Below are 57671 nucleotides of genomic sequence, written 5' to 3'. Positions count from 1 at the left end.
TTCAAACGCTTTCGCCAGCGTCATCCCCGGATCTGGCGGGATCAGTTTCGAGATACGATCGACAAAGCCATACGGATGCCCCAGCACGCGACCTACGTCGCGGATCACCGCTTTTGCCGCCATCGTACCGAAGGTGATGATCTGCGATACCGCATCGCGACCGTACATGTCCGCCACATGTTCGATAACCTGGTCGCGTTTCTCCATACAGAAGTCAACGTCGAAGTCAGGCATGGAGACACGTTCCGGGTTAAGGAAACGTTCGAACAGCAGGTCGAATTCTAGCGGATCGAGGTCAGTGATTTTCAGCGCGTAGGCCACCAGTGACCCCGCACCGGAACCACGGCCAGGCCCTACCGGTACACCGTTATCCTTCGACCACTGGATAAATTCCATAACGATGAGGAAGTAGCCAGGGAAGCCCATCTGGTTGATAACCTGGAGTTCAGTATCCAGACGCTCGTCATATTCCGGGCGGCGCTTAAGACGTTCTTCTTCGTCAGGGAATAAAAATGCCAGACGCTCTTCCAGACCTTCTTTTGCTCGCTTAACCAGATAATCTTCGGTGCTCATGTCCCCGGTCGGGAACTGCGGCAGGAAGTATTCACCAAGACGCACGGTCACGTTACAACGTTTGGCAATCTCCACGGTGTTAGCAAGAGCTTCCGGGATGTCGGCAAACAGCTCGCACATCTCCTCTTCGCTACGCATATATTGCTGCGGCGAATAGTTACGCGGACGTTTGGGATCGTCGAGGGTAAAGCCGTCGTGGATCGCGACGCGGATTTCGTGCGCGTCGAAATCACTGCTGTCGATAAAGCGCACGTCGTTGGTTGCCACAACAGGCAAACCGCGCCTTTCCGCCAGTTCCACCGCCGCGTGCAAATAGCTTTCTTCATCCGGCCTGCCGGTGCGAATCAATTCGAGAAAATAGCGATCCGGGAAGTGCTCTTCATAAAACGCGACACACTCATCTACCAGTGCGCTGTTACCACGCAAAAGGCTGCGCCCGACGTCGCCCATGCGTCCGCCGGAGAGGAGGATCAACCCTGCGTTTAATTCGATAAGCCAGTCGCGATCGATGATCGGCCCGGCGGCACCATACCCGCGCTGATACGCTTTTGAGATCAGCAACGTCAGATTCTGATAGCCGGTATTGTTCGCCGCCAGCACCGTCAGGTGGGTTAACTCATCACCCAGCAGGTCGCACTGGACATTAAAATCCGCCCCGACGATAGGCTTAATCCCTGCGCCATGTCCCGCTCCGTAGAACTTCACCAGACCGCAAAGGTTGGTGAAATCAGTGATCGCCAGTGCCGGCATCCCCAACGCCGCCGCCTTTTTTACCAGCGGCGCGGTTTTTGCCAGACCATCGATCATCGAGTAGTCGCTGTGCACCCGTAGGTGAACGAAACGTGGTTCAGACATCTTCAGATTCCGGTTTACTTAATCTCGACACAAGAATCAGGACGCAAGTCCCAGTGCGCGTTTGACAGGGCCAAAGCTGCGCCGATGGTGTTCGGTCGCACCGTGTTCAGCCAGTTTTTCCAGATGAAAAGCCGTTGGATACCCTTTGTGTTGGGCAAATCCATATTGTGGGTAAATGATGTCCAGCTCCGCCATTTCAGCATCGCGTGTCACTTTCGCCAGGATAGACGCCGCACTGATTTCCGGCACGCGACTGTCGCCTTTAACAACCGCCATCGATGGCATCGGTAATTTCGGGCAGCGGTTACCATCAATCAACACATATTCCGGCGCAATATGCAGCCCCGCTACGGCACGCTGCATCGCCAGCATGGTTGCGTGTAAAATATTCAGTTCGTCGATTTCATGAGGTTCCGCGCGACCCAGACTCCAGCTTAACGCCTTCTCTTTGATCTCTTCACAGAGCGCCAGACGGCGTTTTTCACTCAGCTTTTTGGAATCATTCAACCCGACAATCGGGCGCGCCGGATCGAGGATCACGGCAGCGGTAACGACCGCACCGACCAACGGCCCGCGCCCAACTTCATCCACACCTGCAACAAGCTGCGTATGCGGATAAACAAATTCGATCATTGTGCTAACTCCAGAACGGCCTGCGCCGCCTGCTCATCGGCATTGCAGCGGATCTGCTGATGCAGCTCGCGGAAAGTGTCGTGCATCGCATGGCTGGTTTTACCATTCGCCAACAGCGGTAACAGCGCCGCAGCCAGTTTTTGCGGCTCACACTCTTCCTGCAATAACTCTTTGACTAACTCTCTGCCCGCCAGCAAATTTGGCAGTGAGACATAATCAGTTTTCACCAGCCGTTTCGCCAGCCAGAAGGTGAAAGGCTTCATACGATAGCCCACCACCATCGGGCATTTCGCCAGCATACACTCCAGTGCTGCCGTGCCCGACGCCAGTAGCGCCGCATCGCTGGCGACCATCGCCTCACGGCCCATCCCATCCAGCAAATGAACCGACAGGTCTGGCGCGACTTCAGCTTTGATGCGTTCAAACTGCCCGCGGCGTTTGGCATTCACCAGCGGCACCACAATCTCAAGATCCGGATATGTCTGGCGCAAAAGCTGGGCCGTTTTCAGGAAATCGGCACTAAGCATTTCGACTTCCGCGCCACGGCTCCCCGGCAGCAACGCCAGGCAGTGGGCATCGTGAGGGATCCCCAACACATCTCGTGCGGCATTTTTATCTGGATCTAACGGCATGGCATCAGCCATTGTGTGGCCGATAAAACGGCACGGCACGTTGTATTTGTCGTAAAACGCTTTTTCGAAAGGCAGAAATGCGAGGACTAAATCAGTGGCTCTGCCTATTTTGAAAACGCGTTTCTGTCGCCACGCCCACACGGACGGACTGACATAATGAATGGTTTTGATACCCTGCTTTTTGAGGTTACCTTCGAGGGTAATATTGAAGTCAGGCGCATCAATGCCAACAAAAACATCTGGCTTCAGTTCGCCAAAACGCTTTGTCAGATCGGCACGAATATGCAGTAAGCGACGCAGACGACCAAGCACTTCAACAATGCCCATCACCGCCAGTTCTTCCATTTCGTACCAGGCTTCGCAGCCTTCAGCCTGCATCCGTGGCCCGGCAACACCGACAAAGCGGGCGTTGGGCACACGTTCTTTCAGAGCACGGATTAAACCGGCCCCCAGGATATCGCCGGAGGTTTCTCCGGCGACCAGGGCAATCGTTAATGGACGCTGTTCAGCCATTAACGAATCAGACCGCGCGTTGAGCGAGCAAAGAAATCGGCAAAGGCTTTCACTTCCGGATGCGTTTCCGCCAGTTCAGCAATTTCCGGTTTCACTTCATCAAGCGTTTTACCGCTGCGATAAATCAGCTTGTACGCATTGCGGATAGCGGTAATCGCCTCACGGCTGAATCCGCGGCGCTTCAGCCCTTCGATATTGACACCGAACGGCGTTGCGTGGTTACCCTGCGCAATGACATAAGGAGGGACGTCCTGTGCCACACCGGAGCAACCGCCAACCATCACATGCGCACCAATGATGCAGAACTGATGGACTGCGGTCATGCCGCCGATGATCGCAAAGTCGTCTACCGATACGTGCCCCGCCAGCGTTGCGTTGTTGGCGAGAATGCAGCGGTTACCTACCGTACAATCGTGCGCAATGTGCGCATTGATCATCAGTAAGTTGTCGCTGCCCACCTTCGTCAATCCACCGCCCTGGACTGTGCCACGATGAATGGTGACGCTTTCGCGAATGCGGTTACGATCGCCAATCTCCACACGGGTCGGTTCGCCAGCATATTTCAGATCCTGGTTAACTTCACCGATGGAGGCGAACTGATAAATCTCATTGTCGCGGCCAATTTTAGTATGACCATTCACGACAACGTGAGATTTCAGTACGGTATTCTCACCAATTTCGACATGGGGTCCAACGATACAAAAAGGACCAATGTGAGCGTTGGCACCAATCGACGCGCCCTCTTCCACAATGGCGGTTGGATGCACAAAGGCGGATTTATCAATCACGTATCAGGCCTCCCGGCTACGAGCACACATCATCGTTGCTTCGCAAACTACCTTACCGTCGACCAGAGCAACCCCTTTAAAACGGGTCAGGCCACGGCGCGTTTTTTCGAAAGTGACTTCCATGATCATTTGATCGCCTGGTACAACCGGGCGCTTGAAGCGCGCTTCATCAATACCGGCGAAGTAGTAAAGTTCACCCGGTTCCAGTTTTCCTACGCTTTTAAACGCCAGAATACCTGTTGCCTGTGCCATAGCTTCCAGAATCAGCACTCCCGGGAAAATCGGTTTTCCAGGGAAATGGCCCTGGAAGAATGGCTCATTGACAGAGACATTTTTAACTGCGCGCAGAAAACGACCTTCTTCAAAATCCAGCACGCGATCCACCAGTAAGAATGGGAAACGGTGCGGTAGAAGTTCTAAAATCTCTTCAATCTGCAGAGTATGAGTGTTAGTAGTCAAGATACTCTTCCTGTCAAAATATAAGAAACGATAATAATAACACGGCCTGCCGCAATCGTAAGAATGAGACAGGCCGTAAAGTTTGGCGAACAATAGATGGAACGTTAGTCTTGCTGATTAACCTTGCGCTCAAGCGATTTCAGACGCTTGCTCATATCATCAATGTTCATCACCAGTGCAGCGGTTTTGCGCCAGACTTTGTTGGGTTGCAGCGGAATGCCTGAGGAATAGACGCCAGGTTCAGTAATAGGACGCATCACCATACCCATGCCCGTAACCGTCACTTTATCGCATATTTCCATATGCCCGTTGATTACGCTGGCACCGCCGATCATGCAGTAACGACCAATTTTCAGGCTGCCCGCCATAATGACGCCACCGGCAACCGCCGTATTGTCGCCAATCACGACGTTATGTGCAATCTGACACTGATTATCAATGATCACGCCATTGCCGATCACCGTGTCATCCAGCGCGCCGCGATCGATGGTAGTACAGGCACCAATCTCCACGCGATCGCCAATAATCACGCGACCAATCTGTGGGATCTTCACCCAGTTACCACGATCGTTGGCATAGCCAAAGCCGTCTGCACCGATCACAGTTCCGGATTGGATCAGGCAATTCTGACCGATCTGGATCTCATGGTAAATGGTTACGTTCGCCCAAAGGCGCGAACCTGCGCCGATTTTGCTGTTTTTACCAACGAAGCAACCGGCACCGATAATCACGTTATCACCCAGCTCAACGCCGGACTCAATGACCGCGTTAGCGCCAATTGAGACGTTGTTACCCAGCTTCGCCGTTGCATCAATCACCGCACTTGGTGCAATGTTCTGCGCGGGCTGCGGCGTGGTATCTAAAATTTGCGCCATGCGCGCGTAAGTCAGGTAGGGATTCTTCACTACCAGTGCGGCACTTTTCGCGAAAGGAAGATCGTCCTGGGTCATCACAACCGCGGACGCCTGGCACAAGCCTAAATGTTCACGGTATTTAGGATTAACCATGAACGTAATATGACCTGTTTGTGCAGATTGCATGGACGCAACGCCGGTGATGACGATATCGCCATCACCGTGTAGTTCTGCATCCAACTGCTGCGCTAAATCAGCCAGTCGAATTGAAGGCATTACTTATTTAACCTGTTTCAGTACGTCGGCAGTGATGTCTTTTACATCGCTGCTGTTGTAAGCAACGGCGTTTGCATCAACAACCAGATCGATGCTCTGGCTGCTGGCAACGGATTTCACAGCAGTCTGGATACGAGTAACCAGTTTGCCGCGTTCTTCGTTGGAACGACGTGCGCGATCTTGTTCAAAAGCCTGCGCTTTCTGAGCAAAAGTCTGGCGCTGAGCCATCACGTCTTTTTCCAGCTTAGTACGATCGCTACCGGCTTTCATGGACTGCAGCTTTTTCATTTTAGCCTGCAGATCGGTTTCCATACGCTGCAGTTCGCTGGCACGGCCTTTGAACTCATTTTCCAGCGTGTTAGAAACACCGGTTTTCTGTGCTACCTGCTGGAACAGGCTACCCATATTGACGATTGCAATTTTGTCAGCCGCCTGAGCAGAAGTTGCCAGTGCTAAACCGAGACCTGCAGCTAATAACCACTTTTTCACAATAAACTCCTTACCATCCCATTTGCACCGGAAGGTGCAGTTCTTTGCGTGGCCCGGCGATCTTATAAAGATCGCCAAAAGTCATCGCTACACTACCACTACATTCCTTTGTGGAGAACACTTACCAGGTTTTACCAATGTTAAACTGGAACTGTTCTGCTTTGTCTCCATCGTACTTTTTGAACGGCTGGGCGTAGGAGAACACCAACGGCCCCAATGGGGACATCCATTGTAATGCGATACCCGCAGACATACGGATATTGCTTGGATCACTATAGTCCGGATATCCAGAATATTGGCTGGAATCCCAGTTTGTATCCCAAACAGTACCCATATCCCAGAAGAAGGAAGTGCGGACTGAGTTAGCATACTTGTCGCTAATGAACGGTGTCGGGGTGATGAGTTCGAGGCTGGCAACCGCCATGGCGTTACCGCCTACAGCATCATCCGATTTACACAGATCTTTTGCGCCGTCCTGAGTCGCACATTCGTAGTCGTAGTCCGGATCATAATTACTGGCCTGATGCGGGAAGTAAACCGCTTTCGGACCAATGGTGTTGGACTGGAAGCCACGCACGGTGCTGGAACCACCGGCATAGAAGTTTTCATAGAACGGCATCTCTTTGCCGCCTAAGCCATCACCGTAACCCCAACGAGTACGGCCCAGCACAACCCATTTGTGATCGTCGTCGATCGGCACATAGGTCGCCGTGTCTAACGTCACTTTGTAGTATTCGTTATCCGATCCCGGAATGGTCACTTTACCCGTCAGGTTGACACGCGAACCATCCGTCGGGAAGTAACCACGGTCGAGCTTGTTATAGGTCCAGCCATAGTTGAACGTGAAGTCGTCCGTTTTGAAGCTGTTATCTTGATCAGAGGTGCTCGGATGTTCACCCATAGAGTAGAGATAACGCCACATCGCGACCTGCGGCTGCATGTTAGACAAGGAGTTATGTACATAACCCAGACCTGCACGCAGCGAGTTGTATTCGTTAACCGGGAAGCCTAACGTCACGTCTGTACCATAACTCTTGTTGGTATAGTCGGACAGGTCGGCGTCATCTGCCTGGAAGTCATTATAGAAGACACGACCACCAAGGCTTACGCCATCTACAGTGAAGTATGGGTTGGTAACGGACAGTTCAGCATAGGTCTGGTAATCGTTTTTAGTACCGTTAATACCAACAGCATAACCCGTACCTAACCAGTTATCCTGCTGTACGCCCGCCTGGAAGCTCACGCCACTTTCTGTACCGTAACCAATACCGAAGTTGAAGCTACCGGTGTTACGTTCTTTGACCTTGTAAACCACATCAACCTGGTCCGGACTACCCGGGACACGTTGGGTATCGGTATCAACCGTTTCAAAGAAGCCCAGACGATTCAGACGTTCTTTACCCTGATCAACCAGATCGCTGCCTAACCAGGCACCTTCCATCTGGCGCATTTCACGGCGCAGGACGGCATCTTTCGATGTGTCGTTACCTTCAAAACGGATCTTACGCACGTAGAAACGGTTACCCGCATCGACATTCACACGTAATTTAACGGTTTTGTCGGCATCGTTAATTTCAGGCATCGACTGTACGCGCGGATAGGCATAACCATAGCGACCGAGAAGCTTTTTAATATCATCTTCCATTTTGGTCACTTTGGTGCCGTTATACAGCTCACCCGGCTCGATTTTCGTCAGTTGCTCAATTTCAGCGGAGTGGCCGGCAAGATTGCCGCTCACTTCAACACCAGAGAGCTTATACTGATCGCCTTCGGTGATGTTTACCGTGACGTAGATACCTTTCTTATCCGGCGTCAGACTGACCTGAGTCGAGTCAATGTTAAAACGGGCATAACCGCGATCCAGATAGTAACTGCGCAGGGTTTCAAGGTCGCCCGCCAGTTTCTGTTTCTGGTATTTACGATCACCTACCACGTTCCACCACGGCACTTCGTCACGCAGTTGGAAATGAGAGATCAGTTCGTCGGTGGTGAAGGCATGGTTACCAACAATGTTGATTTGCTGGATTTCTGCTGACACACCTTCCTGGAACACCAGTTTAAGGTCAACACGGTTACGCGGCAGTGGTGTCACGACAGCTTTTACGCTGGCGCTGTATTTACCGACGCTGTAGTAGAAGTCTTCCAGACCTTTTTCGATATCAGCAATGGTGGTGCGATCAAGAGATTCGCCCACACGCACGCCAGAAGCCTCGAGGTTTTGCTTCAGCATGTCATCTTTCACCGATTTGTTACCGGAGAAAGTGATGCTGGCAATGGTCGGACGTTCTTTTACCTGAACCAGAAGGGTATCACCATCACGAAGGACGCGAACATCCTCAAAGTTGCCGGTAGCAAACAGAGCGCGAATGGTATTACTGATATCTTCATCATTAACCGTGTCGCCTGTGCGCACCGGCATACTGAGGAGGGCCGCACCAACGGCGACACGCTGAAGGCCTTCGAAATGAATGTCTTTCACTACGAACCCTTCAGCACCGTATACGGTGGCGCTGCTAAACAGCAGCGACGCTATGAGCAACTTTTTCATCGCCATCGTTATTATGCGTTCTTCCTAACTAACTCTCATAACCGAGAGAAATCATTGAAAAGTGCAAGCCCCATTAACAACACCAGCAGAATCGAGCCAATGCGATAACAAAAGTCTTGAACCCGCTCGGATACCGGTCCGCCCTTGATCTTTTCGATCGCAAGGAACAGCAGATGCCCCCCGTCAAGTACGGGCAACGGAAACAGGTTAATTATCCCTAAGTTCACGCTAATAAGCGCAAGAAACGGCAGATAATAAACAACCCCGAGTTCCGCTGTCATCCCAGCCCCCTTGGCGATAGAGATCGGCCCACTGAGGTTGTTCAGTTTCACATCACCGGTGATCAATTTTCCCAGCATACTGACCGTCAGCTTCATCAACTGCCACGTTTTGTCCGTGGCTTCGACGATGGCGTTGAACGGCCCATACTGGCGTACAACTTTATACTCATCTGGCAAAGGAATGACTTTCGGCTCAATACCGACAAAGCCAATCGCCTTGCCATTACCCGGTTTGCTCTCCGGGACTAATGTTAAAGACAAGGGACTCCCCTGCCTTTCAATTTCCAACGCTAAGGCTTTACCCGGGTTATCCCGGACAAGCATCACAAACGCCACCCATTGCGTTAATGGCTGACCATCGACTTTAACGATCCTGTCGCCTGCTTGCAAACCCGCCTTGCTTGCCGCTGAGTTTGGCTGCACATTTTCCAGTACAGGTTCAATTTGCGGCCCACGGGGACGAATCCCCAAAGAAGATACAGGATCTTCTTTATCAGGCTCAAACGCCCAGTGACGTAAATCGAGCCTTACATCGCGTCGCTGGTCGCTGCCGAATGGTGCTACGGTAACGGTGGTACTTTCATCGCCAATTTTATCGACCAACTGCAAACGCACAGCATCCCAATCAGGCGTTTCGATACCATCAACGGCTTTTAGTTCCGTACCTGGTGCAATTTGTGCTTGCGCAGCTATCGAGTTGGGCAATATTTCGCCAATCACCGGACGAACACCAGGCACGCCAATGATAAAAACCAGCCAGTAGGCAAAGATAGCAAAAATGAAGTTTGCAACCGGACCTGCGGCTATAATCGCCGCACGTTGGCCGACAGATTTATTATTGAAGGCCTGGTGGCGGAGTTCCGGAACAACCGGTTCTGCGCGCTCATCCAGCATTTTGACATAACCGCCCAACGGGATCAGGGCGATGACATATTCAGTGCCTGACTTATCAGTCCGGCGCCAGAGCGCCTTACCAAAGCCTATCGAGAATCGCTCAACGCGGACACCACAACGCCGGGCAACCCAGAAATGACCAAATTCATGCACGGTGATAAGCACACCCAGTGCAACGATGAACGAAGCCAAATCCCAGAGAAAACTCAGCATAATACCTTCCGTCAAAGCGTCCTGAATACCAGCAACAACAGACAAGCAAAGACCGGCACCGCAGCCGTCAGGCTATCAATACGATCCAAAATACCGCCGTGTCCTGGAATTAAATGACCGCTGTCCTTAATTCCTGCTTCACGCTTAAACATGCTCTCGGTCAAGTCGCCTAACACTGAGGCTAACGCCGCGACAATAGAGCAAATGAGTAAGGTGATAGGTGCAACGTTCAAATTCGCCCACATGCCGTAACCCCATGAGATTACCGCTGCGGTCGCGAGTCCGCCAATAAAGCCCTGCCAGGTCTTGCCTGGAGAAACCTTCGGTGCCAACTTATGTTTGCCAAACAATTTGCCAAACATATATGCGCCAGAGTCGGCTCCCCAGACCAGGATCATGACATAGAGCAGCCATATCGCGCCACTGTAATGATTCTCGTCATAGTGCCATGTCCGTAACGCCAGCATGCCCCAAAAGAAGGGAACAATGGTTAATACACCAAAGATAATGCGCAATGTTTTGGAGTTTCGCCAGATTGCCGCAGAACCGGGGTAGAATAACACCAATAACAACGCAGCAACCCACCAGCCAAGCGAAGCCCAAAGCGAGACTTCAACCAGCGGTTGATGGATATTTCGGTGATATTCTGGCAACAGAAAAAGCATCAGCGCCAGCAATAACCCGCACAGCACCGCCAGCCATACCCGCTGCGAGCGAGTGGTAAAACCGCTAAGCTGTCCCCATTCCCACGCTGCCAGCATACAGACCACCAGCGTAACAATAGCGAACCCCACCGGCGGCAACAGAAACAGTGCCGCGATGACTACGGGTATTAAAACAAAAGCAGATATCAGGCGATACTTCAGCAAAAGCGACCCCCATCAGGCTGTTTCATCACCAGGCTCGGTGCCGCCGAAACGACGCTCTCGATTAGCAAAGGCATTTAACGCCCCTTCAAAGTCTTGTTCATCGAAATCGGGCCAGAGAACATCTGTAAAGTAAAGTTCGGCATAGGCAATTTGCCAAAGCAAAAAGTTACTAATGCGATGCTCTCCCCCAGTCCTAATTACTAAATCTACAGGGGCCAGTTCATGCATACAGACATGCTGGTTTAGCATCTCTTCATCTATCTGATCCGATTGCAGATTTCCTTGCTGCACCTTTTCAGCCAGTTGCCTGACGCCCTGGACTATATCCCAACGTCCACCGTAGTTCGCCGCAATATTCAACGTCAGACCGGTATTCCCGGCAGTTAACGCTTCAGATTTACGAATACGTTCTTGCAAACGCGAGTTAAAGCGACTGGTATCGCCAATAATACGCAGACGCACGTTATGCCGATGCAGGCTTTTTACTTCGCTATCAAGCGCCCACACAAACAGTTCCATTAACGCACTGACTTCCTGCGCTGGTCGGTTCCAGTTTTCACTACTAAAGGCATACAGCGTTAACGCCTCAATACCGTTGTTAGCCGCAAAAGAGACCGCCCGACGGACCGATTTAGCCCCGGCTTTATGCCCGAAGGCACGAATTTTCCCTTGCTTTTTTGCCCAGCGCCCGTTGCCATCCATAATGATCGCGACATGGCGACAGCCATGAACTGGCAATTTTTCGCTAAGTGGTTGAGTAGCAGACAACATCACGCGTTTCTTATTCCCTGAAAGGGTTTACGGTACTCAGGAATACTGAAGCCTATACAAAAAAAAGCCGTGTCAAACCACGGCATACCTGACCTTAGAAAGCCAACTACTTACGATCAGATGGCGCAGACTATATCACTGAAGCCCTACGCTAACAAATAGCACGACTCTCTGTAGCCGGATTATCCTCAGCTTGCGAGACGCATCACCTCTTTTCTGGCGACCTCGCGCGCATTGACATCAACAGACAACACATCGTCCACGCATTGTGGTTCGCGCATATCCATTTTTTCCAGCACGGATAAATTCAACGCGGCGATATCCGTAAAACGAATCCGTTGCGCAAGGAAGGCTGCAACACTAATTTCGTTTGCGGCGTTCAATGCCGTCGTCGCAGCCTGGCCTTGTTCAAACGCATCCATCGCCAGTTTCAGACATGGATAACGTTCATAATCCGGTGCGGAAAATGTCAACGCACTCAGTTTGCAAAAATCGAGCGGCTTCACGCCAGAGTTCACGCGATTCGGCCATGCCATGGTGTGGGCAATTGGCGTTCGCATGTCGGGTTCACCCAACTGCGCCAGAACACTGCCGTCCTGATAACGCACCATTGAGTGAATAACTGACTGCGGATGAATCAGCACTTCCATCTGGCTGGCGCTGGCGTTAAACAACCAGCGCGCTTCAATGTATTCCAGACCTTTGTTCATCATGGTGGCCGAATCGACGGAAATTTTACGTCCCATCGACCAGTTCGGATGACGACAAGCTTGATCTGGCGTCATTGTTGCCAAATCACGCAATGGCGTCTCACGGAAAGGGCCACCAGACCCGGTAAGTAAAATGGACACCACGCCATTTTGCTCAAGGTCAGCGTATCCCAGATTGTGCTGAATAGGTTGCGGTAAACTCTGAAAAATGGCGTTGTGTTCGCTATCGACGGGTAATAACTGCGCTTTGCTCTGCTTTACGGCGTCCATGAACAGACGTCCACAGGTGACCAGTGATTCTTTGTTTGCCAGCAGTATGGTTTTACCCGCGCGGATCGCGGCAAGCGTAGGTAGCAGGCCTGCGGCACCGACAATCGCAGCCATCACCTGATCAACATCGTCAAGCGCCGCCATATCGCAAGCAGCCTGCTGGCCACTTAAGACTTCGGTGCGGCTACCTTGTTGTTGTAGCGTCGTTTTAAGAAGTTTCGCACTCGCTTCATCGTCCATAACAGCATAGCGGGGAGAGAATTCCAGGCACTGTTCTACCATGCGAGTGACATTTTTTCCTGCCACCAGCGCAACTACGCGGAAGTGTTCGGGATTATGGCGCACCACGTCCAGCGTGCTGCAACCAATCGAGCCGGTCGAGCCCAGAATGGTGAGTTGCTTCATGAAACATCCAGAGTTGAGACAGAATAAAAAGCAAAACGCCGCCAGCCGATCCGCAAGGATCTACTGAGCGGCGTTTTTGTCGTTCAAGAAATCAGAACTGCATCAGTTCTGCTTCTTTGTCTGCCAGCGCCGCTTCAATTTTCTTGATTGCAGCGTCAGTCAGTTTCTGTACATCGTCTTGAGAACGGCGATCATCATCTTCGCTGATCTCTTTTTCTTTCAACAGTGCTTTCACTTTGTCGTTCGCGTCACGGCGCACGTTACGCACCGCAACACGTGCTTGTTCTGCTTCACCACGAACGATTTTGGTCAGATCTTTACGACGTTCTTCCGTCAGCGGAGGCAGTGGAACACGAATGTCGCTACCCGCAGAGTTCGGGTTCAGGCCGAGGTCGGACGCCATAATCGCTTTTTCAACGGCCGGAGACATTGAACGGTCAAACACGTTGATTTTCAGTGTACGGGAATCTTCTACCGTTACGCTTGCCAGTTGACGCAGCGGCGTCGGCGTGCCGTAATATTCCACGACAATGCCATCCAGCAGGCTGGGAGAAGCACGACCCGTGCGTATTTTGCTGATTTGGGTTTTGAACGCTTCTACGCATTTGTCCATGCGTACTTCAGCATCTTTTCTGATATCGCTAATCACGTTACGAATCCTTGAAAACTTGTCTCAGTCAGACCAGACAGTCACACACAGTGGAAGTGTGCTAAGTATAGCCCTGATTAAACATATTACGGGTAATCGTCTGGATTATTAGACTATTTTATTTGCCATTTTGACCCTGGGCAGTGCTCGCAATCCTCACGTACTTTTGTACGCTCCGGTTGTTGCGCGCTGGCCGTGACCAAACTGCCTGAAACAATAACGCCTTATAATCAGACTTACGCCCCCGCGATACTTATGCGGAATCTTACCCTTATTTATCCATTACGGGAATTATTCCGTAATCAAAGTCCCTTCTTTTTCACCCATTACCACACGGCGCAGCGCACCCGGTTTGTTCATGTTGAAAACACGAATCGGTAATTTGTGGTCACGAGCCAGCGTAAAGGCAGCCAGGTCCATCACTTTCAGTTCTTTCTCCAGCACTTCACTGTAGGTCAACTGCTCGTACATAGTTGCAGTTGGATCTTGCGCCGGGTCAGCGGTAAACACACCGTCAACTTTGGTTGCTTTCAGCACCACATCGGCTTCAATTTCGATACCACGCAGGCAAGCTGCAGAGTCAGTGGTGAAGAATGGGTTACCAGTACCGGCAGAGAGGATCACCACACGGTTATTACGCAACAGGCTGATAGCTTCGGCCCAACTGTAGCTGTCACACACGCCATTCAATGGAATAGCGGACATCAGACGAGCGTTCACATAGGCGCGGTGCAGTGCATCACGCATTGCCAGGCCGTTCATCACGGTCGCCAGCATGCCCATGTGGTCGCCCACAACGCGGTTCATACCCGCTTTCGCCAGACCAGCACCACGGAACAGGTTACCCCCACCAATCACCACACCAACCTGAATACCCAGTTCAACCAGTTCTTTGATTTCCTGAGCCATGCGATCCAGTATGCTTGCATCAATACCGAAGCCTTCAGTGCCCTGCAGAGCTTCGCCACTTAACTTAAGCAGAATGCGTTTATAGACGGGTTTTGCATTGGTAGCCATGTTTCTTTCCTGAGACTGTCAACGATTGAAATGAATTAATACTGGCGACATTGTACGTCGCTTTTCAGCGCAGCCCCATAAGGGTTAGCTGAATTTACAAGATGGGCGCAAAAAGAAGCCGCCCTCAGGCGGCTCCTTTTCGATAATTAAGACTGCTTGGACATCGCAGCAACTTCTGCTGCAAAGTCAGTCTCAACTTTCTCGATGCCTTCACCCACTTCGAAGCGGATGAAGCCAGTCACTTCAGCGTTATGCTCTTTCAGCAGTTGACCAACAGTTTTTGCCGGTTCCATAACGAACGGCTGACCGGTCAGAGAAACTTCGCCGGTGAATTTCTTCATGCGGCCTTCAACCATTTTCTCTGCGATTTCTTTCGGCTTACCAGACTGCATCGCGATGTCCAACTGTACCTGGTATTCTTTCTCTACCACTTCAGCGGATACGTCTTCCGGTTTGATGAATTCTGGTTTGCTTGCAGCAACATGCATAGCGATGTGTTTAACCAGCTCTTCGTCAGCGCCTTTAGCAGCAACCAGAACGCCGATACGCGCGCCGTGCTGATAAGAACCCAGAACGTCGCCTTCCAGCGCAGCAACACGGCGAATGTTGATGTTTTCACCGATTTTCGCTACCAGCGCAACACGTTCTTCTTCGAACTGTGCTTTCAGAACTTCAACGTCAGTGATTTTGCCAGCAACCGCTGCGTCCAGAACTTTGTCTGCGAACGCCTGGAAACCAGCATCTTTTGCCACGAAGTCAGTCTGGCAGTTAACTTCCAGAATGATGCCGTAGTTGCCGTCGATTTTGGTTTTGATCACGCCGTCAGCAGCAACGTTGCCTGCTTTTTTCGCTGCTTTGATCGCACCAGACTTACGCATGTTTTCGATTGCCAGCTCGATGTCGCCGTTAGCTTCAGTCAGTGCTTTTTTGCAATCCATCATGCCTGCGCCAGTACGCTCACGCAGCTCTTTTACCAGGGATGCGGTAATTTCAGCCATTCTAAAATCCTCGGAGATGTGATCTGCCCGGAATTAAACCGCACAGATATAAAAGTGAAAAAGGGGGCCATATGCAGGCCCCCTAACCAAACGTGTACTACCTGGTCTATAAGGGCTCTCCCCTTCATATTTCAAGCTGCAGGCGCGTTGTCTTCGCTCGCTCACTCAGGTCACTTACTTAAGTAAGCTCTCTGGGATTCTCGAGCTTGCCGCCTTCCTGCAACTCGAACTATTTCGGGGGAGTTATCAAGCCTTATTACTCAGCTTCTACGAAGCTTTCTTCCGCCTGGGAAGCCAGATCCTGAGAACGGCCTTCACGAACGGTTGCAGCAACAGCGCCCAGGTACAGGGTTACAGCACGGATTGCGTCGTCGTTACCCGGGATAACGAAGTCAACACCGTCCGGATCAGAGTTGGTATCAACGATAGCAAATACCGGAATACCCAGGTTGTTTGCTTCTTTGATAGCAATGTGTTCGTGGTCAGCATCGATTACAAACAGAGCGTCCGGCAGACCGCCCATGTCTTTGATACCGCCCAGGCTGTTTTCCAGTTTCTCCAGCTCACGAGTGCGCATCAGCGCTTCTTTCTTGGTCAGCTTGTCGAAAGTACCGTCCTGAGACTGAGTTTCCAGATCTTTCAGACGTTTGATGGACTGACGAACGGTTTTCCAGTTAGTCAGCATACCGCCCAGCCAGCGATGGTTCACGAAGAACTGGTCGCAGCTCAGAGCAGCGTCTTTCACCGCTTCGCTTGCAGCGCGTTTAGTACCAACGAAAAGGATTTTACCTTTGCGAGAAGCAATCTTGTTCAGTTCAGCCAGAGCTTCGTTGAACATCGGTACAGTTTTCTCAAGGTTGATGATATGAACTTTGTTACGCGCACCGAAAATGAACGGCTTCATTTTCGGGTTCCAGTAACGGGTCTGGTGACCGAAGTGAACACCAGCCTTGAGCATGTCGCGCATGGAAACAGTTGCCATGATTAAAACCTCTATATAAAAGTTGGGGTTATGCCTCCACGTATCCCATATTACCGACCCCAAAGGGCACCCCGGAATATGTGCCGATACGTGTGTGTTGTTACACAAAGTGAGATTGTCGCTTCCGTCCAGTCTGTGTATACGAAATGGATCGGAAGTCCGGCGCGCTTTATACCACAAATACGCCGTGGACTCCAATAATTGTTGGTGCGGTGTACAACATCACACGATGAATTTTCTATTACAGGAAACCCTCGGTGGCACGTTTCGCGAAGTTCAGAATGATTCTCAATTTGGCAGGGTGTGATACCATTGACAGCACTTAAATATATATTGTCGGTATCACCGACGCTGATGGACAGAATTAATGGCTATCTCAATCAAGACCCCTGAAGATATCGAAAAAATGCGCGTCGCTGGCCGCCTGGCTGCCGAAGTGCTGGAAATGATCGAACCGTATGTTAAACCGGGCGTCAGCACCGGCGAACTGGATCGCATCTGTAATGATTATATTGTTAATCAGCAACACGCAGTTTCTGCCTGCCTCGGCTATCACGGTTATCCGAAATCCGTTTGCATTTCTATTAATGAAGTGGTGTGCCACGGTATCCCGGACGACGCCAAACTGCTGAAAGACGGCGACATCGTTAACATTGACGTCACCGTAATCAAAGATGGTTTCCACGGCGACACCTCAAAAATGTTTATCGTCGGTAAACCGACCATCATGGGCGAACGCCTGTGTCGCATTACGCAAGAGAGCCTGTATCTGGCGCTGCGTATGGTAAAACCGGGCATTAATCTGCGTGAAATCGGCGCGGCAATTCAGAAATTTGTCGAAGCAGAAGGCTTCTCCGTCGTTCGTGAATATTGCGGGCACGGCATTGGTCGCGGCTTCCATGAAGAGCCGCAAGTGCTGCACTATGACTCCCCAGAAACCAACGTCGTGCTGAAACCGGGGATGACCTTCACCATCGAGCCAATGGTCAACGCGGGTAAAAAAGAGATCCGCACCATGAAAGATGGCTGGACGGTAAAAACCAAAGATCGCAGCTTGTCTGCACAATACGAGCATACTATTGTAGTGACCGATAACGGCTGCGAAATTCTGACGCTACGCAAGGATGACACCATCCCGGCGATAATCTCGCACGACGAATAAGAGGAAGACAAACGCAAAATTGCCTGATGCGTCCTACCTTCTCCATTTGCAAGAAGTTGTAGGCCGGATAAGGCGTTCACGCCGCATCCGGCATGAACAAAGCGTACTTTGTCAACAGTCTGAAGCCGGCGAATGCCGGCTTTTTTAATGCGATAATTTAATCTTATGGGTGGCGCACAATGAATACCCTTCCAGAACAGTACGCAAACACCGCTCTCCCCACCCTTCCCGGTCAACCGCAAAACCCTGGCGTCTGGCCCCGTGATGAATTAACCGTCTGTGGAATAAAAGCCCATATCGACACTTTCCAGCGTTGGCTGGGCGATGCCTTTGACAGCGGGATTTCTGCGGAACAATTGATTGAGGCGCGCACTGAGTTTATCGACCAGCTCCTGCAACGTTTATGGATAGAAGCGGGTTTCAGCCAGATTGCCGATCTGGCGCTGGTTGCCGTCGGTGGCTATGGTCGCGGCGAGTTACATCCGCTTTCAGATATCGATTTACTGATCTTAAGTCGTAAAAAACTCCCGGACGATCAGGCGCAAAAAGTGGGCGAACTGTTAACGCTGCTCTGGGATGTGAAGCTGGAAGTCGGTCATAGCGTGCGCACCCTTGAAGAGTGTATGTTGGAAGGGTTATCGGATTTAACCGTCGCCACCAATTTAATTGAATCACGTCTGTTGATTGGCGATGTGGCGCTATTTCTCGAACTGCAAAAGCATATTTTCAGCGAAGGATTCTGGCCTTCTGACAAGTTCTACGCGGCGAAAGTTGAGGAGCAAAACCAGCGCCACCAGCGTTATCACGGCACCAGTTACAACCTCGAACCAGATATCAAAAGCAGCCCCGGCGGCTTGCGTGATATCCACACCCTGCAATGGGTCGCCCGCCGACATTTCGGTGCTACATCGCTGGATGAAATGGTGGGGTTTGGCTTCTTAACGTCTGCGGAGCGGGCGGAATTAAACGAGTGTCTGCATATATTGTGGCGCATTCGCTTTGCCCTGCATCTGGTCGTTAGCCGTTACGATAACCGACTGCTGTTTGATCGCCAGTTAAGCGTCGCCCAGCGTCTGAATTACAGTGGCGAAGGTAACGAACCGGTCGAACGAATGATGAAGGATTATTTCCGCGTCACGCGTCGCGTCAGCGAACTCAACCAGATGCTGCTGCAACTGTTCGATGAAGCCATCCTCGCCCTCCCCGCAGATGAAAAACCACGTCCGATTGACGATGAATTTCAGCTACGTGGTACGCTGATCGACCTACGCGATGAAACGCTGTTTATGCGCCAGCCGGAAGCCATCTTGCGCATGTTTTACACCATGGTGCGCAATAGCGCGATCACTGGTATTTACTCCACCACGCTGCGTCAGTTGCGCCATGCCCGTCGCCATCTGCAACAACCGCTGTGTAATATTCCGGAAGCGCGAAAACTGTTTTTAAGCATTCTTCGACACCCTGGCGCAGTGCGTCGCGGACTTTTGCCAATGCATCGTCATAGCGTGCTCGGTGCCTATATGCCGCAGTGGTCGCATATCGTCGGGCAGATGCAGTTTGACTTGTTCCACGCTTACACAGTAGATGAACACACCATTCGCGTGATGCTGAAACTGGAAAGTTTTGCCAGTGAAGAGACGCGCCCTCGCCACCCGTTGTGTGTGGATGTCTGGCCACGCCTGCCATCGCCGGAGCTGATTTTCATCGCCGCATTGTTTCATGATATCGCCAAAGGACGCGGCGGCGATCACTCCATACTCGGCGCACAAGACGTGGTGAATTTTGCTGAACTCCACGGGCTGAACTCGCGCGAAACGCAACTGGTGGCCTGGCTGGTTCGCCAGCACTTGCTAATGTCGGTAACCGCTCAGCGCCGTGATATTCAGGACCCGGAAGTCATCAAACAGTTTGCCGAAGAAGTACAAACGGAAAATCGTCTGCGCTATCTGGTATGCCTGACGGTGGCTGATATTTGTGCCACTAACGAAACGCTGTGGAATAGCTGGAAGCAAAGTCTGTTGCGTGAGCTCTATTTTGCTACCGAAAAGCAGCTACGACGCGGAATGCAAAATACGCCGGATATGCGCGAACGGGTTCGCCATCACCAGCTTCAGGCGCTGGCTCTGTTGCGCATGGATAACATCGACGAAGAGGCGCTGCACCAAATTTGGTCGCGCTGTCGCGCTAACTATTTTGTCCGCCATAGCCCAAATCAACTGGCCTGGCACGCGCGCCATTTATTACAGCACGATTTAAGTAAGCCGCTGGTATTACTTAGCCCGCAAGCCACGCGCGGTGGCACCGAGATTTTTATCTGGAGCCCGGACCGCCCATACCTGTTTGCCGCCGTTTGTGCCGAGTTAGACCGTCGCAATTTAAGCGTTCATGACGCGCAAATTTTCACCACCCGCGACGGTATGGCGATGGATACCTTCATCGTGCTGGAGCCAGATGGCAGCCCTCTGTCCACTGATCGCCATGAAGTTATTCGTTTTGGTCTGGAGCAGATACTGACACAAAGTAGCTGGCAGCCACCTCAGCCGCGTCGTCAACCCGCCAAACTGCGTCATTTTACCGTTGAAACCGAAGTGACGTTTTTGCCAACCCATACCGACCGAAAATCATTCCTCGAGCTGATTGCTCTAGACCAGCCTGGACTGCTGGCACGGGTAGGGAAAATTTTTGCCGATCTGGGAATTTCGCTTCATGGTGCCAGAATTACAACCATTGGTGAGCGAGTAGAAGATTTATTCATAATCGCCACCGCTGACCGACGTGCACTTAATAACGAGTTGCAGCAGGAAGTACATCAGCGGTTGACAGAGGCCCTCAATCCAAACGATAAAGGGTGATGTGTTTACTGATATGAAAAGAGTTTAACAATGCAGCAGTTACAGAACATTATTGAGACCGCTTTTGAACGCCGTGCCGAGATCACGCCAGCCAATGCAGACACCGTTACCCGCGAAGCGGTAAATCAGGTGATCGCCCTGCTGGATTCCGGCGCACTGCGTGTTGCGGAAAAAATTGACGGTCAGTGGGTGACGCATCAGTGGTTAAAAAAAGCGGTGCTGCTCTCTTTCCGTATTAATGATAATCAGGTGGTAGAAGGAGCAGAAAGCCGCTACTTCGATAAAGTGCCGATGAAATTCGCCAACTACGACGAAGCACGTTTCCAGAAAGAAGGCTTCCGCGTGGTGCCACCCGCGGCAGTGCGTCAGGGTGCGTTTATCGCCCGTAACACTGTGCTGATGCCGTCTTATGTCAACATCGGTGCATACGTTGATGAAGGTACGATGGTTGATACCTGGGCCACAGTCGGTTCCTGTGCGCAGATTGGTAAAAACGTGCACCTGTCTGGCGGTGTAGGTATCGGTGGTGTGCTGGAGCCGCTGCAGGCTAACCCGACCATCATTGAAGATAACTGCTTCATCGGCGCGCGTTCTGAAGTCGTTGAAGGCGTAATTGTCGAAGAAGGTTCCGTTATTTCCATGGGCGTATACATCGGTCAGAGCACCCGTATTTACGACCGTGAAACGGGTGAAATCCACTATGGTCGCGTTCCGGCAGGTTCTGTAGTTGTTTCTGGCAACCTGCCGTCGAAAGATGGTAAATACAGCCTTTACTGTGCTGTTATTGTTAAGAAAGTTGACGCGAAAACCCGCGGTAAAGTCGGCATCAACGAACTGCTGCGTACCATCGATTAAGAGTATGTACACGGGCAGCATGATGCTGCCCGTTTTCTTTGCAGGGAAAGATGATGATTTCACGCCGACGTTTTTTACAGGCTGCCACCGCAACGTTAGCCGCAGGCTCAGGTTTCGGCTATATACATTACCTGGAACCCGGCTGGCTTGAATTAACCCATCAGCACATCGCCTTTTTTAAAGATAAAGCCGCACCGTTCAAAATTCTTTTTCTTGCCGATCTCCATTACTCCCGCTTTGTTCCACTCACCCTGATATCAGAAGCCATTGCCCTTGGAGTGGCGCAAAATCCCGATTTGATATTGCTGGGCGGCGACTACGTACTATTTGATATGCCGCTGAATTTTTCGGCGTTTGGTGGCGTACTATCTCCCCTTGCCGAATGTGCGCCGACATTTGCCTGTTACGGCAACCACGATCGCCCCGTCGGTACGCAAAAGAATCGCTTAATTAGCGAAGCGCTGAAATCAGCGGGTATCAAGGTGTTGTTTAACGAGGCAACGGTTCTCTCCACACAGAATCGACAATTTGAACTGGTTGGCACTGGGGATTTATGGGCCGGGCAATGTAACCCTCCCGGCGTAAACGACGCTAATCTGCCACGGCTGGTGCTGGCACATAATCCCGACAGCAAAGAAATCATGCGTGATGCCCCCTGGGATCTGATGCTGTGCGGTCATACTCATGGCGGGCAGCTACGCGTGCCATTGGTTGGCGAATCTTTTGCACCAGTCGAAGATAAACGCTACGTCACCGGGTTAAATGCGTTTGGTGAACGAAAAATCTATACGACACGCGGCGTGGGAAGTTTGTATGGGCTGCGGCTTAACTGCCGTCCGGAAGTGACGATACTGGAACTGGTGTAGAACGTAAAATCTATCGCCAGAATAAAGCAGGTAATTTTTTAATTTTTACGCCATGATAGAAGTCTGGAAAAAGGCTTTCTGCGATCACAGTCGAGCCGGGCGGGCCAGGCCAAATGCTAAGATAAGCACAATTTACTGACTCATTTTGAGGTAACGCTATGTACGACAATCTGAAAAGTCTGGGTATTACCAATCCTGAAGAAATTGATCGTTACAGCCTCCGGCAGGAAGCCAACAACGATATTCTGAAAATCTATTTCCAGAAAGATAAAGGTGAGTTTTTTGCCAAGAGCGTGAAGTTTAAATATCCACGTCAGCGCAAAACGGTGGTTGCAGATGGTGTGGGTCAGGGCTATAAAGAAGTTCAGGAGATCAGCCCGAATCTGCGTTATATCATTGATGAGCTTGATCAAATCTGCCAACGCGATCGTAGCGAAGTGGATCTTAAACGTAAAATTCTCGATGACTTGCGTCACCTGGAGTCAGTGGTGACCAATAAGATCAGCGAAATTGAGGCGGATCTGGAAAAGCTGACACGCAAATAATAGTAACTGATGTCATTCTGCGAGCCGGGTAAAGTATCACCCGGCTTTAATTTTGTTATGAACCTACCGCTCTTCATCCAGTTGCAACGCCACATACAGCAACAGCCTGTCATCAAAATTACCCAAATCCAGCCCGGTCAATTCAGAGATACGGTTGAGACGATACTCCAGCGTATTACGATGGATAAACAACGCCTTTGACGTTGCCAGCGGCTGCACATTATGGCGAAACCACGCCGCCAGCGTACGCCGTAGCAAACCGTTATTATCCATCGCTTTGAGCCGTGCCAGAGGACGAGCCAGTTCGTTGGCTTGCCAGTCACCGCGCAAACTATCAAGTAAAACAGGCAACATCAGATCCTGATAAAAATAGCAGCGATTTTCTGGCATTCGCTGCTTACCGACGACCATCGTCGTTTTCGCCGTGCGATAAGAACGGGCAATACTGCCATGACCGGTAAAATAGTTACCCAGCGAAACGCGGAAACGTAACTGACCATACTCTTTCATGCGGGTAATGAGTTGTTCAACTCGCTTACGATGATCTTCCGCATCCCAGCGCCCAAACTGATTCAACGCCGGTTTTAGCACCACCATTTCAGTCAGCGAAACAATCGCAACCAGATTATTACGTTCCGGCATAGTCAGCGCGTTTTGCAGTTGCTGTAATTCCGCCATCGCGCTATCGACGCCAAGCTGACCGCTGTCGACCTCGACAATGGCTACTACGCGGGGTTGATTGAGATCGATGCCCAACCTCTGCGCCCATTCGGTTAATGCTGGCGTACTCTCCTCAGCCTGAATCAGATGCATCACCAGCTCTTCACGCAGTCGGCTATCCTGCGCCAGCAGGTGCATCAACCGTGACTGTTCCAGCATCATTTCTGCCGTCATACAGACCAGCTCGCCATATTTACGCAAATGCTCCGGTTCACCGGTCAGTCCGATCACGCCGACAATTTCGCCCTCAAGCCGTAACGGTAGATTGATCCCCTGTCGCACACCATGCAGATGGCGCGCCACGGCATCATCAATATCGACTACTCGCCCCTGCGAAAGTACCAGCAATGCACCTTCGTGCAATTCACCAATACGCTCACGATCGCCGCTGCCGATAATTCGCCCGCGAGCATCCATTACGTTGATATTGGTATCGATAATGCGCATAGTGCGCGCCACGATATCCTGCGCCATTTTGGTATCAAGATGCCAGCCAGCCATAAGCCCTCCGTTGAGCACGGTTTAGCATAAGGAAGTACGCAACGCACAGCATTGTGCAAATGCACAAAGGACAATGCAGAAATATGGAGTTGTGGAGGGAGTCACAAATTGAAAAGAGAACCCCTTCCCGTTTGCAGGAAGGGGTTGAGGGAGATTACTGCATTAACAGGTAGATGGTGCTGTCGCCGCGCTGAATGTTCAGTGCCAGAACAGACGGTTTGCTGTCGAGAACTTTACGCAGTTCAGCAATATTTTTCACTGCCTGCTGGTTCGCGCCAATAATCACATCACCTTTTTTCAGGCCGATCTGTGCAGCCGGAGTGCCCGTTTTCACGTTGTTCACTACCACGCCCTGATCTTTGCCTTTGTTGCTCATCTCTGCGCCTTCAATACCGTTGAAGATGGAGCTGGAATCAACCTGATTCTGGCTGCTCTGCTGCAGTTCCAGGTTCACGTTAACCTGCTTACCATCGCGCAGTAAGCCCAGGGTCAGTTTGCTACCCACCGGCATGGTGCCAACCTGGGCACGCAGCGCGGCAAAGCTGCTGATCGGTTTACCGTTCAGTGAGGTGATCACATCACCCGCTTTAATGCCAGCTTTCGCAGCGGAAGAGTTCGGCAGAACCTGACTTACGAAAGCACCGCGCTGGGCGTCAACTTTCATTGCTTTCGCCAGTTCAGAGTTCAGCTCGGTTCCCATAATGCCCAGCTCGCCGCGTTTCACCTGGCCGAATTCCACCATCTGCGAGGTCAGGTTTTTCACCATGTTACTCGGGATAGCAAAACCGATACCGATGTTACCGCCGTCCGGCGCGAGGATCGCGGTGTTAATGCCGATCAGTTCGCCGTTCAGGTTAACCAGCGCGCCACCGGAGTTACCGCGGTTGATTGCGGCATCGGTCTGGATGAAGTTTTCGTAGTTTTCGGCGTTCAGGCCGCTACGTCCCAGTGCAGAGACGATACCGGAAGTTACCGTCTCGCCCAGACCGAACGGGTTGCCGATTGCTACGGTGTAATCACCTACACGCAGCGCATCGGAATCCGCCATCTTAATTGCAGTCAGATTTTTCGGATTCTGGATCTGGATCAGCGCGATATCAGAGCGCGGATCTTTGCCAACCATCTTCGCGTCGAACTTACGGCCATCGCTCAGTTGAACTTTAATGACCGTCGCGTTATCAACAACGTGGTTGTTGGTAACAACATAGCCTTTATCGGCATCAATGATGACACCGGAACCCAGCGCCATGAATTTTTGTTGCTGACCGCCGCCGTTACCGCCCTGGCCACCCTGGCAGAACGGAGAACTCTGGAACGGAGAACCGTCCTGGCAGAACGGAGAATCATCACCGAAGAACTGCTGGAAATTACGCGGCATACGCGGCGTATTAACGGTTGTGCTACCTTCTACGTTAATGCTGACCACTGAAGGCATCACCTTTTCGAGCATCGGTGCAAGGCTTGGCATCTGCTGGGCTGTCGTTGCTGAAGAAGTCTCAGCCGCCGTTGCAGAGAGCGGAGATAACGCCAAACCTAAACTCAGAGCCAGTGCACTCAGTGCTAATGTGGTTTTTTTCATGTATTTCAGTCTCGATTAACAGATAACGCAAAATTGCTGTGTTCTTCAGATTCGTTTTATAGCGCGAAGTTCCGAACTAAAGTTTCTGCAAAAAGTAAAAATTTATTGTCCGTCTTTACAAAAGCCTGGTTATTGTTCTACAGCCATCAGACGCCGGTATTCATCCCACGCATAGAGGTCTGTCATACCGCTGATATAATCCTGTAGCAGGCGGCAGCGATAATAATATTCCCATAGAGGAAATTCAGGAGAATCTGACGATAATTTACTGACGGCCTCGACATAGGCCAGCCGATGGCGCGTGGAGAGCTTGTGGAATAAGCGCGATTCAATCGGGAAACGTTTCACCCGTTCTTTTTCTACCAGTTCAGTAAAGTCTGATAACGACAAACTTAATAAAGGACGATAAATCTCTAATAACCCACTAATCACCCGGTAGCCCTGTAATTCAAGCTGCTCGACATCTGGATGGCTAAATACATGTTTTACGGCGACATTTTTATATAACTTCAGAAGATCGCTACATTCACTGGCATCTTCCAACAGCGCATGATTAAACGTTCCGGCAAAAATCGTCGGTAAATTATCAATAAATCGTTGTGCCGCATAAGGCACCAGTTTATTGAGAGTATTAACCCGTAAATACATAAAAAACTGATCTTCCGTGCTGCGACTTAAGCTATTTGAGCGTGATTTTTCCCAGGCATTTTCTACTACCTGTGCAAACAGCGAACCTTTCTCATGCTGACCCCATGCCTCGTGGAGATGATGATAAAGCTGTTCAACGGTAAATATTCTTTTCTCAACCGCATCTTCAAGATCAGCCACACAATAAGAGATATCGTCGGCAGCTTCCATAATCCACGTTAATGGAAAACGACTGTAAAGAGCCAAATTAAGTTCTTTACGCAAACGGGAAATATAGACTTCTTCGGAAAGATAATAGCCCGGCTTTTTCATTAAATAGTTATGCGTCTCAGGCGTATCACCACGCCACCACGCCGGACGGGTATATTTTAAAATACCGCCAACCTGCGCCCAGGTGAGATTCATCCGCATCAATGTATGCACCAGGCGAATCCCCTGCGCATTGCCTTCAAAATGACATAAATCCTGACGAATTTTGCGCCGCAATTCATTGAGCGGTTCCTCTCCTTCCCTTAATCGCAACGTTGCCACACGACAGCGATCATCGGTCAGCGGCTGACTTTCGGCATCCCCCGGGTACAAACGCTGGCGAAACCAGTCATTAATCGCCGCTTCGCCAAAATGACCAAACGGCGGGTTACCGATATCGTGCATCAGGCATGACATCTCGACAATGCTTTCAAAGGGGCCGGTCAGCTCGTCCAGACCATACTCCTCCAACAATTTAAGCTCTTTCAGACGACTTAATATCTCTTTGGCGATATAGCGCCCTACCTGCTGCACTTCCATAGAGTGGGTAAGACGCGTGCGCACGGCGGCATTACGCTCAAGTGGGAAGACCTGGGTCTTTTGTTGCAGACGGCGAATTGCCGGGGAGTTGATAATACGTCCCCGATCGCTTTCAAAGATCCGCAGGATCTCATGCTCGGTTTTAATACCCTGCGGTGAACGATAACGACGATGCCAGTTTATTTTTTTTCGGAAATCAATCTGTGTCATGTCCTCTCCCGCGTGAGAAATACGCTTCCCCTTAAGCGCATGATAAACTATGCCCTCAAATCGGGCTTATCGCGAGTAAATCTATGAAAATCGGCATCATTGGTGCAATGGAAGAAGAAGTTACGCTGCTGCGTGACAAAATCGAAAACCGTCAAACTCTCCGCCTGGGTGGCTGTGAAATCTACACGGGTCAACTGAACGGAACCGAGGTTGCGCTTCTGAAATCGGGTATCGGTAAAGTCGCTGCGGCGCTGGGTGCGACTCTACTGCTGGAGCACTGCAAGCCAGATGTGATTATTAACACCGGTTCTGCGGGGGGGCTGGCATCAACGCTGAAAGTAGGCGATATCGTTGTCTCTGACGAAACACGTTATCACGACGCCGACGTGACGGCATTTGGCTACGAATACGGTCAGCTACCTGGCTGCCCGGCAGGCTTCAAAGCTGATGATAAATTGATCGCGGCTGCCGAGTCCTGCATTGCCGAACTGAATCTTAACGCCGTGCGCGGTCTGATTGTCAGTGGTGACGCTTTCATCAACGGCTCCGTTGCTCTGGCGAAAATCCGTCACAACTTCCCGCAAGCCATTGCGGTAGAGATGGAAGCGACGGCTATCGCTCATGTCTGCCACAATTTTAACGTACCGTTTGTGGTGGTACGCGCCATCTCTGACGTGGCCGATCAGCAGTCTCATCTCAGCTTCGACGAATTTCTGGCCGTTGCAGCCAAACAGTCCAGCCTGATGGTTGAGTCACTGGTGCAGAAACTGACTCATGGCTAAGTCACTGTTCAGGGCGCTGGTCGCCCTGTCTTTTCTCGCGCCGCTGTGGCTCAACGCCGCGCCGCGCGTTATCACTCTTTCTCCCGCCAACACTGAACTTGCCTTTGCCGCCGGGATCACCCCGGTAGGGGTCAGCAGTTATTCCGACTATCCACCAGAAGCCCGGAAGATTGAGCAGGTTTCCACCTGGCAGGGGATGAATCTGGAGCGCATCGTGGCGCTGAAGCCCGATTTGGTGATTGCCTGGCGCGGGGGCAATGCCGAGCGGCAGGTTGACCAACTGATTTCGCTGGGAATAAAAGTGATGTGGGTCGATGCGACAAGCATTGAACAAATTGCTGATGCGCTACGCCAACTGGCACCCTGGAGCCCGCAGCCAGACAAAGCCGGGCAAGCCGCGCAAACCTTACTGGAACAGTATGCGCAACTGAAAGCGCAATATGCTGATAAACCTAAAAAACGTGTTTTCTTACAATTCGGCATTAATCCGCCGTTCACCAGCGGAAAAGAGTCGATTCAGAACCAGGTGCTGGAAGTTTGCGGCGGAGAAAACATCTTTAAAGACAGCCGGGTTCCCTGGCCGCAGGTTAGCCGCGAACAGGTATTAGCACGCGCCCCACAGGCTATTGTCATCACGGGCGGAGCGGATAAAATTCCTAAAATAAAGCAATACTGGGGCGAACAGCTCAAAATTCCCGTTATTCCTCTCACGAGCGACTGGTTTGAACGCGCAAGCCCACGTATTATCCTCGCTGCACAACAACTCTGTAATGCGCTTTCACAGGTGGATTAGCGCCTGATATTTTCAGGTGCTCAGTGGGGATTGAGAAATGCTCGTCTATTGGCTGGATATAGTCGGCACAGCGGTATTTGCCATCTCCGGCGTTTTGCTGGCCGGAAAATTGCGTATGGACCCTTTTGGCGTCCTGGTTCTGGGCGTGGTTACCGCAGTAGGTGGCGGGACAATTCGCGACATGGCGCTGGATCACGGTCCGGTATTTTGGGTGAAAGATCCCACAGACCTGGTCGTCGCGATGGTGACCAGTATGTTGACTATCGTTCTGGTACGCCAGCCAAGACGCTTACCAAAATGGATGCTGCCTGTGCTTGACGCGGTTGGCCTGGCTGTGTTTGTTGGTATTGGTGTCAACAAAGCCTTTAATGCGGAAGCAGGCCCACTGATTGCCGTTTGTATGGGGGTGATCACCGGCGTTGGCGGCGGGATCATCCGGGATGTACTGGCGCGTGAAATCCCGATGATATTACGCACAGAAATCTACGCGACGGCCTGCATTATCGGCGGTATTGTCCACGCTACAGCCCATTACACATTCTCCGTACCGCTGGAAACAGCCAGTATGATGGGGATGGTTGTAACGCTATTGATTCGGCTGGCAGCTATCCGTTGGCATCTTAAACTACCGACGTTTGCACTGGATGATAATGGACGTTGAAGAGAAGATATGCCGGATAGGTTATCCGGCATATTAAAAGCAGATTAGATGCTGAAGGAAGAACCGCAACCGCAGGTGCTTTTCGCGTTCGGGTTGGTCACGATGAAACGTGAACCTTCCAGACCTTCGGTATAGTCAACGGAACCGCCGACCAGGTATTGCAGACTCATCGGGTCAACCACCAGGCCTACGCCCTGTTTTTCGATAGTCATATCGCCTTCGTTCACCTGATCATCAAAGGTGAAACCATACTGGAAGCCGCTGCAACCGCCACCAGTGATATACACGCGTAACTTCAGATTCGGGTTATCTTCATCAGCGATCAGGCTTTTAACTTTGTTGGCTGCTGCGTCGGTAAATTCCAGCGGCAGTGCTACGTCATCACTCATATTTTGCTCCAAACGACATCGGCAATTGGGCAAATTCTAACCCAATAATAAGCGCCATTATCTAATACCCTGGTATTTCGTTCAAGTATTCTCGCTGGCAGCCGCGGCCTTGCTTCGCGCCAGTTGTTCCGCTTCCTGTTTTGCCAGCGTGCGGGCAAGAATCGCTGAGTATAGCGGTTTTCCGCCGGTAAATTGTGCTAATAGTGTTGCGCCAAGACCAGTAATAATCATTGGCAAAATGAGCTGATAGTTATCTGTCATCTCAAGTACCAATATTATCCCGGTTAGCGGCGCACGAACGGATGCCGCCAGTAACGCGCCCATTCCAGCAATAGCAAATGTCCCTGCTTCAAGGTGATATTGCGGAAACAGTTCCGTAGCGACCATGCCAAATGCCGTTCCCAAAACCGTACCAAGCGCCAACATCGGGGCGAAAATACCGCCCGGTGCACCAGAAGAAAAGCAGAGCAGTGTGGTGATCACCCGCGCAACAAAAATAAAAATCAGCATTCCCATGCTGAAATTCCCTGCTGTCGCGATAGGAATCAGGTTAAAACCGCCGCCCGAAGTTTCTGGCGCAACGAAACCAAGCAAGCCACACAGGCCGCCAATCGCACCGCCCATCAGCACCCATTTCGTGATATTGCCGCCGTGCACACGGTGCAACAAATCCTGCATCCCCAGCACCCATTTATTAAAAATAGGGCCGAAGATACCAAAAATAATACCGAGGATCAGATAAAGCCAGAGCGTATTGAGCGGCGCATCAGAGAGTTTACCTACGTCAATTAACGCGACTTCGTGATTAAATATCCGGTACATAATGGTCGACATAATGACGCCAATAAATACCGCTTTAATCGAAATTAGCGTATAGCGGAATTGCGGACGCATCTCTTCGATAATAAAAAGAATGCCCGCGAGCGGCGCGTTAAAGGCCGCCGCCAGCCCCGCCGCCGCACCGGTTGCCAGCAACGTGTGACGAGCTTCATCACCTTTCATGCGGAAAATATCAAGCACCATGCGGCCAATGTTACCGCCGATCTGTACGGTTGGCCCTTCGCGTCCCAGCACCATGCCACCGCCCAGCGTTCCCAGACCACCAAAGAACTTCACCGGCAATACACGCCACCAGCGGACGGGACGTTGATCTTCCAGCGCGCCTTCAATTTCCGGAATACCTGAACCACCTGCTTCCGGCGCGTATTTGCGCACCAAAAAATAACCGAACATCGCCAGCACCGCCGAACAGAGAAAAGCGACGGTCAACAAAAGTGGGTAATTATCGGCAGTATGTACCAGCGCGCCCATACGTTGGTTCTGCAACCAGGCGACGCCTTTGTCAAAAGCTACTGCCGCCAGCCCGACAAGGGTGCCGACAACCGCAGCCATAAACAAAATAGCTAATGGCGTTTTGTCGCGCTCAAGAAGTTGACGAATCAGTTGTCTGCGTCGCAGACGCGCAGCCTGCGGTATTTCAGAAGAGGGTGTATCAGTTTTCATCCAATGATCACTTATTGGTCATACAAATAAGATGACGGCATTCTACTCGCTCGTTCGATGAAAATCCTTTGCAAAGCGTAATGTTTCAAATGCGCAAAACTTTTATACTCTTAGAAATCCGGGTTGCCGCAGTACAAGCAACCTGATGCTTGACGAGTATTTAACTTGTTATGAATAACATAGAATAGCAGCCATTCACTTTTTCTACGAATCAGGAACCCTCCATGAGTAAGTCTGAAAATCTTTACAGCGCAGCGCGCGAGCTGATCCCTGGCGGTGTGAACTCCCCTGTTCGCGCTTTTACCGGCGTGGGCGGCACTCCACTGTTTATCGAAAAAGCGGACGGCGCTTATCTGTACGATGTTGATGGCAAAGCGTATATCGATTATGTCGGTTCCTGGGGGCCGATGGTGCTGGGCCATAACCACCCGGCGATCCGTAACGCAGTAATTGAAGCCGCCGGGCGCGGTCTGAGCTTTGGTGCGCCGACCGAAATGGAAGTAAAAATGGCGGAACTGGTGACCGAACTGGTGCCGACGATGGATATGGTGCGTATGGTGAACTCCGGCACCGAAGCGACGATGAGCGCTATCCGCCTCGCCCGTGGTTTTACCGGCCGCGATAAAATCATTAAATTCGAAGGTTGTTACCACGGCCACGCCGACTGTCTGTTAGTGAAAGCAGGATCTGGCGCACTGACGCTGGGTCAACCGAACTCTCCGGGCGTTCCGGCGGATTTCGCCAAACATACCTTAACCTGTACCTATAACGATCTGGCGTCTGTGCGCGCCGCGTTTGAGCAGTACCCGGAAGAAATTGCCTGTATTATCGTTGAACCGGTAGCCGGTAACATGAACTGCGTTCCGCCGTTGCCGGAGTTTCTGCCGGGTCTGCGCGCGCTGTGTGACGAGTTTGGCGCGTTGCTAATCATTGATGAAGTAATGACCGGCTTCCGCGTGGCGCTGGCGGGCGCACAGGATTATTACGGTGTCGTGCCGGATCTCACCTGTCTGGGCAAAATCATTGGCGGCGGGATGCCTGTTGGTGCCTTCGGCGGCCGTCGTGATGTGATGGATGCGCTGGCCCCGACCGGCCCGGTGTATCAGGCGGGTACACTTTCCGGTAACCCAATTGCGATGGCAGCCGGTTTCGCCTGTCTGAATGAAGTCGCGCAGCCGGGTGTTCACGAGACACTGGATGAGCTGACAACACGTCTGGCGGAAGGCTTGTTGGAAGCGGCAGAAGAAGCGGGGATTCCTCTGGTTGTGAACCACGTTGGCGGCATGTTCGGTATTTTCTTTACCGATGCCGGGTCAGTGACGTGTTATCAGGACGTAATGGCCTGTGACGTGGAACGCTTTAAGCGTTTCTTCCATATGATGCTGGACGAAGGTGTTTACCTGGCACCGTCAGCGTTTGAAGCGGGCTTTATGTCCGTGGCGCACAGCATGGAAGATATCAATAACACCATCGATGCCGCACGTCGGGTGTTTGCTAAGTTGTGATGATTTTGCCTCGCCCACCGGGCGAGGCATTTTATTAACGGCTCTGCTTTCTCAGCAAATAAATAAAATACGGCGCGCCGATAAACGTCGACAATAATCCCGCCGGGATCTGGAACGGAAACAACACCATCCGCCCGCACCAGTCCGCAAACACCAGCAGCAAACCACCCACCAGCGCCGAAATCACAATGTGCGGCATCGTCCGTCGAAAGCCCATCATCCGTGCAATATGTGGTGCCATCAGACCAACAAAACTCAATGGCCCAATGGTCATTGTCGCGGTCGCCGTCAGACAGGCCGCCAGCATCAGCAACGCAACTCGCGTCGGCGTCAGCGCCATCCCCACGGCTCGTGCGGTATCACCACCCAGCGGTAAAATGGTCAGCCATCGACGGCACAGCGGCGTAATTGCCAGCAAAATCACCATCACAATTCCGGTGCGCCAGACCTGCGCATCGGTGGCATTGTAGGTCGAACCGGAAATCCAGGTCAGCACTTGCGCCATACGTGGATCGCCGCTCGCCTGCAACATCATCAGCAGCATAGTGAACGCGGTGCTTAATGCCATCCCCGCCAGCAGCATCCGATGTGGTGAAAATCCACCGCGCCCGGCGGCGATCATAATGATCAACAGCGTCACCGCCGCACCGAGACTTCCCGCGGGCAGCAACCAGCCAAAGGCGTTGCCCGGCACCAGAAACAGCATCAGCACTACGCCAAACGCCGCACCAGAGCTGATCCCCAGCACTTCAGGGCTTGCCATCGGGTTTCCGGTCAGCCGCTGAATAATACAGCCAGCCACTGCCAGCATCACGCCTGCAAACAGTGCCGCCATAATTCGCGGCCAGCGCCAGGGCATTAAATCCTCAAGCAGTACCTCACTCGCCCACGTCCAGCCTTGCGAATCACGACCAAACGACAGCGCCACCACTACGGCAATCAGCAGCAGCACACCACCAGCAAGGGCAAACGCCAGCACATGTTGGCGTTCAATCGCGACCCGATCGTTAACCTTCATATCCGGCGCGCTAATGCTGCGTAAACGTGGCAGCAGCCACAGCAGCAGCGGCGCACCAATCAGTGCAGTGACCGATCCGGTGGAAACTTCCATCCATACGCGGGTTAGCCAGAGAATTATCTGATCGGAAAGCCAGAGAATGAGTGCCCCAATCAGTGACGCCAGCATCAGCCGCGGCAGCAGACGACGCGCGCCCAGCATTTTCGCCAGCAGCGGCGCGAACAAACCGATAAAGCCGATAATCCCGACCGCGTTCACCAGCAAGGCGCTGATAACAATCGCCAGAGACAGCGCAGCCAGACGCGCCAGCGACAGTGCCAGCCCCAGATTGCGCGCCACGCCATCATCAAGCCCCATCAGGGTTAACGGGCGCAGTAGTAGCAATGTCAGCATCACGCCGCCCAGTAACTGCGGCCATAAACGTTCAACGCCGCCCCAGTCGGTTTGCGTCAGCGTACCGGTGCTCCACAGGAACATGCTTTGCAACTGGTCATGATGAAAAATGACCAGTAACTGGTTGATTGCCCCGCAATAAAGGCTCACGACCAGACCCGCGAGGATCAACGTCACTGGCGAAAGGCGTTTACCCCACGCGACGCCAAAGACGATTAAGCCAACCACACAAGCCCCCGCCAGCGCGGCGAACTGACTTGCCGCCACACCAGGAATCGCCCACAGCGTGGTGACGGTAATCCCCAGTTGCGCGCCCGTTGCGACGCCAAGCGTGGTCGGTTCCGCCAGCGGGTTACGTAGCACTTGCTGAAACAGCACGCCAACCAGCCCCAGACCCGCGCCAACCAGCAGCGAAATAGCCAGACGCGGCAGCAAGCTGTAGTGAAAAATCATCTGCTCAATGACGTCAATATCCGGCGACCAGATTGCCTGAGTCCACTGGCTACGCGGCAGCGCATGCGAGAAGTTCATCCAGGTGAGCACCACAGCGGCAATCACCAGCAACGCCAACAATAACGCCGGAAAAAGCGCAATTCGTTTACTCACGCCTGGCCTCCAATGGCGTTATCCAGAATGCGCACAAAGTGCATTGCCGAAAGCGTCGCGCCATAGAACCAAACTGCGGGTACGCGTTGAAAACGCCCTGCACGGACAAACGGCATGGCCTGCCACAGCGGCGTCGCCATTAACGCGTCCATGTCCTTACTGTTATCGTGATCAAAACACAGCACATCAACATCTTTATACGCCGCCAGACGATCAATACTGACCGCGGTGCTGCCCCAGAAGTTGGTTTCCCCTTGCCATGCATTCACAATACCGTACTCATCGAGAATTTCCTGGAACAAGCTGTTTGGACCGAAGACCAGCATATGGCGCGGATCGAGAAGCGACGTCAGCAATAACGGGCGCGCTCCACGCTTTACAAAGCGGGGTTTCATACTGCGGATAAATTTTTCATATTGCGCTAAATGCTTTTCTGCCGCACTTTGCAGGTTGAGCAAATCCGCCATTTCCGTCAGTGACTTACGCGCCATCATCAGTGGCTGTTTGCCGTCGCTGAAGTTAAATCCGCGCCCCGGTGCAATGCGTGCCAGCATTTCTGGCGAAGGGCCATATCCTGCCGACCAGACCATAAACGACGGTTTCATTTCGGTCAGTAGTTCGAGGTTAGGTTCTGTACGCAAACCAACGTCAATCACCGATTCCGGTAATGGCGGTTCGCTGACCCACAGTCGATAGTTAATGGTGTCCGCCACACCGTAAGGCATGATGCCGAGCGCCAGTAGCAGTTCCACCGGCAACCACTCCAGCGCCACAATACGATGCGGATCAATCGCCGCCGCGCGAGCGGTATTCATCTGCCATAACAACGGAGAAAGCGCCATCGCCGTTAACAGTCGACGACGCGAAAGAAGAGGTAAGCCGCTCATCAATAAACAAAACTCACAGGTGCGGCACCCGCCGGATGCGGCAAAATACCCATCGGGATGCCATAAATCATTTCGAGGGTTTCGCCGCGCATAATTTCCGCAGGCGTTCCCTGAGCAATCATTTCACCGCCGCGCAGGGCGACCAGATAATCACAGTAACGCGCCGCCATATTGATATCGTGCAGCACAGCAATCACCGTCAGGCCGCGTTCCTGGCTTAAACGATGCACCAGCGCCAACACGTCAACCTGATGAGCGATATCCAGCGCCGAGGTCGGTTCATCCAGCAGCAGGCATCGGCTATCCTGCGCCACCAGCATGGCGATCCACGCTCGCTGACGTTCACCGCCAGAAAGGCTATCCACCAGCCGATGCGCCAGTGGTTTTAAGCCGACAAGAGCGATGGCTTCTTCGACCTTTTCGCGATCTGCCACGCCAAATCGCCCCAACGCGCCGTGCCACGGATAGCGACCAATCGCCACCAGTTCGCGCACGGTCATCCCTTCAGCCGGAGGAATCTGCTGCGGCAAATAAGCGACTTTGCGGGCAAAGGCTTTACTGCTCCAGCTTTCCAACGGCTGGGCATCAAGAAGAATCTCGCCTTCCGACGGCGGCTGATGACGTCCCAGCATTTTGAGCAGTGTGGATTTACCTGAACCGTTGTGACCAATCAGGCCGGTCACTTTCCCGGCAGGAAAGGTTAACGACAGCGGATGCAAAAGCGTGCGCCCCGGCACACGAAAGGAAATATTACGCAGTGCAAAAGTGGTATCGGAATGATTCGTGTATTCCTGCATAACAGCCAACTTGTGAAGCGGGCACGGAAATCCGTGCCCAAAGCGAAAATTAGAAACGGAAGGTTGCGGTTGCAACGACCTGACGTTCTGCGCCCCAGAAGCAGCCATAGGTGTTAAAGCAACTGGCGACGTATTCACGATCGAACAGGTTGTTAACATGCAGCGCCACGTTGGAGCCAGCCATACCAACTCGCGCCAGATCATAACGCACTAACGCATCAACTACCGTATAACTTCCCACTTTAAAGGAGTTAGCCGGATCACCGTAGCTGGAGCCAGTATAACGACCGCCAGTACCCAGCGTCAGGCCAGAAAGTGGGCCGTCAAAGAAGGTATAGTCAGCCCACAGAGAAGCCATGTGTTTTGGCACCTGCGCAGGCGTATTACCTTTGTAGGTAGTATCGGTGGTGTATTCCGCATCGGTGTAGGTATAAGAACCGACCACGTTAACACTTGCCGACAGCGCCGCTTTTGCTTCGATTTCTACGCCACGCGCGCGGATCTCACCACCTTCAACCGAGAAGAATGAACCCTCAGGATCTGCCATCAGGTTGTTAGTTTTGGTGAGATTATACAGTGCACCCGTCACCACGATTGGGCGATCTTCCGGTACGTATTTCACGCCGACTTCGTACTGCTTACCTTTAGACGGTGCGAAAATATTACCATCCTTCCCGACCTGAGAAGAAGGTTCAAACGATTCGCTATAGCTGAAGTACGGTGTTACGCCGTTATCAAACAGATAGTTAACACCACCACGCCAGGTGAACTGTTTGTCATCACGTTTGTCAGTCGTTCCCGCTACGCGGTTAAGCGATTCTTGCTCTGCCCAGTCATAACGACCGCCCAGAGTGACCAGTACTTTATCCCACTGCGCCTGATCCTGAACGTAAATGCCTGTTTGCTTCTGCTTATTCAGGATGCGGTACGGGCCGGAGTTATCCGGGTCTTTGGCATTGAAATCGAAATCGGTATTCACCGGATTATACAGATTCAACAGCGGCACAGAGTCGTCGTAACCAAACCAGGCGTTGATGTCATTACGCATACGCATAAAGTCGACGCCAGTCAGCAGAGTATGGTCGATATCGCCAGTGGCGAATTTGCTTTGTAACTGGGTATCAACAGAGAAGTTTTGCAGTTTCTCATCATCAACAACGTATTTCCGCGCCAGGTAGTGACCTTTATCCGCAGGTGCTATAGCTGCACACTGCTGGCTGTAAGCATTCGCCGGATCGGAGCAGACACCGTAGCCATAAACGCTGTTTTGCGAGGTTTTGTTTTCAGCAAAACGCAGGTTCTGACGCACCGTAAAGGTGTCGTTAAATTCGTGGTCGAAGCTGTAGCCCACCATCTTCTCGTTACGAGAATAGGTATTGTTCTTCGCACCTTCGTTAAAGTCGGTCGGCAGACGCTTACCGTTAGGCAGCGGCTCAACGGTTCCCTCTTTCGGCAACCAGCCGTAATAGCCCGTTTCCGGCTCGTTCTGGAAGTAAGAAAGGAAGGTGAAATTGGTTTTATCGTCCGGACGCCAGGTGAACGCAGGAGCAATAGCATAACGCTGCTCTTCTGCGCCCTTCTGCTGGGCATTAGCAGAACGCGCAAGACCGGTCAGACGATAAGAATAAACGCCGTCATCATCCAGCGCATCGCTGAAATCAAAACCAGTCTGGAACAGGCTGTCAGTACCGGCTTTAAACTGAACTTCTTTCAGCGGTTCGGTAGTCGGGCGCTTGCTGACCATATTCAACAAGCCACCCGGGCTGCTTTTCCCGTAAAGCACGGAAACAGGACCACGCATGATTTCAGCGCGCTCAAGCATATACGGATCGATAACCGCATCGTTATAGAAGTTACCCTGCATCTTCAGGCCGTTCAGATAGTTATTCTGACTTTGGCCTTCTGCAGCAAAACCACGGATGATCAGGTGGTCATAAGTGTTGGACGCACCACGCGTACCGACCGAAACTCCCGGCGTATAGCTAAGCGCTTCTTTTACTGACTTCGGCTGGTGTAGCGCCATCTCTTCGGCTGTGACCACAGAAATAGACTGCGGTACTTTTTGAATCGGCGTATCTGTTTTAGTACCGGTGGCTGACTGTCGCGCCGCAATAGTGGCTGCCGGCCCCCATGCGCTTTCTTGCGGCGCAGGTGCAGCGGTAACGGTGATAGTCTCTTCTTTCGGTTCAACCGCTGCCTGTGCATAAACAGACATGCCGCTAACCGCTGTGGCTACTACGACTGCGATTTTACGCAGCGAGTGTTTTGGCTGAGCAGTTTTGTAACGCGCCATTGGTATATCTCTGATGTAAAGTGAAAGTGAATGATAACGTAAACGAGAATGATTATTATAAAGATGAAATAATATTCGAAACGGCGAGACGATGGCAAGCAGTACCCATCAGAGAAGCAACCAAAGGGTCAATAAACAATCAGATGAAAAGAAAGGGTTAATGCTTTTGGAAGGATGTTATTTTACCGGATGGCGGCACGCCATCCGGTAGGTCACAGTTAAATGTTAATTACTACCAAACATTTCCTTAATCCAGCCCGCCACGCCGTCGCTGTCTTTCTGCTCTTGTTGAGCAGGTTGCTGCTGCTGCGGCTGAGAAGACTGATCAAACGGATTGCCTGACGGCTGCTGCTGCATCTCACTCTGTTGACACAGCGATTGCGGATCGCTGGTCCAGACCGGCAAGATACGCATTCCACCGCTGCAAACAAAGTTGCCGTCGTAGTCGACGCCCATATCCACGATATCTTCCGGCGGTACAAGATTCAGCGGCGTTGGCGTCTGGTTAGCCAGATAACGCTGGTAAATCGACATCGCCCCGCTGGCACCGTACAACTTAGTCGGCTGGTTGTTATCGCGGCCAACCCAGGTGATGGTCACCGTGCTGCCGTCAATGCCCGCAAACCAGGTATCAACGTTGTTGTTGGTAGTCCCGGTTTTGCCCGCCAGGTGCAGATTCGGGTATTTCGCTCCCAATTGGCGACCAGTACCACGTTGCACCACTTGCTGCATGGTCCATAGCGTCAGATACGCCGCTTGTGCCGGAACTGCGCGTTCCGCCTGCGGGAAGCTCTGATAGAGCACTTTACCGTCTTCGGCAATGACTGAACGCAATGCAGAAAGCGGCGCACGGTTACCGCCGCTGGCGATAGTCTGGAATGCCTGCGCCACTTCGATTGGCGTTAAGTTCAGCGCCCCAAGCAACATTGCCGGAACCGGATTCAACTGATCTTTCGGCACGCCCAGTTTAATCCAGGTGTCCGTTACCGCAGGTAACCCTAACGCCATCCCCAGATTCACCGTTGGCACGTTCATCGAACGGGTCAGCGCATCTACCAACATTACTCTGCCGCTCTCGCTATAACGGCGGTCATCGTTCTGTGGTGACCAGACCTGACCGTTAGGCTGACGCAGCGCGATTGGCGCATCGGCAATCCACGTATTCAGGCGATAGATTTTCGGCTGGCTTAAGGCCGTCAGATAGGTCGCTGGTTTTGCCAGTGATCCAATCGAACGACGCGCCTGCATCGCACGGTTGTAACCCGCAAACTGCGGTTCGGAGCCACCGACCATCGCGCGAACTTCACCGCTAAAGCGGTCAACAACCACAATCGCCGTTTCCAGATCGCTCAACTTACGCTGTTTCTTCAGTGCCGGAATGCCTTCCACGGCGGCTTTTTCTGCCGCGTCCTGAGCCACCGAGTCAAAAGTAGTGAAGATCTTCACGCCAGAGAGATCTTTCACTTTATCGCCCAGTTTCGCCTGCAACTCCTGGCGCACCAGTTGCATAAAGGCAGGCTGCGGAGAGATCACCCCACCGCGCGGCTGTACGCCCAGCGGACGTGCGCTCAACATGTCGTAGAGTTCTTGATCAATAATCTGCTGCTGTTGCAACAGACGCAGTACCAGGTTACGTCGCTCAAGCGCCAGTTTCGGGTTGCGCCACGGGTTATAGATAGACGCACCTTTCACCATACCGACTAACAGCGCCTGCTGATCAAGGCTCAACTCTTCTACCGGACGACCAAAGTAGTACAGGCTTGCCAGCGGGAAACCACGGATTTCGTTGTCACCGCTCTGACCGAGATATACCTCGTTCATATACAGCTCAAGAATGCGGTCTTTGCTGTAACGCGCATCCATGATTAACGCCATATAGGCTTCGTTCGCTTTACGCCAGTAAGAACGTTCGCTAGAGAGGAACAGGTTCTTCACTAACTGTTGAGTCAGCGTACTCGCCCCCTGCACCGTGCGCCCGGCGGTCAGGTTCGCCAGCACCGCACGTCCAATGGAGTAGAGACTGATACCATCATGCTCGTAGAAATGACGGTCTTCTGTCGCCAGCAAAGTATCTACCAGCAAATCCGGGAAGCCACTACGCGGCACAAACAGACGCTGTTCGCCGTTTGGTGAGGAGATCATGGTGATCAGACGCGGATCAAGACGGAAGAAACCGAACTGACGGTTGTTCTCCATATTGACAATAGTCGCCAGATGATCGCCCTCAAAAGTCAGACGCGCACGCACCTGCCCTTCTTTACTATCCGGGAAATCAAACGGACGGCGGATCATCTCAATACTGTTGGCCTGCACGGTAAATTCGCCAGGACGGGTCATCTTCGACACCTGACGATATTGCGTGGCCTCCAGCAATTTCACCATCTCGTTCTTACTGATGGTCATGTCTGGCTCAAGGTTTACCATCCGACCATAAACTGCCGCTGGCAATTGCCACACCTTGCCATCGATACGGCTGCGAATTTTTTGATCGAGATAAACACCGTAAACGGCGATTAACACCGCAAATACGATCCCCAGTTTCAGTAGCAGCCATAGCCAGCCGCGTTTACCACGAGGCTTACGCCCTTTGCCCTTACCTTTGCGTGGCATCGGTTCTTCATCCTCATAGTCATCATAATCGTCGTCATCTTCGTAGCGACGACGGCTTACCTTTTGTTTGACAGGACGCGTCGGTTTCCCTTTGCGTCCAATTGGCTCGCGGTCATTCCCGGCCATACATTTTCTCCGCAATATTCAGGCGCAAAAGCCCGATTTTCTATTCTTCTGTGACAAGACAGAAGAAGATATCTCTCAAAGTACTTTTCGCCCTCCCCCTATGGGAGAGAACCGGGGCGAAGGGACTGCCCGTGCCCGTTTACCAACCTCACGAATACTTTTTCGTCCGTCGCGTCGGTGCGGTATTCGCCGGGTCGTCCGGCCAGACGTGTTTGGGATAACGCCCTTTCATCTCTTTTTGCACCTCGCGATACGCTCCCTGCCAAAAGGCACTTAAATCACGCGTGATTTGCAGCGGCCTCTGGGCGGGTGAAAGCAATTCCAGCACCAGCGGCACGCGCCCCTGAGCGATAGTCGGATTAGTGGCTTCGCCAAACATCTCTTGCATTCTCACCGCCAGCGCGGGTGGGTTATCTTCATGATAACGAATGGCGATCCGGCTTCCCGTCGGCACAGTGTAATGCGCAGGCAATTCACTATCCAGACGTTGCTGCATTCCCCAATCAAGTAATCCGCGCAGCGCCTGATAAACATCAAGAGATTTCAGGCCACGCAGCGAATGTACGCCGGCCATATGTGGCAGCAGCCACGTTTCCAGCGACGCCAGCAAGCTCGCCTCATCCATTGCTGGCCAGTCATATTCCGGTAACCACTTTGCAGCACACAGCAAACGCAAGCGTAGCTGCTCCGCTTCCGGCGTCCAGTTAAGAACGTTTAGACCTTTATCGCGAATACCGTTGAGCATTGCATGATGTAATTCATCTTCCGACGGTTTCGCCAGCGGCTGTACTTTTACTGTGAGCTGACCAATCTGCAACCGACGCCAGGCCTTCAGCGTGCCTTGTGCATCGTCCCATTCAACGGTGTCAGATTGCTGTAATAGCTGTGAGCAGCGTTGCACTAACTCATCAATATCGACCGGTAGCGCCAGTAGAATTCGCGCATCCGGCGAGGCGCTGCCCTGCAATAATAAAGGAGCGATCAACCACTCGTGGCGGCTTAAGGCATCATCCGCGTCCAGCATTGCTCCCATACCGTTCGCCAGTTGATAACGACCATCCTGGCCACGGCGACGAGCAATACGATCGGCAAAGGCCTGGGCAAGTAGCGGCGCAATAAACGCACTGTCGGCCTCGCCACCACGGACGTTTAAGCGCTTTAACAGTTGCTGACTACGCTGTTGCCAGGCCGGTTGATTGCGGGAAAACGCCACTTCCAGGTCGCTATTCCCCATGCGGGGCGGCTCTTCGAGAATGGCGGCAATTTTTGCGGCGGTAGCGGCTTCATCATCACTCTTCGCGCTCACCAGCATAGCGGCTAACCGCGGATCATTACCCAGCGTCGCCATTTTTTGCCCTTTCGCGCTAAGTCGTTCGCCATCCAGCGCGCCAAGCATCTGTAACAGGCGTTTCGCAGCCTGTAGATTCACCGTTGGTGGTTGATCCAACCAGTTCATCTGCGCCGGATCGCTGCATCCCCATTGCAGTAATTCCATCAGCAAACCGGAGAGATCGCTTTGTAAGATTTCCGGTTCACTTTGTGCAGCGGCGCGTTCCGCCTGTTCTTTGGCGATCAAATGCAGGCAAATGCCCGGCTCCAGTCGCCCGGCGCGCCCGGCACGCTGCGTCATCGACGCCTGACTAACTCGCTGGGTAATCAACCGTGTAAGACCCGTTCGCGGATCAAAGCGCGCCATCCTTTCCTGGGCGCAATCCACCACCAGGCGAATACCTTCGATAGTTAAACTGGTTTCAGCAATATTGGTTGCCAGCACCACTTTGCGCATCCCTTGTGGTGCCGGGAGGATCGCTTTTCGCTGATCGTTCAACGACAATGCACCATACAGTGGACAAAGCAACACATCACTGCCTACACGCGAAGCCAGTTGTTCCTGCACACGCTGAATTTCCCCGACGCCAGGTAAAAACAGCAGCAGAGATCCTGCTTCCTGGCGTAGCAATTCGGCGGTGGCGACAGCAACGGCTTCGTCAAAACGTTGATGTGTAGGCAGCGGCAAATAGCGGCGCTCCACCGGATACGAACGCCCTGCGGAAACAACAACGGGGGCTTCCGGCAACATTTGCTGTAAGCGCTCGTTATCCAGCGTGGCTGACATAATCAGCAGCTTCAGGTCATCGCGCAGCCCTTGTTGCACATCGAGTAACAACGCCAGCGCCAGATCCGCCTGCAGACTGCGTTCATGAAACTCATCAAGGATCACCAGACCGACGCCGCTTAGTTCCGGGTCGCGTTGGATCATGCGCGTTAACACCCCTTCAGTAACGACTTCCAAACGGGTATTCGGCCCGACGCAATTTTGCGCACGCATCCGGTAGCCAACGGTATCGCCGGGCTTTTCGTTAAGCAGCTCCGCCAGCCGTTGCGCGACGTTACGCGCCGCCAGACGCCGCGGCTCCAGCAGGATGATTTTCCCGCGAATACCAGGATGCGCCAGCAGTTGCAGCGGCAGCCAGGTCGATTTCCCGGCTCCGGTCGGCGCGCTTAATAACACCTGCGGTGCACAATCGAGGGCGGCAAGTAATTCAGGTAAGACGGCAGCAACGGGCAACGACGACACAAAACGCTCCTGAGGGTTAACATTCTTCGCGGCGCATTGTAGCATCGCGGTAATTCATAACCGAGTGCCTGACATGTCTGAACCGCAACGGCTGTTCTTTGCCATCGACTTACCTGCAGAAATCCGCGAACAGATTATCCACTGGCGCGCCGCACAGTTTCCACCAGAAGCGGGGCGTCCGGTTGCCGCTGAGAACTTGCATCTGACGCTGGCGTTTTTAGGCGAAGTGAGCGCAGAGAAAGAGAAGGCGCTCTCACTTTTGGCCGGACGGATTCGTCAACCCGGTTTCACACTAACGCTTGATGACGCCGGTCAGTGGCTACGTTCTCGCGTGGTGTGGCTTGGTATGCGCCAGCCGCCGCGCGGATTAATCCAACTGGCGAATATGCTTCGTTCACAAGCAGCACGCAGTGGTTGTTTTCAAAGCAATCGACCGTTTCATCCGCATATCACCTTATTGCGCGATGCCAGCGAGGCGGTGACAATCCCGCCGCCTGGCTTTAACTGGTCGTATGCGGTGACGGAGTTCACCCTTTACGCTTCCTCGTTTGCCCGAGGACGCACACGCTACACGCCGCTAAAACGCTGGACACTGACGCAATAACAAGGGTTTTATCGCAATGGAATTTTCACCCCCTCTACAACGCGCCACGCTGGTTCAACGTTATAAACGTTTTTTAGCCGATGTGATCACACCAGATGGCCAGGAATTAACGCTACACTGCCCGAATACTGGCGCGATGACCGGTTGTGCAACACCTGGAGATACCGTCTGGTATTCAACTTCCGACAACACAAAACGGAAATATCCGCACACCTGGGAACTGACCCAAAGCCAAAACGGTGCATTTATTTGCGTCAATACACTTTGGGCAAACAGATTGACGAAAGAGGCTATCCTTAATGGGAATATTTCGGAGCTGTCAGGCTATAGCTCGCTGAAAAGCGAAGTAAAATACGGTGCCGAACGCAGCCGTGTTGACTTCATGTTACAGGCGAGGTTTCGACCTGACTGCTATATTGAAGTGAAATCGGTTACGTTAGCGGAAAACGAACAGGGATACTTTCCCGATGCAGTGACTGAACGAGGTCAGAAACATCTTCGGGAGTTGATGAGCGTAGCGGCTGAAGGCCAGCGTGCAGTGATTTTTTTCGCCGTGCTACATTCAGCCATTACACGGTTTTCACCCGCGCGCCACATCGATGAGAAATACGCGCAACTATTGTCAGAGGCTCAACAGAGGGGGGTAGAAATTCTGGCTTATAAGGCGGAACTTTCTGCTGAAGGTATGGCTCTTAAAAAATCACTGCCCGTTACTCTGTAGTTGAATAAGTAACTGGTTAATTTACATTCTGGTCGCGTGCGCAAATACGCTTTTCCTCACACAGTTGTCAAGTGTTACGTTTAGATAATTGCTATCCGGAAAAGCATCTGCTATTTATAGCGGCCTCATTTTTCCCCCGAACATGGGGATCGATAGTGCGTGTTAAGGAGAAGCAACATGCAAGAAGGGCAAAACCGTAAAACATCGTCCCTGAGTATTCTCGCCATCGCTGGGGTGGAGCCATATCAGGAGAAGCCGGGCGAAGAGTATATGAACGAAGCCCAGCTGGCGCACTTCCGTCGTATTCTGGAAGCATGGCGTAATCAACTCAGGGATGAAGTCGATCGCACCGTTACACATATGCAGGATGAAGCCGCCAACTTCCCGGATCCGGTAGACCGTGCCGCCCAGGAAGAAGAGTTCAGCCTCGAACTGCGTAACCGCGATCGCGAGCGTAAGCTGATCAAAAAGATCGAGAAGACGCTGAAAAAAGTGGAAGACGAAGATTTCGGCTACTGCGAATCCTGCGGTGTTGAAATTGGTATTCGTCGTCTGGAAGCGCGCCCAACAGCCGATCTGTGCATCGACTGCAAAACGCTGGCTGAAATTCGCGAAAAACAGATGGCTGGCTAATTAAAGCTGTTCCATCACGTTTACCACAGGCGGGAAATGCTCCCGCCTTATTTTTTGTTCAAAGAGATGACAGACACACACTATATTGGGCGCTTTGCCCCCTCACCTTCCGGCGAACTTCATTTTGGTTCTCTGATCGCTGCGCTTGGCAGCTATCTGCAAGCACACGCCCGGCAAGGTCGCTGGCTGGTACGCATTGAAGATATCGACCCACCCCGTGAAGTTCCCGGTGCCGCAGAGACTATCCTGCGCCAACTGGAACATTACGGCCTGCACTGGGACGGCGATGTTCTCTGGCAATCCCAACGTCACGACGCCTATCGTGAAGCCCTCGCCTGGTTACGTGAGCAAGGACTAAGTTATTACTGCACCTGTACGCGCGCACGTATTCACAGTATTGGCGGTATCTACGACGGTCATTGCCGTGAATTGCATCATGGCCCGGACAACGCGGCTGTACGTATTCGGCAGGTGCATCCGGTTATGCAGTTCACTGACCAACTGCGCGGCATTATCCACGCCGACGAAAAACTGGCGCAGGAAGATTTTATTATTCATCGCCGTGATGGTTTGTTTGCCTATAACCTGGCTGTGGTGGTTGATGATCACTTCCAGGGCGTGACTGAAATTGTCCGTGGCGCAGATTTGATTGAACCCACAGTGCGGCAAATCTCGCTGTACCAGCTTTTTGACTGGCAAGCGCCAGATTACATTCATTTGCCGCTGGCGCTTAACGCACAAGGCGCTAAACTTTCCAAGCAGAATCATGCGCCTGCGTTACCAAAAGGCGACCCGCGCCCGGTACTAATCGCGGCACTTCAATTTCTTGGTCAGCAGGCAGAAACACATTGGCAGGATTTCAGCGTCGAGCAAATCCTTCAGTCAGCCGTCAAAAACTGGACGCTGACCGCCGTACCTGAGTCGGCAATTGTAAATTCAACATTCTCAAATGCGTCATGCTGAGCTATGATTAGCCGCTATTTTTTTGTCCTGAATGATGTTTGACACTACCGAGGTGTATTATTTTTACCCGAGTCGCTAATTTTTGCCGCAAGGTGCTAAGCCGCGAGGAGAGCGAGGCTGAACAGGCAGTCGCCCGTCCACAGGTGACGGTGATCCCGCGTGAACAGCATGCTATTTCCCGCAAAGATATCAGTGAAAATGCCCTGAAGGTAATGTACAGGCTCAATAAAGCGGGATACGAAGCCTGGCTGGTTGGCGGCGGCGTGCGCGACCTGTTACTTGGCAAAAAGCCGAAAGATTTCGACGTGACCACTAACGCCACGCCTGAGCAGGTGCGCAAACTATTCCGTAACTGCCGTCTGGTGGGTCGCCGTTTCCGTCTTGCTCACGTGATGTTTGGTCCGGAAATTATCGAAGTCGCAACCTTCCGTGGGCACCACGAAGGCAACGTCAGCGACCGCACGACCTCCCAGCGTGGGCAAAACGGCATGTTGCTGCGCGACAACATATTCGGCTCCATCGAAGAAGACGCCCAGCGCCGCGATTTCACCATCAACAGCCTGTATTACAGCGTCGCGGATTTTACCGTCCGTGATTACGTTGGCGGCATGAAAGATCTGAAAGACGGCGTGATTCGCCTGATTGGTAACCCGGAAACGCGCTACCGTGAAGATCCGGTACGTATGCTGCGCGCGGTACGTTTTGCCGCCAAGTTGGGTATGCGTATCAGCCCGGAAACCGCAGAACCGATCCCACGCCTGGCTACCCTGCTGAACGATATCCCACCGGCACGCCTGTTTGAAGAATCACTCAAACTTCTACAAGCAGGCTACGGTTACGAAACCTATAAATTGCTGTGTGAATATCATCTGTTCCAGCCGCTGTTCCCGACCATTACCCGTTACTTCACGGAAAATGGCGACAGCCCAATGGAGCGGATGATTGAGCAGGTACTGAAAAATACTGATACGCGTATCCATAATGATATGCGCGTTAACCCGGCGTTCCTGTTTGCCGCCATGTTCTGGTATCCACTGCTGGAGACGGCACAAAAAATCGCGCAAGAGAGCGGCCTTACCTATCACGATGCTTTCGCGCTGGCGATGAACGATGTGCTGGACGAAGCCTGCCGTTCACTGGCGATCCCGAAACGTCTGACTACGCTAACTCGCGATATCTGGCAGTTGCAGTTGCGCATGTCCCGTCGTCAGAGCAAACGTGCATGGAAACTGCTGGAGCATCCGAAATTCCGCGCCGCTTACGACCTGCTGGCACTGCGTGCAGAAGTGGAACGCAACGCTGAGCTGCAACGTCTGGCGAAATGGTGGGGTGAATTCCAGGTTTCTGCGCCACCAGATCAAAAAGGGATGCTCACCGAGCTGGATGAAGAACCAGCACAGCGCCGTCGTACTCGTCGTCCGCGCAAACGCGCACCGCGTCGCGAGGGCACCACATGACAGTGGCATATATTGCCATAGGCAGCAATCTGGCCTCTCCGCTGGAGCAGGTCAATGCTGCCGTGAAAGCACTCGGTGAAATTCCTGAAAGCCGCATTCTTGCCGTTTCTTCGTTTTACCGTACCCCTCCGCTGGGGCCACAAGATCAGCCGGATTACTTAAACGCCGCCGTGGCGCTGGAAACAACTCTCGCACCTGAAGAGTTACTCAATCACACACAGCGTATTGAATTGCAGCAAGGCCGCGTTCGTAAGGCCGAACGCTGGGGGCCGCGCACGTTAGATCTCGACATCATGCTGTTTGGTGATGCGGTGATTAACACTGAACGCCTCACTGTTCCGCACTATGATATGAAGAATCGTGGTTTTATGCTCTGGCCGCTGTTTGAGATTGCGCCAGGTCTCGTATTCCCGGATAACCACACGCTTGCCCGGTTACTGACTGATGCACAATTTCCGCGCCCTTCTCTTTGGTAATACATGTTCTCCTGTATTAATTAGCCCCGCTTTCGCGTAATACAAAAAATACGCACAAAAAAATAATTAAAACATCCTCTAATTTAATATTATTTCCCCCGTTCGCTTTGACATCAAACTTTAATCAATTACACATAATTTTATCTTAAATGTAATTTAATTTATTCTAACAATGATAAACATTGACTTTTAAAAAATTTAGAACCATTTAAATGAAATAGAAAGGATATATATATCTTTCATCCACTTACCCTGCCAGATTTGCCGCCAAACAATTCATCACAGAAATAAAAAGCCACACATAATATTCATTATAAAAATAATATTTAATATAGAAATACAAATAGCCCATTAATATAAAAACAATATTTTACAAAAAAACACACTCCTATTATATTGCCCATCCCGTAATTAACTTTACGTATCATTTTTTAACTCATTTAATATTTTATGGAGAATTATAATGAACAAGAAGCTTCTGGCGGTTGTTCTGGCAGCGTCCTGTTTTTCTGCTGGTAATGCAATGGCTGTGGATGGTGGTGAAATCAATATCAACGGTCTGGTTTCTGATGAAACCTGCCCGGCAACCGTTAACGGTGGCAGCAACGATGTTAACATCACCCTGAAAACCGCGAAACCAAGTGATATTACAGCGCTGAATGACAAAGCGCTGGGTGCATACCCTGCAGCAATCAGCATCTCAGTAAACTGCTCCAATGCAGCCGCAAATAAAACGGCAACAATGAGCTTTACCTCTACTTTCCACAGCTCCACCCAGGGTACTCTGGAAAATGACAACTCCATCAGCGGCCCGGCTAAAGGTGTCAACATCGCACTTCACGATGTCTCCGCCACCACCCCGGCACTGGTTAAAGTGAACGATCCTTCAAGCAAAATTTCTTCTCCTATCGATTCAACCAGCCATATCGCCACCTTCAACTATATGGCGTCCTATGTGAAATCTTCTTCAACCGCAACCGTCACCAGCGGCCCGGTGAAAACCAACGCAACCTATACCCTGACTTATCAGTAATAGCGTTACCGTTGTAAAAATCACAAGGGGATGTGTTACATCCCCTGTTTCAGGATTTAGAGATGTTTCAGGGAGAGATAACATGTTGAATTATAACAAGACTATCGCTGCTATCGTTGTCGGTGCAACGCTTACGGCATTCAGCCCCATAACCCAGGCCGATATCGTTATCAACGGTACGCGCATCATCTATAAAGAAAGCGACAAAAAGATCACTGCTCGCCTGGAAAATAAAGGCTCTCGCCCATTGCTGGTGCAGTCCTGGCTTGATACCGGTGATGACAATGTAGACCCGGCTTTGATCAAAGTCCCGTTTAACGCGACCCCACCGGTCTCACGCATAGACCCGAAAAAAGGCCAAACCGTTACCATCACCTATACCGGTACGCAGGCATTACCGAAAGACAGGGAAAGTGTGTACTGGTTTAACGTGCTGGAAGTTCCACCCAAAATGCAGGCAAAAGAAGCTGAAAATAAAAATGTCCTGCAACTGGCTTTCCGTACCCGTATCAAACTGTTCTATCGCCCTGATGGATTAGCCGGTGAGCATTTCAAAGCGCCAGGGCAATTAACCTGGCGCTGGAGTGGCAATAAAATCAAAGTGACGAACCCAACGCCTTATTATGTTTCCTTCTCGTCTGTCGATGTGCAGTCAGGAAATAAAAAATATACCGTAGACGCCACAATGGTTGCGCCAAAAAGCGATGCCGAATTTACAGTACAGGGTCTGAATACCTCCCCTGGCGGCGCTAAATTACACTATTCAGCTATTAGTGATTACGGTAGTGAAATAAAAGGCGAAGCAAATATGTAATCTCACAAATTACATTATCGCCAGGGTAAATATCTTGAATTAATTATTGACTGAATGATTACAGCGTCGAGCATAAGAAAAAACAGATGACTCATTGTAAACTGACACGGATTGCCGTTATTTTTGCCTGCATTTATGGCCATGCTGCCAATGCGGCAGAAAGTATTGAATACGATCCCAGCTTCCTGATGGGGAGTTCTGCCCAGGGGATTGACCTGTCGCGTTATTCCGACGGTAACCCTGCTATGCCCGGCAGCTATGACGTAAAAGTCTACGTCAATGAAAGTGCCGCAACGAGCATGACCGTAGAACTTATTGATACCGGCAAGAAAAGTGCCGACGCCTGTATTTCTCGTAAAATGCTCAATCAGTTGCATATTAAACAGCCGGATCTCAAAGACGGAGAGGCTGTATTACGCAAAGGCGAAGCGGAAGCTGATGATTGTCTCGATCTGGCGCGGGCGATCCCACAGTCAGAAGTCTATTTCGATACTAACGATCAGAAGCTGGATATCACGGTTCCGCAGATCTGGATCCTCAGTAATTATCAGGGATATATCGACCCGTCATTATGGGAAGACGGCATCAGTGCCGCCATGTTGTCCTACCGTATGAACGGCTGGCGCAACACGCGCCGGGGTGATGAAACTCAGTCGTTCTATACTGCACTCAACGCAGGGCTTAACCTCGGGAACTGGCATTTCAGAAGCAATGGTAACTATAGCTGGCAGCAGGATATTGGCGGTAATTTTGATATCCAGAACAGCTATATGCAGCGCGAGCTGCCATTTATTCGTTCTCAACTCGTGGTCGGGGAGACCTACACCACCGGGGAAACCTTCGACTCTGTCGGCATTAAAGGCGCACGCTTGTACAGCGACGACCGCATGTTACCGCCTTCCATGACCAGTTTTGCCCCGGTGATCCGCGGCGTGGCAAACAGTAACGCCAAAGTCACCATCACCCAGGGCGGCTATAAAATTTACGAAGGAACCGTACCGCCTGGCGAATTCGCCATTGATGACATTATGCCTTCTGGCTACGGCAATGATCTGGTGGTCACCATTGAAGAAGCCGACGGTTCACGGCGGACATTCTCACAACCGTTCTCCTCGGTTATGCAGATGCTGCGTCCGGGCGTCGGGCGTTGGGATCTCAGCGGCGGGCAAATCGTTCGCGACGATTTGCGCGAAGACTATAACTTGCTGCAAGGGTCATTCTACTACGGTATCAACAACACCTTCACCGGCTATACGGGTATCCAGTTCACCGATGCTGACTTTATGGCCGTGCTGCTGGGGCTGGGCGTAAACACCAGCATCGGCGCAGTATCGCTGGACGTCACTCAGTCGAAGGCGAATATCTACAACGATCAAACCTACACCGGGCAAAGCTATCGTATTTCGTGGAACAAAATGTTCAGTGCCACCAATACCTCACTAAACCTGGCCGCCTATCGCTATTCCACCAGTAATTACCTGGGGCTGAACGATGCCCTGACGTTACAGGATGATGCCAGACACAGCTCGCCAGACGAGCAACGCACAATGGGGAATTATCAGCGTACCCGCAATCAGTTCACTATCAGTCTCAACCAGCCGCTGATGTTCGAGGAGGTCGATTACGGCTCGTTTTATCTTAATGGTAGTTGGACGGATTACTGGAGCGGAAGCCATAGCCAGAGCACGTACTCTATGGGCTACAGCAAAGGGACAAGTTGGGGAACCTGGAGTGCCACAGTACAACGCACCTGGAACGAAGACGGCGATCAGGATGACAGCTTCTATCTGAGTTTCAGCATTCCGCTGGAAAATTTACTGGGCGGTAAACGTCGCGAAAGCGGCTTCAAGTATCTCGACAGCCGTATGAGCACTGACTTTAACGGCAGCCATCGTTTGAGCGCCAGCGCCAACGGCAGCAGCGGCGATGGGAAATATAACTACAGCGTGAATACCAATTACTCCACCAATAAGCAGAGTTCCAATCTGGCGGATATTGGCGGTTATCTCAGCTATGAATCGCAATGGGGTACATGGTCTGGCTCAGCATCGGCTGACACTGACCACAGCCGTCAGCTCTCTCTCAGCACCGATGGCGGCTTTGTCCTGCACGGTGGCGGGCTGACGTATACCAATCACAGCTTTAGCGATACCGATACGCTGGTCCTGGTGAAAGCCCCAGGCGCGCATGGCGCACGAATCAACTACAGCAGTAACACCATTGACCGTTGGGGTTATGGCGTCGCCACGTCCGCCTCTCCATATCGGGAAAACAACATCACGCTTGATATTCAGGAGCTGGAAAACGACGTAGAGCTTAAGAGCACCAGTTCACAAACGGTTCCGCGCTACGGGGCCATTACCATGACCAGTTTCGAAACCGATCAGGGCCGCTCAGCGATGATCTCGATGCGTCGTAGCGATGGCGAACCTCTGCCATTTGCCGCCAATATCACCAATGAGCAAGGGCAGTCTCTGGGCTACATCGGCCAGAACAACCAGGCCTTTGTACGCGGTATCGAAGATAACGGCGTGTTGCGGGTGAACTGGTCCGATAAGGACAACGTTTCACAGTACTGCATCGCGCGCTATCAGGTTCCGGCATCCGCTGCTGACCAGCGCGGCAACCAGACCCTGTCACTGGATAACGTACTCTGTACGGTATCTGCAACTCACTAAAATCCGCGAGATATGGATAACCTATGACACGGAAAAATATACCTCTGGCACTTGCCGTGCTGACGCTCTCAGCCTCGGCACTAGCCGTTGATGTCGACGTTAAATTCAGGGCCGATATTATACAGCCGACCTGTGATATCAAACTGGAAGGAACCAATACTTCTAAAACCGGCACTGACGCCTATAAGCTGGTCATTCCTGATATCAGGCTCGACCAGTTACGCGCGAAAAGTGCCGAAACGGTAGGCGAATTTACCTTAAAAACGGAAAACTGTACGGGCAGCCCAAGCAAAATCGTTTCTACCATCATGGCAGAGAAAAAAACCAGTGCAAGCGTGAATCTGGCGATTCCCCCCGCAACGGGAGCCGGGTTAACGAACAATATCGGTGTCGGTTTCCGTCGGGCCAGTACGTCAACTGACACATTTTTTAAAGTCCAGAACGATGAAAAAATCACGTGGACTGCCAATGAAATCACCAAGGACGGGTTAAAACTGGCTGCCGTAATGCGAGAAACCCAGGCTGATAAGGGCACAATCGGTGATTTCAGCGCCAAAGTCACGTTTAACTTCACCTATGAATAACGGGGTAGCACAATGAAAAAAACAACTTTAGCCTGCTACGTCGTCAGCGCCATGGCATGCTTCAGCATTGGGATGAATGCCGCCAATGCCACCACGGATTCTCTGGATCTTACCGTCGTGACAAAAGTCACCGCAGGAACCTGTAGCGCCGAAGTACAGGAAAGCTCAAAGAAAGTTACCGACATTGATTTTCAGGATGTTTTCATCCCGGAAGTGATCAACAAAAGCAAAGCAAAAAAATTCGATCTGAAATTCACCAATTGCGCAGCAACATCAAGCGCTGAGTTCACATTGAAACCAGCCAGTGGTTCAACCTGTGATAAAGCAGGCGGGGGAGAAGCATTTGCCAACGCCTCCGTTGCAACCCCGAAAGCAGCAGCGGTCGCCGTTGAAGTCTGGGGGTCAGCCAATGCCGGAAGCGGCACACAACTGAAGTGTAAATCCGCCAACGCGTTCCCGATCACGATGGTCGGCGGTGGCGTGACCGTACCGCTCAGCGCACGTCTGATCCGCGATAGCGGTAAGACTGACGCGGACGTCACTGCCGGTGAGTTTTCCAGCCAGGCAGTATTTGATATTACCTATAAGTGATTTACAGCGCAGCCTGTGTAAAAGGGACGTTATGAAAAAGCACGGTTTATCTACCACTCTTATCATTGGTGCTGCGCTATTTAGCGCCAGTACATTGGCTGATGTGAGTGTCGACTTTAACGCAAAAGTGCTGAGCACCACCTGCACGGTATCCGTTAGCAACAGCGGGACGGTCGATTTAGGTACGGTGAGCCTGGGTTACTTCGCCAGAGGCATTACAGCGGAGCAATATTTTTCAGGGGGTCAGGAATTCTTTATCCATTTGTATAACTGTTCCGGGAGTGCCCCAACAGGGACTACAAATTTGCATCTGGATTTCAAACCTAAAAGCGGCGCTTTTGCAGCAGGCTCGCGACAAATTTTTCCGAATGAGGAAAGTAATGGTGCCAAAAATGTTGGCGTGGTGATTTTCTCAACGCACGATCGCAGCAATATGTTTAACGTCTGGTCTCCAGCGGGTATTTCACGGTCGACATATACGGTGAATGCACAGGGTCTGAATAATTCGACCTGGGCTTTTTATACCCGAATGCAAAAAATTGATAATATTGCCTCTGTTACTGCCGGGAAAGTGGCAACCAGTGTACTGGTAGATACCTGGTACGATTAATTCAATGGAATGAAATATAAAGAGCGGATTCAGATGATTATTAACAGACTGAGTAAGACAGTAATTAGCCTGGTATTATTAATCAGCACAAGCGCTGTATTTTCAACATGGGCGGGAACACGTATTAGCTACGGCAAACCAGGTAGTGATGGTGATATTATACTCAGTATTTTTCCTCATGGAACACAACCAGCCTCTGCTGGGAAGCCTTCGCCAGGGTTGATTAAGCCATTAGGCGTATCCGTGTTATCAAACTCTACAACCAATATGATTTACTGTTATTTTGGTGCCGCGTCCAGTGGCGATCAATCCGCTTCGGAGATTTACCATAACCTGATTAATTCAGGCAAACAGTATGATGGCAAGCCCTTATTTAATACAACGATACAAGGCGTCTATGTGTCGGTCGAAATCCTTAATTTCAGTAGCCCAGGCATAACATTTGGTATAGGAGCAGAACACAGCCTCCATGCTGATGGAGGCAATAGAGATGAATTCTCGGGCCATGTTGACGATCCATCACAATGTACAGGCTATCAACAACTCACTTTCCAGGTGAGAACCACCTATTACCTTGGCAGCGATTATCAGCCCCATATATATAATGGCGGCGCTTCTGGCAACTACGATTCATTTAAGGCGGAGATTGCCAGGAACACCAGTCTTGATACACGTGGTTTCGGTTCAACAAATGCCCCCGGTTTTAGCATCAGAAGCAGCACCCAGGGACAAGGGTATTATCTCGTAGTTGAGTTTAGCACCTACGGCCTGATGATTACGGCCCCAACCTGCTATGCCAATACCGTTGCAGGCACAAATGTTAAAGGTAACACCGTCGATTTTGGCAATGTTTTAACCACGGATATTAGTAACGGGACCAGTAATTCTAAACGTCAGTTCCAGATAGCGTTAAAAGACTGTGTGAGTATTGGAGACATACAAACGAAACTGTCCACCACAAAAACCGGGAACAGCGTCAGGCTATTGGGCAACCAACAGACAAACAATGCCGCCGGAGGAATTGGGGTAAAAATTAGCGGCCTGAACGATTCCCTGACCGGTCAAGCGGAACAGCTTTATCCTAACAATCAATATTCCGTTTATACAGAATATGAGTCTGCGACAAACCCCGACGGTTGGGTTGACGTTAATGCCATCGATGTGACGCACCCTGGGGTTGAACATACTCTGAACTTCGAAGCGCAACTGGTTCCCGATTTCGTGCAGGATCAACCTGCCCCGGTGATCACCGCAGGTGGATTTGAAGCAACAGGTACATTCTCTATTACCTATCCCTGATTTTACTTACAGCCAGGTGCGCACTGCGCCTGGCTGTAAGCGGTTTGTGCCACATAACTACACTGATAAATTAAAAAATCATAACTCTATATCATTTCTATTATATAAATAAATGATGCTAGCTACGCAAAAGGGAACCAGCATTATGCTGATTAAATTTTACCATCACTAAATATCAAACACTCATGCAATGAGTGTCTGCAATGGAGTGCGTATGAAAACTACTCTACAATTTATTATTTTCACCATTCTTATCTTTATTAATTCTGTCTGTAACGCAACCGTCGATTTTATTGTTGGTGCGGGGCCTGATGGTGTACCGCCGGAAAGAAATGGCCGCGCAGATTTCCAGTATTCCGGGAGCAGTAATAACCTGGTATTTTACCACCCAACTCAACTCGGTCCGACTGGGGTACAATTACGCTGGCCTAATCAGGATACCCATGACAGTGGCAGTGTATATTGTACAGCACATTCCAGTGCTACTGGCGGCCCTATCACTGTCAGAAATAAAATGGTTGATTCAGGGCTCGTTTACGGGGGACATAAATTATTCAAAACATCCGTTCCAGGACTGTATTATACATTAAAAATATCAACCATATGGACAGCTTATAATACAACCGCTGACGTCCCGGATATATTTATAGGGGACGCACCAACACAAACTTTCCACTTTAGATTCCATGACGCTGATCTGCAACGAGCCTGTGAGCAACGGGATGGCAGGTGGACTCCAAAATTTTTTAGAATAGGTGGAATTTTTCAAGACTTTACTGTTGAATTTTATTCAGATACGACATTTAACCCTACAGCCAGCCAAAAAATAACATTACTCAGCAGCAGCGATTACCTTTACAG

At 51.5% G+C, this 57671-nt stretch carries 52 protein-coding genes (2 of these 52 cut by a window edge); 23 read left to right on the top strand and 29 right to left on the bottom strand.

What is annotated here, in order from left to right; all coding sequences use genetic code 11:
- The 16 genes from dnaE to rpsB all read right to left on the bottom strand — a co-directional run.
- Positions 1-1428: the 5' end (the start) of a DNA polymerase III subunit alpha gene (gene dnaE / locus A9587_RS12375; protein ID WP_016249634.1), read on the bottom strand. Its footprint begins 2055 nt before the window's first position; the window shows 1428 of its 3483 coding nt (coding positions 1-1428); its start codon is at positions 1426-1428; its stop codon lies off the left edge, out of view.
- Between the two features lie 36 nt (positions 1429-1464).
- Positions 1465-2061 (bottom strand): ribonuclease HII, encoded by a 597-nt coding sequence (gene rnhB, locus A9587_RS12370; RefSeq protein WP_000569435.1) that lies wholly within the window; start codon positions 2059-2061, stop codon positions 1465-1467.
- Positions 2058-3206: a lipid-A-disaccharide synthase gene (lpxB, locus tag A9587_RS12365; RefSeq protein ID WP_105263336.1), complete on the bottom strand. Its 1149-nt coding sequence runs from the start codon at positions 3204-3206 to the stop codon at positions 2058-2060. The genes rnhB and lpxB overlap by 4 nt, the downstream gene beginning before the upstream one ends.
- Complete coding sequence (gene lpxA / locus A9587_RS12360) at positions 3206-3994, bottom strand: acyl-ACP--UDP-N-acetylglucosamine O-acyltransferase (RefSeq protein WP_000565976.1); 789 nt, start codon at positions 3992-3994, stop codon at positions 3206-3208. Before lpxA ends, lpxB begins: the two co-directional genes overlap by 1 nt.
- 3 nt (positions 3995-3997) lie before the next feature.
- A complete protein-coding gene (fabZ, locus tag A9587_RS12355) occupies positions 3998-4453 on the bottom strand; it encodes a 3-hydroxyacyl-ACP dehydratase FabZ (RefSeq protein WP_000210739.1) in 456 nt (151 codons plus the stop codon).
- Positions 4454-4557: 104 nt separating this feature from the next.
- Positions 4558-5583 carry a UDP-3-O-(3-hydroxymyristoyl)glucosamine N-acyltransferase gene (gene lpxD / locus A9587_RS12350; RefSeq protein WP_001139277.1) on the bottom strand — a complete coding sequence of 342 codons (1026 nt, stop codon included), beginning with the start codon at positions 5581-5583 and terminating at the stop codon, positions 4558-4560.
- 3 nt (positions 5584-5586) lie between these two features.
- On the bottom strand, positions 5587-6072 hold the full coding sequence (gene skp, locus A9587_RS12345; protein WP_000758958.1) for a molecular chaperone Skp: 486 nt from the start codon (positions 6070-6072) through the stop codon (positions 5587-5589).
- Between the two features lie 121 nt (positions 6073-6193).
- Positions 6194-8626: an outer membrane protein assembly factor BamA gene (bamA, locus tag A9587_RS12340; protein ID WP_001240903.1), complete on the bottom strand. Its 2433-nt coding sequence runs from the start codon at positions 8624-8626 to the stop codon at positions 6194-6196.
- A 29-nt stretch (positions 8627-8655) separates the two neighbouring features.
- The gene (gene rseP / locus A9587_RS12335) at positions 8656-10008 is read right to left on the bottom strand and encodes a sigma E protease regulator RseP (protein ID WP_105263337.1); all 1353 of its coding nucleotides are present in this window, start codon (positions 10006-10008) and stop codon (positions 8656-8658) included.
- 11 nt (positions 10009-10019) lie between these two features.
- Positions 10020-10877: a phosphatidate cytidylyltransferase gene (gene cdsA, locus A9587_RS12330; RefSeq protein ID WP_000922453.1), complete on the bottom strand. Its 858-nt coding sequence runs from the start codon at positions 10875-10877 to the stop codon at positions 10020-10022.
- Positions 10878-10889: 12 nt separating this feature from the next.
- Positions 10890-11648 (bottom strand): (2E,6E)-farnesyl-diphosphate-specific ditrans,polycis-undecaprenyl-diphosphate synthase, encoded by a 759-nt coding sequence (gene ispU, locus A9587_RS12325; protein ID WP_105263338.1) that lies wholly within the window; start codon positions 11646-11648, stop codon positions 10890-10892.
- A gap of 188 nt (positions 11649-11836) precedes the next feature.
- Positions 11837-13033 carry a 1-deoxy-D-xylulose-5-phosphate reductoisomerase gene (ispC, locus tag A9587_RS12320; protein ID WP_000811946.1) on the bottom strand — a complete coding sequence of 399 codons (1197 nt, stop codon included), beginning with the start codon at positions 13031-13033 and terminating at the stop codon, positions 11837-11839.
- A 91-nt stretch (positions 13034-13124) separates the two neighbouring features.
- Positions 13125-13682: a ribosome recycling factor gene (gene frr / locus A9587_RS12315; RefSeq protein ID WP_000622419.1), complete on the bottom strand. Its 558-nt coding sequence runs from the start codon at positions 13680-13682 to the stop codon at positions 13125-13127.
- A 291-nt stretch (positions 13683-13973) separates the two neighbouring features.
- Positions 13974-14699, bottom strand: a complete 726-nt coding sequence (gene pyrH, locus A9587_RS12310; RefSeq protein ID WP_000224575.1) for a UMP kinase — start codon at positions 14697-14699, stop codon at positions 13974-13976.
- A gap of 146 nt (positions 14700-14845) precedes the next feature.
- The gene (tsf, locus tag A9587_RS12305) at positions 14846-15697 is read right to left on the bottom strand and encodes a translation elongation factor Ts (protein WP_000818112.1); all 852 of its coding nucleotides are present in this window, start codon (positions 15695-15697) and stop codon (positions 14846-14848) included.
- 256 nt (positions 15698-15953) lie between these two features.
- Entirely contained in the window at positions 15954-16679 is a 726-nt protein-coding gene (gene rpsB / locus A9587_RS12295) for a 30S ribosomal protein S2 (RefSeq protein ID WP_000246882.1), read from the bottom strand.
- A 367-nt stretch (positions 16680-17046) separates the two neighbouring features.
- On the opposite strand from rpsB, the gene map reads away from it, so the two are divergent.
- The 5 genes from map (at position 17047) to A9587_RS12265 (ending at position 22959) form a co-directional block, all read left to right on the top strand.
- Entirely contained in the window at positions 17047-17841 is a 795-nt protein-coding gene (gene map, locus A9587_RS12285; protein WP_001018205.1) for a type I methionyl aminopeptidase, read from the top strand.
- A gap of 179 nt (positions 17842-18020) precedes the next feature.
- Complete coding sequence (glnD, locus tag A9587_RS12280; protein ID WP_001094595.1) at positions 18021-20693, top strand: bifunctional uridylyltransferase/uridylyl-removing protein GlnD; 2673 nt, start codon at positions 18021-18023, stop codon at positions 20691-20693.
- Positions 20694-20723: 30 nt separating this feature from the next.
- Positions 20724-21548, top strand: coding sequence for a 2,3,4,5-tetrahydropyridine-2,6-dicarboxylate N-succinyltransferase (gene dapD / locus A9587_RS12275; protein WP_001186657.1), 825 nt, complete (start codon positions 20724-20726; stop codon positions 21546-21548).
- 53 nt (positions 21549-21601) lie between these two features.
- A complete protein-coding gene (gene yaeI / locus A9587_RS12270) occupies positions 21602-22414 on the top strand; it encodes a phosphodiesterase YaeI (protein ID WP_024191943.1) in 813 nt (270 codons plus the stop codon).
- 158 nt (positions 22415-22572) lie between these two features.
- Entirely contained in the window at positions 22573-22959 is a 387-nt protein-coding gene (locus tag A9587_RS12265) for a DUF3461 family protein (protein WP_000272188.1), read from the top strand.
- A 63-nt stretch (positions 22960-23022) separates the two neighbouring features.
- Here A9587_RS12265 and cdaR read toward each other — a convergent pair whose 3' ends face one another.
- The 3 genes from cdaR to dgt form a co-directional block, all read right to left on the bottom strand.
- On the bottom strand, positions 23023-24180 hold the full coding sequence (gene cdaR / locus A9587_RS12260) for a DNA-binding transcriptional regulator CdaR (RefSeq protein ID WP_000929415.1): 1158 nt from the start codon (positions 24178-24180) through the stop codon (positions 23023-23025).
- Positions 24181-24334: 154 nt separating this feature from the next.
- The gene (gene degP, locus A9587_RS12255) at positions 24335-25759 is read right to left on the bottom strand and encodes a serine endoprotease DegP (protein WP_001517772.1); all 1425 of its coding nucleotides are present in this window, start codon (positions 25757-25759) and stop codon (positions 24335-24337) included.
- A gap of 129 nt (positions 25760-25888) precedes the next feature.
- Positions 25889-27406, bottom strand: coding sequence for a dGTPase (dgt, locus tag A9587_RS12245; RefSeq protein ID WP_016262891.1), 1518 nt, complete (start codon positions 27404-27406; stop codon positions 25889-25891).
- Between the two features lie 83 nt (positions 27407-27489).
- Here dgt and mtnN point away from each other — a divergent pair, with 83 nt between their 5' ends.
- From mtnN to A9587_RS12230, 3 genes are read left to right on the top strand one after another with little or no spacing between them, the layout of a single operon-like run.
- The gene (gene mtnN, locus A9587_RS12240; protein WP_000689856.1) at positions 27490-28188 is read left to right on the top strand and encodes a 5'-methylthioadenosine/S-adenosylhomocysteine nucleosidase; all 699 of its coding nucleotides are present in this window, start codon (positions 27490-27492) and stop codon (positions 28186-28188) included.
- Positions 28181-28981 carry a vitamin B12 ABC transporter substrate-binding protein BtuF gene (btuF, locus tag A9587_RS12235; RefSeq protein WP_001129924.1) on the top strand — a complete coding sequence of 267 codons (801 nt, stop codon included), beginning with the start codon at positions 28181-28183 and terminating at the stop codon, positions 28979-28981. Before mtnN ends, btuF begins: the two co-directional genes overlap by 8 nt.
- Before the next feature lie 37 nt (positions 28982-29018).
- Positions 29019-29642 carry a TRIC cation channel family protein gene (locus tag A9587_RS12230; protein ID WP_000964219.1) on the top strand — a complete coding sequence of 208 codons (624 nt, stop codon included), beginning with the start codon at positions 29019-29021 and terminating at the stop codon, positions 29640-29642.
- Between the two features lie 44 nt (positions 29643-29686).
- Here the strand turns inward: A9587_RS12230 and erpA are convergent, their stop codons facing one another.
- From erpA to A9587_RS25030, 4 genes are read right to left on the bottom strand one after another with little or no spacing between them, the layout of a single operon-like run.
- Entirely contained in the window at positions 29687-30031 is a 345-nt protein-coding gene (erpA, locus tag A9587_RS12225) for an iron-sulfur cluster insertion protein ErpA (protein ID WP_001295564.1), read from the bottom strand.
- Positions 30024-30089 carry a small protein YadW gene (yadW, locus tag A9587_RS24465; protein WP_122983118.1) on the bottom strand — a complete coding sequence of 22 codons (66 nt, stop codon included), beginning with the start codon at positions 30087-30089 and terminating at the stop codon, positions 30024-30026. The genes erpA and yadW overlap by 8 nt, the downstream gene beginning before the upstream one ends.
- A gap of 23 nt (positions 30090-30112) precedes the next feature.
- Positions 30113-31534 (bottom strand): H(+)/Cl(-) exchange transporter ClcA, encoded by a 1422-nt coding sequence (gene clcA, locus A9587_RS12220; protein ID WP_000845418.1) that lies wholly within the window; start codon positions 31532-31534, stop codon positions 30113-30115.
- An 11-nt stretch (positions 31535-31545) separates the two neighbouring features.
- Entirely contained in the window at positions 31546-31593 is a 48-nt protein-coding gene (locus A9587_RS25030; protein WP_214678600.1) for a hypothetical protein, read from the bottom strand.
- A gap of 165 nt (positions 31594-31758) precedes the next feature.
- On the opposite strand from A9587_RS25030, the gene hemL reads away from it, so the two are divergent.
- Positions 31759-33039, top strand: coding sequence for a glutamate-1-semialdehyde 2,1-aminomutase (gene hemL / locus A9587_RS12215; RefSeq protein WP_000045318.1), 1281 nt, complete (start codon positions 31759-31761; stop codon positions 33037-33039).
- Between the two features lie 34 nt (positions 33040-33073).
- Here the strand turns inward: hemL and fhuB are convergent, their stop codons facing one another.
- The 6 genes from fhuB to hrpB all read right to left on the bottom strand — a co-directional run bounded on the left by fhuB (position 33074) and on the right by hrpB (position 44347).
- Positions 33074-35056 (bottom strand): Fe(3+)-hydroxamate ABC transporter permease FhuB, encoded by a 1983-nt coding sequence (gene fhuB, locus A9587_RS12210; protein ID WP_105263339.1) that lies wholly within the window; start codon positions 35054-35056, stop codon positions 33074-33076.
- A complete protein-coding gene (gene fhuD, locus A9587_RS12205) occupies positions 35053-35943 on the bottom strand; it encodes a Fe(3+)-hydroxamate ABC transporter substrate-binding protein FhuD (protein ID WP_010378052.1) in 891 nt (296 codons plus the stop codon). Before fhuD ends, fhuB begins: the two co-directional genes overlap by 4 nt.
- The gene (gene fhuC, locus A9587_RS12200) at positions 35943-36740 is read right to left on the bottom strand and encodes a Fe3+-hydroxamate ABC transporter ATP-binding protein FhuC (RefSeq protein ID WP_001158928.1); all 798 of its coding nucleotides are present in this window, start codon (positions 36738-36740) and stop codon (positions 35943-35945) included. Before fhuC ends, fhuD begins: the two co-directional genes overlap by 1 nt.
- Positions 36741-36789: 49 nt before the next feature.
- On the bottom strand, positions 36790-39033 hold the full coding sequence (gene fhuA / locus A9587_RS12195; RefSeq protein WP_105263340.1) for a ferrichrome porin FhuA: 2244 nt from the start codon (positions 39031-39033) through the stop codon (positions 36790-36792).
- A 225-nt stretch (positions 39034-39258) separates the two neighbouring features.
- The gene (gene mrcB / locus A9587_RS12190) at positions 39259-41769 is read right to left on the bottom strand and encodes a bifunctional glycosyl transferase/transpeptidase (RefSeq protein WP_016262885.1); all 2511 of its coding nucleotides are present in this window, start codon (positions 41767-41769) and stop codon (positions 39259-39261) included.
- A gap of 148 nt (positions 41770-41917) precedes the next feature.
- The gene (gene hrpB, locus A9587_RS12185; protein ID WP_001517767.1) at positions 41918-44347 is read right to left on the bottom strand and encodes an ATP-dependent helicase HrpB; all 2430 of its coding nucleotides are present in this window, start codon (positions 44345-44347) and stop codon (positions 41918-41920) included.
- A gap of 73 nt (positions 44348-44420) precedes the next feature.
- On the opposite strand from hrpB, the gene thpR reads away from it, so the two are divergent.
- The 14 genes from thpR to A9587_RS12115 form a co-directional block, all read left to right on the top strand.
- Positions 44421-44951 carry an RNA 2',3'-cyclic phosphodiesterase gene (thpR, locus tag A9587_RS12180; RefSeq protein WP_001294671.1) on the top strand — a complete coding sequence of 177 codons (531 nt, stop codon included), beginning with the start codon at positions 44421-44423 and terminating at the stop codon, positions 44949-44951.
- Between the two features lie 16 nt (positions 44952-44967).
- A complete protein-coding gene (gene sfsA, locus A9587_RS12175; RefSeq protein ID WP_000396058.1) occupies positions 44968-45672 on the top strand; it encodes a DNA/RNA nuclease SfsA in 705 nt (234 codons plus the stop codon).
- A 177-nt stretch (positions 45673-45849) separates the two neighbouring features.
- Complete coding sequence (dksA, locus tag A9587_RS12170) at positions 45850-46305, top strand: RNA polymerase-binding protein DksA (RefSeq protein ID WP_001155227.1); 456 nt, start codon at positions 45850-45852, stop codon at positions 46303-46305.
- A gap of 66 nt (positions 46306-46371) precedes the next feature.
- Positions 46372-47268 (top strand): tRNA glutamyl-Q(34) synthetase GluQRS, encoded by an 897-nt coding sequence (gene gluQRS, locus A9587_RS12165; RefSeq protein ID WP_032141541.1) that lies wholly within the window; start codon positions 46372-46374, stop codon positions 47266-47268.
- 59 nt (positions 47269-47327) lie between these two features.
- Complete coding sequence (gene pcnB, locus A9587_RS12160) at positions 47328-48725, top strand: polynucleotide adenylyltransferase PcnB (RefSeq protein WP_236941996.1); 1398 nt, start codon at positions 47328-47330, stop codon at positions 48723-48725.
- Positions 48722-49201 carry a 2-amino-4-hydroxy-6-hydroxymethyldihydropteridine diphosphokinase gene (folK, locus tag A9587_RS12155; protein ID WP_000215161.1) on the top strand — a complete coding sequence of 160 codons (480 nt, stop codon included), beginning with the start codon at positions 48722-48724 and terminating at the stop codon, positions 49199-49201. The genes pcnB and folK overlap by 4 nt, the downstream gene beginning before the upstream one ends.
- A gap of 463 nt (positions 49202-49664) precedes the next feature.
- Positions 49665-50234 (top strand): fimbrial protein, encoded by a 570-nt coding sequence (locus A9587_RS12150; RefSeq protein WP_105263342.1) that lies wholly within the window; start codon positions 49665-49667, stop codon positions 50232-50234.
- A gap of 82 nt (positions 50235-50316) precedes the next feature.
- Positions 50317-51048 (top strand): fimbrial chaperone, encoded by a 732-nt coding sequence (locus A9587_RS12145; RefSeq protein ID WP_105263343.1) that lies wholly within the window; start codon positions 50317-50319, stop codon positions 51046-51048.
- Positions 51049-51134: 86 nt separating this feature from the next.
- Positions 51135-53726, top strand: coding sequence for an outer membrane usher protein (locus A9587_RS12140; protein WP_105263344.1), 2592 nt, complete (start codon positions 51135-51137; stop codon positions 53724-53726).
- Positions 53727-53749: 23 nt separating this feature from the next.
- The gene (locus tag A9587_RS12135; RefSeq protein WP_105263345.1) at positions 53750-54310 is read left to right on the top strand and encodes a fimbrial protein; all 561 of its coding nucleotides are present in this window, start codon (positions 53750-53752) and stop codon (positions 54308-54310) included.
- Between the two features lie 12 nt (positions 54311-54322).
- Positions 54323-54901, top strand: a complete 579-nt coding sequence (locus A9587_RS12130) for a fimbrial protein (protein ID WP_105263346.1) — start codon at positions 54323-54325, stop codon at positions 54899-54901.
- Between the two features lie 31 nt (positions 54902-54932).
- Positions 54933-55511, top strand: a complete 579-nt coding sequence (locus A9587_RS12125; RefSeq protein WP_105263347.1) for a fimbrial-like protein — start codon at positions 54933-54935, stop codon at positions 55509-55511.
- Between the two features lie 33 nt (positions 55512-55544).
- Positions 55545-56810 (top strand): fimbrial protein, encoded by a 1266-nt coding sequence (locus tag A9587_RS12120; RefSeq protein WP_236941994.1) that lies wholly within the window; start codon positions 55545-55547, stop codon positions 56808-56810.
- A gap of 190 nt (positions 56811-57000) precedes the next feature.
- On the top strand, positions 57001-57671 hold the 5' portion of the coding sequence (locus tag A9587_RS12115; protein ID WP_105263349.1) for a fimbrial-like adhesin. Its footprint extends 577 nt past the window's final position; only the first 671 of its 1248 coding nucleotides appear in the window; it begins with the start codon at positions 57001-57003; its stop codon lies beyond the right edge, outside the window.

This window comes from Escherichia sp. MOD1-EC6162 (assembly GCF_002965125.1).
GTDB lineage: Bacteria > Pseudomonadota > Gammaproteobacteria > Enterobacterales > Enterobacteriaceae > Escherichia > Escherichia marmotae.
The sequence above is the reverse complement of the archived record's forward strand: the minus strand, read 5'-3'. Positions and strand labels throughout refer to the sequence as shown.

Bases quoted from the DNA above. Each gene is read 5' to 3' on its own strand.
- rnhB (WP_000569435.1), bottom strand. From the start codon at position 2,061: ATGATCGAATTTGTTTATCCGCATACGCAGCTTGTTGCAGGTGTGGAT.
- lpxB (WP_105263336.1), bottom strand. From the start codon at position 3,206: ATGGCTGAACAGCGTCCATTAACGATTGCCCTGGTCGCCGGAGAAACC.
- lpxD (WP_001139277.1), bottom strand. From the start codon at position 5,583: ATGCCTTCAATTCGACTGGCTGATTTAGCGCAGCAGTTGGATGCAGAA.
- bamA (WP_001240903.1), bottom strand. From the start codon at position 8,626: ATGGCGATGAAAAAGTTGCTCATAGCGTCGCTGCTGTTTAGCAGCGCC.
- rseP (WP_105263337.1), bottom strand. From the start codon at position 10,008: ATGCTGAGTTTTCTCTGGGATTTGGCTTCGTTCATCGTTGCACTGGGT.
- ispU (WP_105263338.1), bottom strand. From the start codon at position 11,648: ATGTTGTCTGCTACTCAACCACTTAGCGAAAAATTGCCAGTTCATGGC.
- ispC (WP_000811946.1), bottom strand. From the start codon at position 13,033: ATGAAGCAACTCACCATTCTGGGCTCGACCGGCTCGATTGGTTGCAGC.
- pyrH (WP_000224575.1), bottom strand. From the start codon at position 14,699: ATGGCTACCAATGCAAAACCCGTCTATAAACGCATTCTGCTTAAGTTA.
- tsf (WP_000818112.1), bottom strand. From the start codon at position 15,697: ATGGCTGAAATTACCGCATCCCTGGTAAAAGAGCTGCGTGAGCGTACT.
- rpsB (WP_000246882.1), bottom strand. From the start codon at position 16,679: ATGGCAACTGTTTCCATGCGCGACATGCTCAAGGCTGGTGTTCACTTC.
- map (WP_001018205.1), top strand. From the start codon at position 17,047: ATGGCTATCTCAATCAAGACCCCTGAAGATATCGAAAAAATGCGCGTC.
- glnD (WP_001094595.1), top strand. From the start codon at position 18,021: ATGAATACCCTTCCAGAACAGTACGCAAACACCGCTCTCCCCACCCTT.
- dapD (WP_001186657.1), top strand. From the start codon at position 20,724: ATGCAGCAGTTACAGAACATTATTGAGACCGCTTTTGAACGCCGTGCC.
- yaeI (WP_024191943.1), top strand. From the start codon at position 21,602: ATGATTTCACGCCGACGTTTTTTACAGGCTGCCACCGCAACGTTAGCC.
- A9587_RS12265 (WP_000272188.1), top strand. From the start codon at position 22,573: ATGTACGACAATCTGAAAAGTCTGGGTATTACCAATCCTGAAGAAATT.
- cdaR (WP_000929415.1), bottom strand. From the start codon at position 24,180: ATGGCTGGCTGGCATCTTGATACCAAAATGGCGCAGGATATCGTGGCG.
- degP (WP_001517772.1), bottom strand. From the start codon at position 25,759: ATGAAAAAAACCACATTAGCACTGAGTGCACTGGCTCTGAGTTTAGGT.
- dgt (WP_016262891.1), bottom strand. From the start codon at position 27,406: ATGACACAGATTGATTTCCGAAAAAAAATAAACTGGCATCGTCGTTAT.
- mtnN (WP_000689856.1), top strand. From the start codon at position 27,490: ATGAAAATCGGCATCATTGGTGCAATGGAAGAAGAAGTTACGCTGCTG.
- btuF (WP_001129924.1), top strand. From the start codon at position 28,181: ATGGCTAAGTCACTGTTCAGGGCGCTGGTCGCCCTGTCTTTTCTCGCG.
- A9587_RS12230 (WP_000964219.1), top strand. From the start codon at position 29,019: ATGCTCGTCTATTGGCTGGATATAGTCGGCACAGCGGTATTTGCCATC.
- erpA (WP_001295564.1), bottom strand. From the start codon at position 30,031: ATGAGTGATGACGTAGCACTGCCGCTGGAATTTACCGACGCAGCAGCC.
- clcA (WP_000845418.1), bottom strand. From the start codon at position 31,534: ATGAAAACTGATACACCCTCTTCTGAAATACCGCAGGCTGCGCGTCTG.
- hemL (WP_000045318.1), top strand. From the start codon at position 31,759: ATGAGTAAGTCTGAAAATCTTTACAGCGCAGCGCGCGAGCTGATCCCT.
- fhuD (WP_010378052.1), bottom strand. From the start codon at position 35,943: ATGAGCGGCTTACCTCTTCTTTCGCGTCGTCGACTGTTAACGGCGATG.
- fhuC (WP_001158928.1), bottom strand. From the start codon at position 36,740: ATGCAGGAATACACGAATCATTCCGATACCACTTTTGCACTGCGTAAT.
- fhuA (WP_105263340.1), bottom strand. From the start codon at position 39,033: ATGGCGCGTTACAAAACTGCTCAGCCAAAACACTCGCTGCGTAAAATC.
- mrcB (WP_016262885.1), bottom strand. From the start codon at position 41,769: ATGGCCGGGAATGACCGCGAGCCAATTGGACGCAAAGGGAAACCGACG.
- thpR (WP_001294671.1), top strand. From the start codon at position 44,421: ATGTCTGAACCGCAACGGCTGTTCTTTGCCATCGACTTACCTGCAGAA.
- sfsA (WP_000396058.1), top strand. From the start codon at position 44,968: ATGGAATTTTCACCCCCTCTACAACGCGCCACGCTGGTTCAACGTTAT.
- dksA (WP_001155227.1), top strand. From the start codon at position 45,850: ATGCAAGAAGGGCAAAACCGTAAAACATCGTCCCTGAGTATTCTCGCC.
- gluQRS (WP_032141541.1), top strand. From the start codon at position 46,372: ATGACAGACACACACTATATTGGGCGCTTTGCCCCCTCACCTTCCGGC.
- folK (WP_000215161.1), top strand. From the start codon at position 48,722: ATGACAGTGGCATATATTGCCATAGGCAGCAATCTGGCCTCTCCGCTG.
- A9587_RS12150 (WP_105263342.1), top strand. From the start codon at position 49,665: ATGAACAAGAAGCTTCTGGCGGTTGTTCTGGCAGCGTCCTGTTTTTCT.
- A9587_RS12145 (WP_105263343.1), top strand. From the start codon at position 50,317: ATGTTGAATTATAACAAGACTATCGCTGCTATCGTTGTCGGTGCAACG.
- A9587_RS12140 (WP_105263344.1), top strand. From the start codon at position 51,135: ATGACTCATTGTAAACTGACACGGATTGCCGTTATTTTTGCCTGCATT.
- A9587_RS12135 (WP_105263345.1), top strand. From the start codon at position 53,750: ATGACACGGAAAAATATACCTCTGGCACTTGCCGTGCTGACGCTCTCA.
- A9587_RS12130 (WP_105263346.1), top strand. From the start codon at position 54,323: ATGAAAAAAACAACTTTAGCCTGCTACGTCGTCAGCGCCATGGCATGC.
- A9587_RS12125 (WP_105263347.1), top strand. From the start codon at position 54,933: ATGAAAAAGCACGGTTTATCTACCACTCTTATCATTGGTGCTGCGCTA.
- A9587_RS12120 (WP_236941994.1), top strand. From the start codon at position 55,545: ATGATTATTAACAGACTGAGTAAGACAGTAATTAGCCTGGTATTATTA.